The sequence below is a fragment of the Lapillicoccus sp. genome, from assembly GCF_046595215.1.
In the GTDB taxonomy this organism is placed as follows: domain Bacteria; phylum Actinomycetota; class Actinomycetes; order Actinomycetales; family Dermatophilaceae; genus Lapillicoccus.
The window spans coordinates 1-45,996 of the sequence record NZ_JBKJPP010000019.1 but is presented as its reverse complement, the minus strand read 5'-3'; the positions used below and the strand labels follow the sequence as shown (position 1 = coordinate 45,996).

General features: G+C 71.4%; 45 protein-coding genes and 1 pseudogene. 26 read left to right on the top strand and 20 right to left on the bottom strand.

Going from position 1 to position 45,996, the window contains the following annotated elements:
* Nucleotides 1–198: 198 nt before the first annotated feature.
* Together mmuM and ACLL9L_RS01985 are read left to right on the top strand one after the other, a co-directional pair.
* Nucleotides 199–1,083, top strand: coding sequence for a homocysteine S-methyltransferase (mmuM, locus tag ACLL9L_RS01990; protein WP_411282967.1), 885 nt, complete (start codon nt 199–201; stop codon nt 1,081–1,083).
* Nucleotides 1,084–1,555: 472 nt separating this feature from the next.
* On the top strand, nt 1,556–3,346 hold the full coding sequence (locus ACLL9L_RS01985; RefSeq protein ID WP_411282966.1) for a DUF429 domain-containing protein: 1,791 nt from the start codon (nt 1,556–1,558) through the stop codon (nt 3,344–3,346).
* A 29-nt stretch (nt 3,347–3,375) separates the two neighbouring features.
* Here the strand turns inward: ACLL9L_RS01985 and ACLL9L_RS01980 are convergent, their stop codons facing one another.
* The 3 genes from ACLL9L_RS01980 to ACLL9L_RS01970 all read right to left on the bottom strand — a co-directional run bounded on the left by ACLL9L_RS01980 (nt 3,376) and on the right by ACLL9L_RS01970 (nt 6,458).
* On the bottom strand, nt 3,376–4,188 hold the full coding sequence (locus ACLL9L_RS01980; RefSeq protein WP_411282965.1) for a hypothetical protein: 813 nt from the start codon (nt 4,186–4,188) through the stop codon (nt 3,376–3,378).
* Nucleotides 4,189–4,336: 148 nt separating this feature from the next.
* Entirely contained in the window at nt 4,337–5,401 is a 1,065-nt protein-coding gene (locus ACLL9L_RS01975) for an alkene reductase (protein WP_411282964.1), read from the bottom strand.
* A 121-nt stretch (nt 5,402–5,522) separates the two neighbouring features.
* Nucleotides 5,523–6,458 (bottom strand): SCO6745 family protein, encoded by a 936-nt coding sequence (locus tag ACLL9L_RS01970; RefSeq protein WP_411282963.1) that lies wholly within the window; start codon nt 6,456–6,458, stop codon nt 5,523–5,525.
* Between the two features lie 170 nt (nt 6,459–6,628).
* Between ACLL9L_RS01970 and ACLL9L_RS01965 the strand changes: the two genes are divergently transcribed.
* Nucleotides 6,629–6,967: a Rieske (2Fe-2S) protein gene (locus tag ACLL9L_RS01965; protein ID WP_411282962.1), complete on the top strand. Its 339-nt coding sequence runs from the start codon at nt 6,629–6,631 to the stop codon at nt 6,965–6,967.
* Here the strand turns inward: ACLL9L_RS01965 and ACLL9L_RS01960 are convergent.
* The 5 genes from ACLL9L_RS01960 to ACLL9L_RS01940 form a co-directional block, all read right to left on the bottom strand.
* Nucleotides 6,964–9,147, bottom strand: a complete 2,184-nt coding sequence (locus ACLL9L_RS01960) for a hypothetical protein (protein WP_411282961.1) — start codon at nt 9,145–9,147, stop codon at nt 6,964–6,966. The two genes, ACLL9L_RS01965 and ACLL9L_RS01960, sit on opposite strands and share 4 nt — an antisense overlap.
* A gap of 44 nt (nt 9,148–9,191) precedes the next feature.
* Nucleotides 9,192–10,100, bottom strand: a complete 909-nt coding sequence (locus tag ACLL9L_RS01955; protein WP_411282960.1) for a pentapeptide repeat-containing protein — start codon at nt 10,098–10,100, stop codon at nt 9,192–9,194.
* A complete protein-coding gene (locus ACLL9L_RS01950) occupies nt 10,097–10,870 on the bottom strand; it encodes a GNAT family N-acetyltransferase (protein WP_411282959.1) in 774 nt (257 codons plus the stop codon). Before ACLL9L_RS01950 ends, ACLL9L_RS01955 begins: the two co-directional genes overlap by 4 nt.
* Nucleotides 10,871–10,978: 108 nt before the next feature.
* Complete coding sequence (locus tag ACLL9L_RS01945) at nt 10,979–12,802, bottom strand: ABC transporter ATP-binding protein (RefSeq protein WP_411282958.1); 1,824 nt, start codon at nt 12,800–12,802, stop codon at nt 10,979–10,981.
* Nucleotides 12,803–12,951: 149 nt separating this feature from the next.
* Nucleotides 12,952–13,425, bottom strand: coding sequence for a VOC family protein (locus ACLL9L_RS01940; RefSeq protein ID WP_411282957.1), 474 nt, complete (start codon nt 13,423–13,425; stop codon nt 12,952–12,954).
* An 87-nt stretch (nt 13,426–13,512) separates the two neighbouring features.
* Here ACLL9L_RS01940 and ACLL9L_RS01935 point away from each other — a divergent pair, with 87 nt between their 5' ends.
* Nucleotides 13,513–14,157: an NAD(P)H-binding protein gene (locus tag ACLL9L_RS01935; RefSeq protein ID WP_411282956.1), complete on the top strand. Its 645-nt coding sequence runs from the start codon at nt 13,513–13,515 to the stop codon at nt 14,155–14,157.
* Nucleotides 14,158–14,167: 10 nt separating this feature from the next.
* The gene (locus tag ACLL9L_RS01930) at nt 14,168–14,491 is read left to right on the top strand and encodes a hypothetical protein (protein ID WP_411282955.1); all 324 of its coding nucleotides are present in this window, start codon (nt 14,168–14,170) and stop codon (nt 14,489–14,491) included.
* 10 nt (nt 14,492–14,501) lie between these two features.
* Here the strand turns inward: ACLL9L_RS01930 and ACLL9L_RS01925 are convergent, their stop codons facing one another.
* Nucleotides 14,502–15,023 (bottom strand): hemerythrin domain-containing protein, encoded by a 522-nt coding sequence (locus ACLL9L_RS01925; RefSeq protein ID WP_411282954.1) that lies wholly within the window; start codon nt 15,021–15,023, stop codon nt 14,502–14,504.
* A 369-nt stretch (nt 15,024–15,392) separates the two neighbouring features.
* On the opposite strand from ACLL9L_RS01925, the gene ACLL9L_RS01920 reads away from it, so the two are divergent.
* Nucleotides 15,393–15,746 carry a hemerythrin domain-containing protein gene (locus ACLL9L_RS01920; protein WP_411282953.1) on the top strand — a complete coding sequence of 118 codons (354 nt, stop codon included), beginning with the start codon at nt 15,393–15,395 and terminating at the stop codon, nt 15,744–15,746.
* Nucleotides 15,747–15,824: 78 nt separating this feature from the next.
* On the top strand, nt 15,825–16,178 hold the full coding sequence (locus ACLL9L_RS01915) for a tetratricopeptide repeat protein (RefSeq protein ID WP_411282952.1): 354 nt from the start codon (nt 15,825–15,827) through the stop codon (nt 16,176–16,178).
* Nucleotides 16,179–16,193: 15 nt separating this feature from the next.
* Here the strand turns inward: ACLL9L_RS01915 and ACLL9L_RS01910 are convergent, their stop codons facing one another.
* Nucleotides 16,194–16,859, bottom strand: coding sequence for an FMN-binding negative transcriptional regulator (locus tag ACLL9L_RS01910; RefSeq protein WP_411282951.1), 666 nt, complete (start codon nt 16,857–16,859; stop codon nt 16,194–16,196).
* Nucleotides 16,860–17,102: 243 nt separating this feature from the next.
* Between ACLL9L_RS01910 and ACLL9L_RS01905 the strand changes: the two genes are divergently transcribed.
* The 9 genes from ACLL9L_RS01905 to ACLL9L_RS01865 all read left to right on the top strand — a co-directional run bounded on the left by ACLL9L_RS01905 (nt 17,103) and on the right by ACLL9L_RS01865 (nt 26,656).
* On the top strand, nt 17,103–18,674 hold the full coding sequence (locus ACLL9L_RS01905; RefSeq protein ID WP_411282950.1) for a molybdopterin-dependent oxidoreductase: 1,572 nt from the start codon (nt 17,103–17,105) through the stop codon (nt 18,672–18,674).
* Nucleotides 18,675–18,920: 246 nt separating this feature from the next.
* Nucleotides 18,921–19,601 (top strand): fasciclin domain-containing protein, encoded by a 681-nt coding sequence (locus tag ACLL9L_RS01900; RefSeq protein ID WP_411282949.1) that lies wholly within the window; start codon nt 18,921–18,923, stop codon nt 19,599–19,601.
* A 52-nt stretch (nt 19,602–19,653) separates the two neighbouring features.
* Complete coding sequence (gene sigK, locus ACLL9L_RS01895; RefSeq protein WP_411282948.1) at nt 19,654–20,256, top strand: ECF RNA polymerase sigma factor SigK; 603 nt, start codon at nt 19,654–19,656, stop codon at nt 20,254–20,256.
* Nucleotides 20,253–21,032 (top strand): anti-sigma factor domain-containing protein, encoded by a 780-nt coding sequence (locus ACLL9L_RS01890; protein WP_411282947.1) that lies wholly within the window; start codon nt 20,253–20,255, stop codon nt 21,030–21,032. Before sigK ends, ACLL9L_RS01890 begins: the two co-directional genes overlap by 4 nt.
* Before the next feature lie 69 nt (nt 21,033–21,101).
* Nucleotides 21,102–22,454, top strand: a complete 1,353-nt coding sequence (locus ACLL9L_RS01885) for an NAD(P)/FAD-dependent oxidoreductase (protein ID WP_411282946.1) — start codon at nt 21,102–21,104, stop codon at nt 22,452–22,454.
* Complete coding sequence (locus tag ACLL9L_RS01880) at nt 22,451–23,185, top strand: DUF1365 domain-containing protein (RefSeq protein WP_411282945.1); 735 nt, start codon at nt 22,451–22,453, stop codon at nt 23,183–23,185. The genes ACLL9L_RS01885 and ACLL9L_RS01880 overlap by 4 nt, the downstream gene beginning before the upstream one ends.
* Nucleotides 23,182–24,525, top strand: coding sequence for a class I SAM-dependent methyltransferase (locus tag ACLL9L_RS01875; protein ID WP_411282944.1), 1,344 nt, complete (start codon nt 23,182–23,184; stop codon nt 24,523–24,525). Before ACLL9L_RS01880 ends, ACLL9L_RS01875 begins: the two co-directional genes overlap by 4 nt.
* Entirely contained in the window at nt 24,522–25,868 is a 1,347-nt protein-coding gene (locus tag ACLL9L_RS01870; RefSeq protein WP_411282943.1) for a class I SAM-dependent methyltransferase, read from the top strand. The genes ACLL9L_RS01875 and ACLL9L_RS01870 overlap by 4 nt, the downstream gene beginning before the upstream one ends.
* Nucleotides 25,865–26,656: a DUF1295 domain-containing protein gene (locus tag ACLL9L_RS01865; RefSeq protein WP_411282942.1), complete on the top strand. Its 792-nt coding sequence runs from the start codon at nt 25,865–25,867 to the stop codon at nt 26,654–26,656. Before ACLL9L_RS01870 ends, ACLL9L_RS01865 begins: the two co-directional genes overlap by 4 nt.
* 149 nt (nt 26,657–26,805) lie before the next feature.
* Here ACLL9L_RS01865 and ACLL9L_RS01860 read toward each other — a convergent pair whose 3' ends face one another.
* Both ACLL9L_RS01860 and ACLL9L_RS01855 read right to left on the bottom strand, forming a co-directional pair.
* Nucleotides 26,806–27,054, bottom strand: a complete 249-nt coding sequence (locus tag ACLL9L_RS01860; RefSeq protein WP_411282941.1) for an SCO4226 family nickel-binding protein — start codon at nt 27,052–27,054, stop codon at nt 26,806–26,808.
* A 142-nt stretch (nt 27,055–27,196) separates the two neighbouring features.
* The gene (locus ACLL9L_RS01855; protein ID WP_411282940.1) at nt 27,197–27,607 is read right to left on the bottom strand and encodes a pilus assembly protein CpaE; all 411 of its coding nucleotides are present in this window, start codon (nt 27,605–27,607) and stop codon (nt 27,197–27,199) included.
* Nucleotides 27,608–27,781: 174 nt separating this feature from the next.
* Here ACLL9L_RS01855 and ACLL9L_RS01850 point away from each other — a divergent pair, with 174 nt between their 5' ends.
* On the top strand, nt 27,782–29,389 hold the full coding sequence (locus ACLL9L_RS01850) for an ABC-F family ATP-binding cassette domain-containing protein (protein ID WP_411282939.1): 1,608 nt from the start codon (nt 27,782–27,784) through the stop codon (nt 29,387–29,389).
* 52 nt (nt 29,390–29,441) lie between these two features.
* On the opposite strand, the gene ACLL9L_RS01845 is transcribed toward ACLL9L_RS01850, so the two are convergent.
* The 4 genes from ACLL9L_RS01845 to ACLL9L_RS01830 all read right to left on the bottom strand — a co-directional run bounded on the left by ACLL9L_RS01845 (nt 29,442) and on the right by ACLL9L_RS01830 (nt 32,972).
* Nucleotides 29,442–30,137 carry an HAD family hydrolase gene (locus tag ACLL9L_RS01845; protein WP_411282938.1) on the bottom strand — a complete coding sequence of 232 codons (696 nt, stop codon included), beginning with the start codon at nt 30,135–30,137 and terminating at the stop codon, nt 29,442–29,444.
* 9 nt (nt 30,138–30,146) lie between these two features.
* Nucleotides 30,147–30,758, bottom strand: coding sequence for an SAM-dependent methyltransferase (locus tag ACLL9L_RS01840; protein ID WP_411282937.1), 612 nt, complete (start codon nt 30,756–30,758; stop codon nt 30,147–30,149).
* 205 nt (nt 30,759–30,963) lie between these two features.
* On the bottom strand, nt 30,964–32,319 hold the full coding sequence (locus ACLL9L_RS01835; protein ID WP_411282936.1) for an MFS transporter: 1,356 nt from the start codon (nt 32,317–32,319) through the stop codon (nt 30,964–30,966).
* Entirely contained in the window at nt 32,316–32,972 is a 657-nt protein-coding gene (locus ACLL9L_RS01830; protein ID WP_411282935.1) for a GntR family transcriptional regulator, read from the bottom strand. Before ACLL9L_RS01830 ends, ACLL9L_RS01835 begins: the two co-directional genes overlap by 4 nt.
* Before the next feature lie 137 nt (nt 32,973–33,109).
* Here ACLL9L_RS01830 and ACLL9L_RS01825 point away from each other — a divergent pair, with 137 nt between their 5' ends.
* Nucleotides 33,110–33,937 (top strand): alpha/beta fold hydrolase, encoded by an 828-nt coding sequence (locus ACLL9L_RS01825; protein ID WP_411282934.1) that lies wholly within the window; start codon nt 33,110–33,112, stop codon nt 33,935–33,937.
* A gap of 16 nt (nt 33,938–33,953) precedes the next feature.
* Here ACLL9L_RS01825 and ACLL9L_RS01820 read toward each other — a convergent pair whose 3' ends face one another.
* Complete coding sequence (locus ACLL9L_RS01820; RefSeq protein WP_411282968.1) at nt 33,954–35,246, bottom strand: cation:dicarboxylate symporter family transporter; 1,293 nt, start codon at nt 35,244–35,246, stop codon at nt 33,954–33,956.
* A gap of 195 nt (nt 35,247–35,441) precedes the next feature.
* Between ACLL9L_RS01820 and ACLL9L_RS01815 the strand changes: the two genes are divergently transcribed.
* Genes ACLL9L_RS01815 through ACLL9L_RS01805 form a run of 3 tightly spaced genes read left to right on the top strand, consistent with a single transcriptional unit; the run spans nt 35,442 to nt 39,030 of the window.
* On the top strand, nt 35,442–37,145 hold the full coding sequence (locus tag ACLL9L_RS01815) for an ATP-binding protein (protein ID WP_411282933.1): 1,704 nt from the start codon (nt 35,442–35,444) through the stop codon (nt 37,143–37,145).
* A complete protein-coding gene (locus ACLL9L_RS01810) occupies nt 37,142–37,822 on the top strand; it encodes a response regulator (protein ID WP_411282932.1) in 681 nt (226 codons plus the stop codon). The genes ACLL9L_RS01815 and ACLL9L_RS01810 overlap by 4 nt, the downstream gene beginning before the upstream one ends.
* A complete protein-coding gene (locus ACLL9L_RS01805; protein WP_411282931.1) occupies nt 37,819–39,030 on the top strand; it encodes an MFS transporter in 1,212 nt (403 codons plus the stop codon). Before ACLL9L_RS01810 ends, ACLL9L_RS01805 begins: the two co-directional genes overlap by 4 nt.
* Here the strand turns inward: ACLL9L_RS01805 and thpR are convergent.
* Entirely contained in the window at nt 38,996–39,637 is a 642-nt protein-coding gene (gene thpR / locus ACLL9L_RS01800) for an RNA 2',3'-cyclic phosphodiesterase (RefSeq protein WP_411282930.1), read from the bottom strand. The two genes, ACLL9L_RS01805 and thpR, sit on opposite strands and share 35 nt — an antisense overlap.
* Nucleotides 39,638–39,673: 36 nt before the next feature.
* Here thpR and ACLL9L_RS01795 point away from each other — a divergent pair, with 36 nt between their 5' ends.
* The 4 genes and pseudogenes from ACLL9L_RS01795 to ACLL9L_RS01780 all read left to right on the top strand — a co-directional run.
* A complete protein-coding gene (locus ACLL9L_RS01795; RefSeq protein WP_411282929.1) occupies nt 39,674–39,934 on the top strand; it encodes a YciI family protein in 261 nt (86 codons plus the stop codon).
* 8 nt (nt 39,935–39,942) lie between these two features.
* Complete coding sequence (locus ACLL9L_RS01790) at nt 39,943–40,458, top strand: PH domain-containing protein (RefSeq protein ID WP_411282928.1); 516 nt, start codon at nt 39,943–39,945, stop codon at nt 40,456–40,458.
* Nucleotides 40,455–42,224: an AMP-binding protein gene (locus ACLL9L_RS01785; protein WP_411282927.1), complete on the top strand. Its 1,770-nt coding sequence runs from the start codon at nt 40,455–40,457 to the stop codon at nt 42,222–42,224. Before ACLL9L_RS01790 ends, ACLL9L_RS01785 begins: the two co-directional genes overlap by 4 nt.
* Nucleotides 42,225–42,613: 389 nt before the next feature.
* Nucleotides 42,614–42,934 (top strand): annotated as a pseudogene (locus ACLL9L_RS01780) (helix-turn-helix transcriptional regulator); the annotation flags it as partial.
* Nucleotides 42,935–42,985: 51 nt separating this feature from the next.
* Here the strand turns inward: ACLL9L_RS01780 and ACLL9L_RS01775 are convergent.
* Together ACLL9L_RS01775 and ACLL9L_RS01770 are read right to left on the bottom strand one after the other, a co-directional pair.
* A complete protein-coding gene (locus tag ACLL9L_RS01775; RefSeq protein WP_411282926.1) occupies nt 42,986–44,560 on the bottom strand; it encodes a metallophosphoesterase family protein in 1,575 nt (524 codons plus the stop codon).
* Between the two features lie 25 nt (nt 44,561–44,585).
* Complete coding sequence (locus tag ACLL9L_RS01770; RefSeq protein ID WP_411282925.1) at nt 44,586–45,233, bottom strand: DUF998 domain-containing protein; 648 nt, start codon at nt 45,231–45,233, stop codon at nt 44,586–44,588.
* Nucleotides 45,234–45,250: 17 nt separating this feature from the next.
* Between ACLL9L_RS01770 and ACLL9L_RS01765 the strand changes: the two genes are divergently transcribed.
* Nucleotides 45,251–45,996, top strand: a 746-nt coding sequence (locus ACLL9L_RS01765) for an LLM class F420-dependent oxidoreductase (protein WP_411282924.1), incomplete at its 3' end; no start/stop codon positions are given.

The window sequence follows — 45,996 nt, the reverse complement described above, 5'->3', positions numbered from 1 at the left end:
GCACCCGACGCGGAAACGTGGCGCTCGCGGGGCTTCTTCCGTGCCCCGATGCCGCTGCCCGACCACGTGTCATGGCGGGACCGGTTCCTGTTGTCGGCCGGGCACCAGCCCCACCCGCTGGGCCACTGAAGTGCTCGTGCAGGCAGTCGAGCTCAATCGAACAGACACTGCGGTGGCTGCCGCTGGTTGACTGAACAGATGATCCTCGACGGTGGCCTGTCCAACGCCCTCGTGGCCCGCGGGCACAACCTGGCCGATCACCTCTGGACGGCACGGCTGCTGCGCGACGCCCCGGCGGAGATCGCCGCAGTGCACCGCACCTACTACGGGGTCGGCGCGGAGGTCGCCACGACGGCCAGCTACCAGGCCAGCGTCCCCGGCTTCGCCACCATGGGGATCGAGCGCGACGAGGCGGAGACCCTTATCCGTCGCAGCGTGAGCATCGCCCTGGAGGTTCGCGACGAGCTGGCCGGGGATGGGCGGCGCCGGCTCGTCGCGGCATCGGTCGGCCCCTATGGCGCGATGCTCGCCAACGGCTCGGAGTACCGCGGCCGCTACGGAGTCGAGGCGGCCACCCTGCGCGACTTCCACCGCCCGCGTCTGGAGGTGCTCGCATCCGCCGGACCGGACCTCTTTGCCGTCGAGACGATCCCCGACGCGTTCGAGGCCGAGGTCCTCGTGGCGCTCCTCGACCAGATCGGGATCCCCGCCTGGTTGTCCTACTCCGTGGTCGGGCTGAGGACCCGTGCTGGGCAGCCGCTTTCTGACGCCTTCGCCGTGGCTGCCGCGAGCACCTCCATCGTCGCGACCGGCGTCAATTGCTGCGCCCCCGACGACGTGCTCGCAGCCCTCGAGGTCGCGCGGACCCAGAGCAGCAAGCCCGGAGTCGCCTACCCCAACTCGGGCCAGGACTGGGACAGTGGCACGCACACCTGGGCCGGCGAGACCTCCTACCATGTGCGGCTCGCGCCGGCGTGGCAGGCGGCGGGTGCGGCATACATCGGCGGGTGCTGTCAGGTCGGACCGACGGACATCGCCGCGCTCGCCCGGCTGCCGGGCCTCGCCGCGTGGTCCTCACCCTGACCTCGGCGGCCCCTCAGGTCATGCCCGCCAGGAGCCCGTCGTCGTCGCCGAGTCGACCAGACCTGAAACGACACCGGGCCGAGGAGTCGTGGGGCCGCCTGGTGTCAGGGGCTGACGGGGTGTCCCACGCACTATGCGGTGCCTACCGGGGTGGGCAGGGCATCGTGCGTGAGGTGGGGGTGAGCCGCGGCCGCCCGGGCCGTTGGCTACCGGGAGTCCGTCCTGGTCGCCACGCGCAGTTCGAGGAGGTATCGCTTGGTGATCGTCCCGCCGTATCTCGTGTCGATGAGATCCCCGATGCGGTGCAGCAGGGCCTCTCTCGCCCCTTTCGGCCAGTCCTCGAAGGTCGAGGTAAGAACCTCCGAGGAGCTTCCCTCGACCTTGCGCCGCAGACGTTCGAGGGGACGAGGTAGATCGGCTTTCGGCCACGCCGGGTGCCGGGGCGGTCGGGCGGATGAGGCAAGGTGGTCCCATGTACTTCGTCGGCATGGACCTCGCCTGGGGAGAGAAGAACCCCACCGGACTCGCCGTCCTCGACGCAGGGGGCGCGCTGCTCCACCTCTCCGCGCAGACATCGGACGCGCAGATCGTCGAGGCGCTGTCCCCGTATGCCGGCCCGGGCGTCCTCGTCGCCATCGACGCGCCGCTCGTGGTCGTCAACGCCACCGGAAACCGGCCCGGAGAGGCCGCCCTGAACCGCGACTTCGCGCGCTTCGACGCCGGCGCCCACCCCGCCAACACGGGCAAGAAGGAGTTCAGCAGCATGCCGCGAGGCGCCCGTCTGGCCACGACGCTCGGCCTCGACATCGACCCCGCGTCCCGGGCCGAGCGAAGGGCCATCGAGGTCTACCCGCACCCGGCGACCATCGCCCTCTTCCGTCTCGGGCGGACGCTGAAGTACAAGAACAAGCAGGGCCGTCCCCTCGAGCAGCTGCGCTCTGAGCTGCTGCTGCTCGTCGACCTCCTTCAGGGCCTCGAGACCGCCCGTCCGGCCCTGCACCTGTCGACGCACCCGGACTGGACGCGGCTCGTCGCACGGATCACCTCCGCAGCACGCAAGAGCCAGCTGCGCCCCGCCGAGGACGAGGTCGACGCGGTGGTCTGCGCCTACGTCGCGATGTTCGCGTCGGCCCGCGCCGACCGCACGACGACCTACGGCGACCTGGCCACCGGCTACATCGTCACGCCGACCCTTCCGGACGGGCACCGCCCCTCCCCGCGCCAGCTGGCCGCCGCCGAGGCAGCGGGAGAGGAGAGCGAGGCCGATCCGGTCCGCGTCGCCGTCCAGCAGTATGCCGTACTGCAGCCCGAGTTGCGCGACGTGACAGCGCAGTTCGTCACCCTGATCACCACCCTGCTCGACGATGCCGGCATCAACTATCTCAACGTGACCGGCCGGGCCAAGAGCGTGTCGTCGTTCGCCGGCAAGGCTGCCCGGGCCGTGGGCGGTGCCCCGGTCTACGCCGACCCACTCGTCCAGATCACCGACCAGATCGGCATCCGGGTCATCACCTACCTCCAGAGCGACGTCGTCGCGGTGGCAGACCTGCTCTCCGACCAGCTGAGCGTCCTCGACGACCGCGACATGGGCCAGGAGACCGCGAGCGAGGGCCGGTTCGGCTACGCGAGCCGCCACCTGCTGGTGGCACACGACCCCACCCGGAGTGACCCCACGGCATACGCGGTGCTGCGTGAGCGAAGCGCACAGGTGCAGATCCGCACGGTCCTGCAGCACGCTTGGGCCGAGTTCGAGCACGACATCCGATACAAGGGCTCCGTCCCCGAGCAGGACGCGCCCGATCTCGACCGCCGGTTCACCCTGGCGGCAGGCCTGCTCGAGCTCGCTGACCGCGAGTTCTCCGCGATCCGCGACCGGCTGCAGGCCACGATGACGGACCAGCGGCCGCAGCCCGACGAGAGCGATCCGCGGATCACCCCGATGGATCTGGCGACGTTCCTTGCGGGGCAGTTTGCCGACGCAGGCTGGTCGCGCACTGACCACTATGCGTGGATCTCCGGGCTGCTGCTCGAGCTGGGCATCACCTCGTTGGACGAGCTCGCCGCACTGCTCGGCGCCATCGACAGCTCGGCGATCGACGGACGGATGGGCTATCGCTATCCCGCCGGCGCCGTCCGGCGGCTGGACGACGCCCTGCTCGCAGTGTTCGGTCAGCGTTATCTCGGTCTGCACGGCAACGCTCATCGCGAGGTGCTGTTGAGGACCCGGATGGAAAAGCTGCGCGCTGCCGGCGAGCAGACCTGAACCCGGTGGGCTGGCAGGCCTGGGGGAAGCTAGGCGCCCGAGCCCGAGGGGGTGCCGCCGAGCACCGTGGTCGCCTTGTCCACCGCGAGACTCGTCGCGCCTTGCAGGTCCTGCCCCCCCGCCCCGTCCAGCGTCAGGGCGAGCACCGTGTCGCTGATTCCGACCTGGACGATGGTCATCTCGATGCCGTCGAGCGGGCCGCCGGACGCGGTGATGCGGATGGCGACCGGGTCGACGCCGGACGCCGGGGGGCTGACGGCGCGCACCGACATCGTCGAGCTGCCCTGGCCCGCCAGCGTCATCTTGACGGAGCTGCAGCTCGCCACCGCAGCCGTCACCTTCGCCTGGAGGGCGGCCACCTCACGAACACTGCCGAGGGCGTCGATCGACTCGTCGACAAACGGCCCTCCCTGTCCGGCCGAGAACGACACGTGGGCGCTCGCGGTCGACCCGGGGGTGTTCGCCGCGTTGGCCATCGCGACGAATGCGGTGCAGGCCGGGTCCTTGGAGGAGAACGGTTTGACGTTCGCGCCGGTTTGGGCCGGCTCCTTCGCGAACCCGGGCGGCAGGTCCGTCAGTTCGATGAGCGCCTTCTGCAGCAGGGCCGTCGTGCGGGGCGCCGCCGGCGCCGTGGTGGTCGACGTCCCCGAGGCCGTGGCGGGCGACGTGCCCGAGGTGGTGGTGCTCGTCCCCGAGGCTGAGGTGGCACTGCCGGTCGCGGAGGTGGTGGGGGAGTCGGATGTGGGGCCGGTCGTCTGCGGGGCCGCGGCGCCCGCGCCGGAGCAGGCCCCGACGAGGAGGGCGGCGGCGAGCAGCGAAGGCGCGAGGCGGGTGGTGGTCACGGGCGGAGGCTATCTCCCGGTGGGGCTCGCCTTGGTGAGATCGCCCTGAAATGTAGACGTTCGGATGACCCGGACACGCAGGCGCCGCCCCACCCGGTCGGGTGGAGCGGCGCGTGAACGGCGCCCCGACGACGTGCGCCGGGACGGATCAGTCGAGCGTGGGGTAGTCGGTGTAGCCCGCGGCGCCCCCGCCATAGAACGTTGCCTGGTCCGGCTCGTTCAGCGCCGTGTCGTCGCGCCAGCGGCGGACCAGGTCGGGGTTCGCGAGAAACGGGCGGCCCACGGCGACGACGTCCGCGAGGTCCTGCTCGAGGATGTTCTCGACGTCCTCGAGCGAGGTGACCTGCGCGAACCCGCTGTTCAGCATTACGGGGCCGCCAAAGCGCTTGCGCAGGTCGCGGACCAGGTCGGTGGCGGGGTCGGCGAGGACGCTGAGGTAGGCCAGTCCGAGCGGGGCGATGCCCTCAATGAGGCTCTCGTAGGTCGCCGCGGTGTCGACCGCATCCTCCTCGAGAACGCCCTGGATGTTGTGCGAGGGGGAGATCCGGATGCCGACGCGGTCCGCGCCGATCGTCTCGGCCACGGCCTTCGCCACCTCGATGACGAGCCGGGCGCGAGCCTCGGGCGAGCCGCCGTATGCGTCCGTGCGCTCGTTGCTCGACGGCGCGAGGAACTGGTGGAGGAGGTAGCCGTTGGCGGCGTGGATCTCGACGCCGTCGAGTCCCGCTTCGATGGCCTTGCGTGAGGCGTCGACGAACTCGGCCACGATGCCCGGGATCTCGTCCGTCTCGAGCGCACGCGGGGTCACCATGGGCTTCTGGCCGTCGGCGGTCACCATCTCACCCGGAGCGGAGAGAGCACTCGGGGCGACGGACTCGAGCCCGTTCTTGTTGTCCGGGTGGGCGATCCGGCCGGCGTGCATGAGCTGGACGACGATGTGGCCGCCACCGGCGTGCACGGCATCGGCAACGAGCGACCAGCCGCGCACCTGCTCCGGGGTGTGGACACCCGGGGTGTCGAGGTAGCCCTGGCCCACGGCGCTGGGCTGGCTGCCCTCGGTGATGATCAGGCCGGCCGACGCGCGCTGGCCGTAGTAGGTCGCGTTCAGCTCTCCAGGTGCCTGGCCCTCGCCGGCCCGGTTGCGGGTCAGTGGAGCCATGATGAAGCGCTGGGGGAGGTCCCAACGACCGATTCGGATGCTGTCAAAAGCCAAGGACACGCAGGATCACTCCTCGAGGTGGTGGAAGGTTCAATAACCCTGACAAGTGACTGACCGCCCCCGGCATTCCACGAAATCGCTCGGGACGCCCGGGTGTGGGTCATCTCACCACGCGTCAGCCCTGCGTCACCTGCGTGCCCTCTCTGCCCTGCGTGCCTCGCGTGTCCTGGGTGCCCGGCAGGATCCCGGCGTGGATGACGGCCCCGGCAAAGGGACGGAACGCCGCGAGGACCTCGTCCGCATCGTCGATCCCAACCCAGACCTGCGCCGCTGCGTCGTCGGTGGCGTCCTCGACCCGTTGGCGCAGGGCGGCACCCTCCTCGGTGAGCGTGATCACGTCCCCCGACACGGCGACGAGGCCGTCATCGGCGAGCTTCGTGGCCGTCCCGAGCCACTCCTCGTCGCTCCAGCGGCGGGTCGGCTGAAGCATCGAGCGATCCCGGCCCGCAGACGCCCGCGGTGGTTGGTCGCGCAGCCCGGCGTCGTAGAGGACGAGCGCCTCGAGCGGGGCGACGCCGTGCGCCACGAGAGCGGCGTTGTGACCGTCGCCGCGCCACTCGCGCCACAGGGCCGTGCCGTGCCACAGCGACAGGTGTGGCACGGTCGGCCAGGGCAGGGCCGCGTATGCCGCGGCCAGCACCCGCCCGGCATGGTCCACCCCGGAGATGAGGGCCCGCATGCGCTCGGCCTGCCGGGCGAGGTCGGGGGAGGAGATGAGGTCGCCCAGGGCCGACCGGAGGCCGGTGTCGACGACCCGGGTGCGCGCGGCGTTGAGGTCGTCGGTCGTGTGGCGCTCGAGGACCCGGCCCCACGCTCGGTCGACCGCCGCGGGATTGAACCCGAAGAAGCTCGCGGAGACGACCGCGGCGGGTACCGGACCGAGCGGCGCCGCCCGCATGCCGGTGTAGGCCCCCAGCCAGCCCACGCCGAGGTCTGTGCGGGCGTCGTCGACGTGCGGGCCGAAGTAGGCGACCAGGTGGTAGGGCTCGAAGGTCTGGTAGGCGAGTCGGGCCAGGCCCCGCTCGCGCTCGCTGTGCCGGTGATCGGTCATGTCGCGACTCTAGACCGGCGTCGGACCCGGTCCCGGCAGTCACGGGCAGACAGTCCGCAGGCCAGCACCTTCCGCACCGCGGCGATGCGGGGGAGACTGGGCAGACGGGGAATCAGCCGGAAGGTTCGGTCCCCGCCGCCGTTGCATCCCCCTGCCTCAAGGAGCTCCTCATGAGTCATTCCGTCCCCGCCGCGAGCGTCCCCGAAGGCACCGTCATCGGAGTCGACAGCTACGCCGTCGGCAACAACGGTGACTACTTCGCTGTCGGTCGCACCTGCCGCCACCTGCGCGCCGACCTCGCAGGCGGCAGCATCGACGCCGACGGCTGCCTCGTGTGCCCCTGGCACGGGGCGAAGTACGACGTGGGCACCGGTCAGATGGTCCGTGGCCCGCAAGGTGTCTTCGCCAAGATCCCCGGCCTCGGCGCGGGCTTCAAGGCGCTCACCCGGCTGATTCCCCTGAAGCGAGGCACGATCGAGCGGCGCGGCGCAGACCTCGAGATCGACTAGTCGGCCGGGACGGCCCCGTCGGCGAGGGCCAGCTCGAGCAGGTCCGGCCGATCGGGCCACGACAGCAGCCGGGAGTGCAGTTCGGTGCTCGCCGCCGCGCACCACTGCAGATATGTGTCGTATGCCGTGGGGTCCGCTCGCGCGTCCGACCCCGGCCACGCGGCCGGTCCGGCTGCGCGCGGGGCGGGCCGAGCGGCATACCGCGCGGGGTGGACCGAGCGGAGCGAGCGGCTGACCTGCTCGTCGAGGATGAGCGCCGGGGGACCGGGCGCGAGGGGGAGGGCGGACGCGGCGAAGTGGAGGAAGGTGGTCGCGAGCTCGGTGCTCCACGGCGTCATCCCGGTCGCAAGCACCGTGAGCCCGGCGACCGCGCCGTGGCGGCGCATAGCGTCTGCGGCCTCGTCGGCGGTGCCCCCCAGCGTCATGCTGTCGCTGAGCACCTGGGCGAACTGCGGGCCACCACGGCCTCGTCGGCCCGCCGCCCACGCGCAGGACGCGACCATGAGCGGCAGCCACCGCCCGGCAGCCTCACACCCGACGGCGAGCTCGACGAGCTGCGCCCGCGAGACGGGGTGCGCAGTCGCGGACCGGCCCAGCGACGAGGGCCAGCCCGCGAAGTGCTCCCACTGCCCCGCGGCCAGGGCGACCTGCTGGCGACCAGGGTCGTCGCCATGCGCAGCGCGGACGCGCGGGCTGGCCAGCCAGCTGCCGAGCGCCGCGACCTGGACGTCGGTGAGGAGAGCCAGGGTGACGTCTGCCGCACCCGTCCCCGGCACTGGTGACCGGGCAGCGGACTGCAGTGCGGCGAAGGTCGTGAGCTGTCCCGGGGTGCCGACGACGACGACGGCGTCGAAGCCGCGGACCACCGCCGTCACCGGGTGGACCAGTGCGGGCGAACCACTGCAGACCAGCACCGTTGGACCGTCCCGGGTGTCGGGCCGCAGGAGGCGCTCCACGAGAAGCGTCTGCGCCAACACCAGCGGGTCGCGCGCGGCCCGGGGGTTGCCGTCGACGTCGAGCGTCATGACGGCCATCCCGCCGTCGGCGGCCATCGCTCTCACCGTCTCCGCAGTGACCGAGGTGGTGCGGGCGGGGACGAGCGGCGTCGTGTCGCGCGCTGCGACGTCGAGCAGCGCCAACGCGTCCGTCGGCGCGCAGATGACGACGACCTCGGCCGCGGTGCAGGCCGGGAGCCACGTCCGCACGTCCTCGAGATCGCCGGCGAGGATGACGCCACGGGGTGCGGCAAGTCTCGCAAGACGGTGTGGGAGGGTCGCTGCCTGGTCGACGGCAGCCTCGGCGGAGCCGCTCACGAGGACGACCGAGGAGCCGGTGGCGCGCACGGCGGCGGCCGCGGTGGCTGGGGTCGTGCGCGCGAGCCCGATGATCCTGCGCGTCGGCACCGGCTCCCTGTCCGGCAGGGGTACATGTTGGTCTGCGGCTGCAGCGTGCTCGGTCGGCTCGGTCGGAGCAGGAGGAGGTGTCACTGGCGTCGTCGCCATCATTTCGGGCGGTTTCGGGCTCGTCGCGCTCGAGGGTTCGGCTGTGCCTGCCCGCCTCAGCTGGTCGCGCCCGAACCAGTCACGGGTGCGGTCGTCTCCGTACTCGACGAGATAGGCCGGGGCGCCCGGGCTGCCCGACCCGTATGCCGGGTCCGGCGAGATCGCGACCACCGTCGCGACCTGTCCGCCGGCGCTGTCGAGTGTGGTGCGGACGATGTCCCCGACGATGATCCGTGAGCCGCCCAGGAGTCGTCTCCGCCGCCTCGTGTGCTCGCGCCGGTGGGCGACGCGTGGGTCGTCCGGGGGGTATCCGTGCCCGGCCCGGGGCGGCTCGGGATCCGGCGGCGGCGCTCCGGCGTCGAGCAGGAGGCCGGCGGCGGCGAGGGCGAGCCGTTCGTCCGGGCCGTCGGCGCGCAGGAGGGTGCTGCCGCTCGCGTCGACGAGCCGGTCGCCGGCGACGGTGCCGACCCTGACCTGGGGGGCCCGGACGCCGCGCGTGACGACACCGTCGGGCGCGACGTGGCCGAGGTGGCGCAGGAAGAGGTCGTGGACGAGGCCCAGGCGGGTGACGTGGCCCAGGGGCTGTCGGGGGGCGTTGCCGCCCGCACCCGCGTAGAGGGTCCCACCGTCGAGGACGGCGACCAGCCCTCCCGCGCTGTCGTAGACGCTCGTCCTCACAGGCTGTGTATAGCATCCGAGCAGGCGCAGCCAGCAGATAACCGTCAGGGCGCCCAGTCGCGGTCCATCGTCAGCATCGGGCCGTCCGAGGTGCGCGGCCACCACCCCGGCCTCGAGAGGGTGCCGGCGATGCTCGTGCGGGCGTCACCCTTCGCGGCGTTGAGCTGGGGCTGGGTGACGAACAGAGCCTGGGACAGGCCCGTCCACCGCAGGTCGGCGTCCCGCAGGTCGGCGCCGAGCAGGTCGACCCGTCGCAGGTCGGCGCCGCGCAGGTCGGCGGCAATGAGGTAGGCGCCGCGCAGGTCGGCGCCGCGCAGGTCGAGGCCGCGCAGGTCGGCTCCCACGAGGTCCGCCCCGCGCCCGATCCGCCGGCGGCCCAGATCGCGGCCCAGCTCTGCGCCGGACCGGACGAGCCGGCTGGCCCGGTCGAGGAGCGCCCCCACCCGTGCGCGGAGCCCGACGACGTCGAGGTGCCCGAGACGGTCCGCCTCGGTCTCCACGAGTCCGGTGACCTCGGCCGCCAGGGAGGCCACCTCGACGCCGAGCGAGCGGAATGTTGCCCTGTTCGTCGACGCCCTGTCCGTCAAAGCCGTGAGGGCGCCGGCCTCCGTGAGGTGGACGAGCATCTCGTGGAGCTGGCGCATGACGGGAAACACGGCATACATCTGGCGTGCGGTGTCCGGGTGGTCGCGCCAGTCCCGGCCGCCGAAGGTGACCTGGGAGACCTGCTGTCCGGCCCCGAAGCACTCGAACACGGTGCACCCCCGGTAGCCGGATCCGCGCAGCCGGTCGTGGATGCCGCAGCGGGAGTCCGCGAGCAGGTTGCGGCACGGGTCGCCGGCGGCCTTGTCGGTCGGGAAGTCGACGGACCGCGCGAACGGCAGCGCCACGCAGCACAGCCCGAAGCAGCTGCCGCAGTCCGAGACGAGACCGGGTCCGTCGCCGGTCGTCACGGCCGGCCGGGGTGCGTGAAGGGGATGGTGGTGGCCAGCTCGACGAAACCGAGACGCCGGAGGATCGGTCGGCTGCTTGGTGAGGCGTCGACCTGGAGGTAACGGAAACCCAGCTCCGCGGCCAGCGCGGCCCGGTGGGCGACGAGCGCCCGGAAGACCCCACGCCCGCGCCACTGCGGCAGGGTCCCGCCGCCCCAGATGCTCGCGAAGTCGGTGTCGTGGTGGAACTCGACGCGACCGGCGGAGACGGGCTGCCCCTCTGCGACGGCCACCACCGCGGCGCTCGTCGCGGGCTCGCGGGCCAGGCCGGCGAGGACCGACCGGCCCACGTGGGCGTGGTCGCCGCCGAAGACCTCGTCGTGGACGCAGACGAGATCCGCGACCCCGTGCGCGTCCCGCACCACGACCACCTGCACCCCGTCGGGGGGCGCCACGTCGAGGTCGAGTTCGCTGATCTCGGCAACGAGCAGCATCTCGGGTTGCTCGGCAGCCAGACCCGCGGCAGCGAGCCGGGCCGGCAGGTCAGCGGGTGTGTCGTAGGAGTAGTACTTCCACTCCCAAGGGCGCCCCTCCTGGGCGAACCGCGCCACCTGGGCGGCGATCACGGCGTCGGCGACGGCGTCGTCGAGGTCGGACCAGGTCACCCCACCCCAGCCGCTCGAGAGCGTCCGCACCACATGGGCGTCACGTTCCTCCACTCCGTCGTCCCCCGAGCCCGGGCGGCGGCGGATCTGCTCGTCGAAGGCGGCGAGCACGACGTCGGGGTCCATGGCCTCAGCCGACCAGAAGCCGGCCACGACAGCAACCCTGCCCTGTGGGGTACCGACTGGAGGAACAGGTGTTCGGCGATCAGATCGCGGACCGCGTCACGGGACAGGTCATCGATCTCGATGTCCATCAGCCAGTGCCTCCCTCTCCAGCGCCGTTGGGGAGGCCAATCGTGCGGTGGCGAGGAACTGGGTGGCGGCGAGCTCTCCGTAGAGCGGGTCCCCGGCGATGAGCTCGCAGTGGGTTCCGATGGCGCGGACCTTGCCCGCGTCCATCACGACGATCCGGTCGGCCATGGTGACGGTGGACAACCGGTGGGCGACGACCAGGACCGTGGTCGTGCGGGCGGCGTCGGCGATGGTGTCACGCAGGGCCGACTCGTTCACGGCATCGAGTTGGGAGGTCGCCTCGTCCAGGAGCAGCAGGCGCGGCCGCCGCAGCAGGGCACGGCCGATGGCGACGCGCTGACGCTCACCGCCGGACAGCTTCATGCCACGATGCCCGACCATGGTGTCGAGGCCGTCGGGCAGGCCCGCGACCATGGGGGCGAGCCGCGTCGTCACCAAGACCTGCTGCAGGTCCTCCTCGGTGGCGCCCGGCGCGCCGAACAGCAGATTCTCACGCAGGGTGCCGGACAGGACGGGCACGTCCTGCTCGACGTAGCCGATCGCGGCCCGCAGTCCGGCGATCGGCCAGTCCCGGACGTCGGTCTCATCGACAAGCACCCGTCCGGCGTCAGCGTCGTAGAAGCGTTCGATGAGCGAGAAGACCGTGGTCTTGCCGGCGCCGGACGGGCCGACGAAGGCGGTCATCCCCCCGGCCGGGATGGTGAAACTGACCCCGTCATGCACGACCGGTAGGTCGGCGTCGTATCGGAACAGCACCTGCTCGAAGGTGACCGCCGCCGCAGGGCTGCCGGGCCGCGTCAGGTCGGCTGGTTGACCTGCCGGCTCGACGGGAAGGGCCTCTGCCTCCTGGATTCGGGCGACGGCGGCGGCGCCGACCTGATACTGACTGACGGCACCGGCCAGTTGGTTGACCGGCGGGATCAGGAAGAACACGTACAGCAGAAACGCGACCAGGGTGCCGACGCTGATGCTGCCGGCCGCGACTCGCGCACCGCCCACGCTCAACACGGCGATGAACGCAACCTGGACGGCAAGACCAGCGGTGTTCCCAGCGATCGCCTCCCACTTGGCGGCCCGTACGCTGGCCACCCAGGCCGCCGTGGCGGCTGCGTGCACCCGTTCGCCCTCGCGTTCCTCCGCGCCGGAGGCTTTCACCGTGCGGAAGGCGCCGAACATCCGCTCCAGCGCCGCGCCCATCACGCCCACGGACTCCTGCGCACGCCGGGACGCCTGGTTGATCCGCGGGACCACGAGCCCGATCACCGCGACCGCCACGCCGAGGGCAGCCAGGGTCACCGACAGCATGACGAGGTCCATCAGAGCCATCATGACCACGGTGGCGGCGAGGGTGAGGAGGCCGGTGATCCCGCCGACCATCGAGTCGGTGGTCACCTCCCGCAGCAGGGTGGTGTCCGCGGTGACCCGGGACATCAGATCGCCGGGCTCGTGCCGTTCCAGGGCGGAGAGCCGCAGCCGCAGCAGCCGGGACACCAGGCTCCGGCGGGCCTCCAGCACCACCGACTCGGCCGTGCGGCGCAGGACGTAGCCACCCATGGCGCCGATGGCCGCGTTGGCGACCAGCAATGCGGACATCAGCGCCACGAGACCGGTCATCGGGCGGTCCGTGCCGAGGGTGCCGATCAGCTCCCGCACCACCAGCGGCAGGGCGAGACCGCTGGCCGCCGTAGCCAGGCTCAGCGCGCCGCCGGTGATCAACGCCCCCGAGTGAGGCCGCGTGTACGACAGCAGGACGCGCCAGGCCGACACTGGCGGCGAGGGCCCAGCGGCGTCGGGTTCGGGGTCCATCACATCAGCCTACGATCGGACCGTCCGGACGAAACCTTTCGTCCCTGGGTCGAGATCTACGGCACGAAGACCTGAGTCCTGCTCGAGCAGCCGACCACGCATCCAGGGCACGGGGTCCGGCACGTCGAGCGTCCGCCGCTCACGCAGGGTCAGGAGCCTGCGGATGCCCTCTCCAGTTCGGCCACGTCGATCTTCCGCATGCCGAGCATCGCCTGCATCGCCCGCCCGGCCCGCCCCGGGTCGGGGTCACCGAGGTAGGTCCCGAGCTGGTCGGGGATGATCTGCCACGACAGGCCGTAGCGGTCCTTGAGCCACCCGCACTGGCCCTCCTCGCCTCCCTCGGTCAGCCTGGCCCAGTAGTCGTCGACCTCGCCCTGGGTCTCGCAGTGCACTTGGACCGAGATCGCCTCGGTGAACCCCGCGTGCATCGGGCCCCCGTTCAGCGCCACGAACGGCATCCCCGCCACCTCGAAGGACACCATCATCACGCTCCCCGACGTCGCAGGCGCGTTCTCACCGTAGCGCTGGGTGTCGGTGATCGTGCCGCCGAAGATCGACGTGTAGAGCTGCGCGGCCTCCTCGGCCTCGGTGTCGAACCACAGGCAGGTGGTCATGCGGGTCATGGCAACGGTCCTCTCGTGACGGGGTCGGAGTGCACTTCATCGGCATGCGGGCGTCGGCATATGGGGTGTCGGAATACAGTGATCATCATGAGCAGAGTCGTCGTCATCGGTGGCCATGGCAAGATCGCGCTCCGGTTGAGCCGGCTCCTCACCCAGGCCGGGCACGAGGTCACGGGGTGGGTGCGCAACCCCACGCACCGCTCCGACGTCGACGCTACCGGCGCGAAGGCCGAGGTGCACGACGTCGAGCAGATGTCCGTGGACGAGCTCGCCGAGTTCCTGGGTGGACACGACGCGGTGGTCTGGTCGGCGGGCGCCGGAGGCGGCACCCCCGAGCGGACGTATGCCGTGGACCGAGACGCCGCGACGCGCTCGATGGACGCCGCCGAGACGGTCGGCGTGAGCCGCTATGTCATGGTGTCCTACTTCGGCGCCGGCGCGGATCACGGTGTGGCACAGGACAACCCGTTCCATGCCTACGCGCAGGCCAAGGCCGCGGCCGACACCCACCTCAGGTCGACAGATCTCTCCTGGACGATCCTGGCCCCGAGCAGCCTCGTCGACGGACCGGGCACGGGACGGATCGAGACCGGCAGCGGTGTGCAGAGCAGCGAGGTGACCCGCGACGACGTGGCGGCCGTCGCGGCATACGTCATCGAACACCCGCGGACGGCGGGGCGCACCATCGCCTTCAACAACGGCGACACGGCCATCGCGGACGCGCTCGCCTGAGGGACGCGCCGTGCCGTCCTACCGCTGCGCCCTGGAGATCCGCGACGTCCGGGCCGGACACGCCCCGCAGGAGGTCATGGAGGCGGCCTTGGCCGGCGTCGACACGCTGCGACTCGTCGAGGCCCACGGGCTCGAGATCGTGCGGGGGAAGCCGGTGATCACGATCCGCTTTCTCGTCGAACCGGCGAGCGCCGACACCGAGGACGCGCTGGCGTGGGCCGCCGCCCGGGCGATGGCGCTCGCGGTGGACGGCGTGGCGACCCAGGGGGCGCTGCGGCTCACCCGACGAGTCAGGGGCCGCTGGCTGCGGGTCTGGCGACCGGCGGCCTCCTGAGACAGCGGGTCTACTTCGGGGAGTGCTCGCGGATCCAGCGCTTGGGGTCCTTGTCGACCGGGGTGATCCCCGTCGCGGCCTTCAGCGCCTCATAGCGCACCAACGCCACGGCGATCTCGTGCCGCAGCTCGAGGCTCGCGTGCTGCCGGAAGTCGGTCAGGTCCTGGCGCTCCTCCTCGGCCATGTGGTCGCTGTTGGCGACGTTGGCCTCGACCACGGCCTCCCACCACGCGTCACTGCCGGTCTCGGACGCGCCCACCTTGCGGATGGCCTCACGGATCTCGTTGTGGTCCTTGACCGCGTCCTCGACCTCCTCCTCGACGGAGTCGGCGTCACCACCCCCGGTGCCCAAGCGCAACAGCTCGGGGTAGAAGTAGCGCTCCTCGGCCTCGGCGTGCGTCTCCAGGAAGATCTCGAGCCGCGTCCACAAGGCACCGAGCCCCTCGGTGTCGTCGCGGGGGAACTGCTCGAGCATCGCGAACATCCGCCGCTGCTCGGCGTGCTGGCGAAGGATGACGTCGGTGATGTCCATGGTGGCTCCTCGGGCGCGACAGCAGGGCTGTCAGTATGCCGTGCGGTCTCCGGCCACCGTGCGCCGCCCGGCTCGTCCGCGACGCCGCTCGCGTAGCCTCGCCGTTGATCTGACGAAGGGGGAGCCGACGAAGGGGGAGCCGACGAAGGGGAGTCCATGACGGAACAGCCGATGGCGTGGGACGAGGCCACGGGCCGACCTTCCCGGTCCCGGAAGCGTCACCTACACCCCCCGGCAGCGGGCCGCTCCCCAACACCGCGTCAACGTGCATGACGCCCTGCGAGCGGAGCTCGATCAGCTGCGCGACATCGTGCGGCAGGTGGCCGATGGGCCCTCGACGGCGGATCGGCACGGTCGGCGACCAACCGGATGACGGTGCGCCAGAACAACTGGACCCTGGGCGCCTATTGCGCGCAGTACTGCCGAGTCGTCACCGTTCACCGCGGCCTCGAGGACCGCGGCGTCTTTGACCACCTGCGCGAGGTGCCGGGGGCCGCCCCCGTGATCGACCGCCTCGAGGTCGAGCACGAGGTGATCGCCGAGCTGCTCGAACACGTCGACGGGGCGCTGGTGGCCCTCGTGTCGCAAGGCCGAGTCGTCGACCCGCTGCGGGACGTCGTCGAGCGACTCGCGCACGCGCTGCTCTCCCATCTGTCCTACGAGGAGCGCGAGCTCTCCATCCTGGCACTGCGGGGATTCCCGTCACAGAGGGGATTCCCGTGACAGAGGGGATTCCCGTAACGAGACCCCCGAGATCGGCAAGCTGGAATAGCAGACCTCGTCGTCAGCGTTGGTCGAGTCATGTCCACGCTCGCACTGCGCTACGAGATGGCTCGCTCGGCGTTCGAGCGAGGCGATCACCTCGAGGCTGCCCGCACCCTGGAGGACCTGCTGGCCGACCTGTCCGGTGAGGAGGTCCTGCACGGCACCAGTGAGCTGCGCCTGCTCCTCGCCCGGGCCTACTACCACTCCGCGCAGCTGAAACGGGCGGAGCGGATGCTCGACGCTCTCGTTGCCGACGAGCCGTCGGATCCCTACGTCCGGCTCCTGCTCGCCCGGACGCTCCAGCGCCAGAGCCGCCACGACGAGGCCCGACCGCACGTCGCCATCGCCGAGGCGCTGGGTGCCGACACGTCGAGCGCCCGACGCTCCTGAAGGTCTCCCGGCTGATCAGCGGCGGTCATCGGCCTCGAGGGCATCGCCCATCCGGTCGGCCACCTCCCGGTCGGCACGCTCCCGGACGGTGGGCTCGCCCGCATGGTTCGCCTCCGTGCGCAGGCCCTCGATCGCGCCGCGGCGGTCCGCGTCGGACCGGTTCTGGCTCAGCTTGGCCTTGCCCTCGACGGAGGTCACGGTGAGCTCGACACCGACGATGGCCCGCAGGCGACTCGCGACGAACCTCGTGGGTGCGTCCGTCACCTGCCACGGGTCGCGGCGCCCACCCTCGTGTCGCTCGGTGAGCCGGGTGACGGCCTCGAGCACCCACGCGGGGTCGTCGACGACGCGCACCGGTCCGGAGAGATGGACTGCGGAGTAGTTCCACGTGGGGACGACCCGGCCGTGCTCGCGCTTCGAGGCATACCAGCTCGGGGAGATGTAGGCGTCCGGGCCGCTGACGACGACGAGCCCCTGGGTGCCGGCGGTGATGCGCTCCCAGTGCGGGTTGTTGCGGGCGAGGTGGGCGATGACCCGATCGCCCTCCCAGAGCACAGGGAGCAGCGTCGCGTCGGGTGCGCCGTCGCGGCCGACGGTGACGAGCTGCCCTACCCGTTGGGCGAGGACGAAGGCCTGCGTCTCGGCGAGGTCGGGCATGGCGTTGTAGGTCGGGACGTACACCCCTCCAGCCTAGGTCCGTGCCGAGAACTCATGTTGACGCTGAGTCAAGGGGGTTGACGCGGGGTACAGGCCGCGTCAACCCCCTTGACTCAGCGTCAACCCGGGGATCGGGGCGGCGGGATGGGCTTGCGTCAGAGCGTCCCGGGCCGACGTGGGCCTACCTGGGGGGGAAGCGGGACAAATGGGAGGTTTGGGAAGGCCCTCGAAGCAATCCACCCGCGCCCCGGTATCGAACTCCTCAGCATGACCACCCCAACACGAACAGCACCGCGCCGCCTGGCCTTCGCCCTGACCGGAGTGCTCGCTGCCGTGGCAGGGATGGCCGTCGGGCACCTCGTGGCAGCCTTCGTCAATCCCGCCACCTCACCTGTCCTCTCCGTCGGCTCGAGCGTCATCGACCTCACCCCCACGCCCCTCAAGGAGGCGGCGATCTCGACGTTCGGCACCAACGACAAGGCGATCCTGCTGGCCACGGTCGGTCTCGTCACGGTGCTGCTGGCCGCGACGGCCGGTCTGCTGTCCCGCCGCCGGCCCCAGGTCGGACTGGGGATCATCGTCGTCCTCGTCGCCGTCGCCGGGGTGGCCGCCATCACGCGCCCGACGGCGACGCCGCTCGACCTGCTCCCGGCGCTCGCGACCGGCATCGTCGGGGTGGCCGTGCTCCTGTGGCTGCGGCGGCTCATCGTCGGTCACAGCGCCCAGTCCGCCGCTGACCCCGACAAGGCCATGCTCACCGAGGACTCCCACCCGACCCGGGACGGCTCGCGGCGGCAGTTCCTCGTCGGCGCCGCCGGCGTCACCGCCGGCGCGGTCGTGGTCGCCAGCGCCGGTCAGCGGCTCGCCTCGGCCTCGAGCGACCCGTCCTCGGTGGTGCTGCCGAGCGCGGCGGAGACCGCCCGACCCCTCCCGACCGGGCTGGAGACGCAGGTCAAGGGCATCTCCGCCTTCCGGACCCCGACCGCCGACTTCTACCGCGTCGACACCAACCTCACGGTGCCCAAGGTCTCCAAGGACTCCTGGAAGCTCGAGATCGACGGTGACGTCAGGGCGCCCTTCTCGCTCAGCTTCGACGAGCTCTCGAAGATGCCGCTCATCGAGCGCGACATCACCATGACCTGTGTCTCCAACGAGGTCGGCGGCGGCTACATCGGCTCCGCGACCTGGCTCGGGGTGCGCCTGACCGACATCCTCGACCGGGCCGGTGTGGGCTCCAGCGCCGACCAGCTGCTCAGCACGGCCGTCGACGGGTTCACCATCAGCACCCCGCTGGCCGCCGTCCGGGACGGACGCGACGCCATGGTCGCCATCGGCATGAACGGTGCGCCACTCACGGACACCCACGGGTTCCCGGCGCGGCTGATCACCCCGGGTCTCTACGGCTTCGTGGGCGCCACCAAGTGGCTCACCAAGCTCACGCTCACGACGTATGCCGCGCAGCAGTCCTACTGGACCCAGCGCAAGTGGGCCACGGACGCGCCGATCAAGACCTCCGCCCGGATCGACACCCCGGCTCCGCTCACGACGATCGCCCCGGGACGCACTGCCATCGGGGGCGTCGCGTGGGCGCAGCACCGCGGGGTCGGCAAGGTCGAGGTCCGGATCGACGGGGCCGCCTGGCAGCCGGCGATGCTCGGCCCGGACGCCGGGGTCGACTACTGGCGTCAGTGGTACCTGCCCTGGGACGCCACCTCCGGCCAGCACATGGTCGCCGTGCGGGCCGTGGACCTCACGGGTGCCGTCCAGCTCGAGGAGCGGGCCACGCCGTTCCCCGCCGGGTCCAGCGGCATCCAGGAGATCGTCATCATCGTCTCCTGACGTCCCCCTCCGCCGACCGCTGCGGACTCCCACAGCAGGCTGCACGGCCGGGCACCCATGGTGCCCGGCCGTGCCCGCGAGCCAGCGGTAGGAGCAGGGGCAGGAGCAGGAGCAGCAGCAGGGGCTGCCGGGTCCCGGGGGAGAAACAATCCGAAATTGACTGCTTCCAGTCCAATCCGGACTCGCCGCTGCGGCGAATCACCCATGACAGTTCACCACCACACCGATTCCAAGGAGCTTTTCCCCATGAACGTTCGTCGCACCTCTTCCGTGGTTGCGCTCGTCGCCGCTCTGCCGATCGTCCTGGCCGCCTGTGGATCCAGCACCACCACCGCCCCGGCCGCACCCGCCGCCGCTCCCAGCTCGTCCTCCTCGGCCCCGTCGTCCTCGTCCTCGGCCCCGTCGACGACGTCCCCCTCGGACACGGCCACCAGCTCCGCGGCCGGTGGCGCGACGGCCAAGACGTTCGGCGCTGGCTGCGCGGCCGTCCCGGCTGACGGCAAGGGCTCGTTCAAGGGGATGGCCACCGACCCGGTCGCCACTGCCGCGAGCAACAACCCCGTCCTGTCCACCCTCGTCACCGCCGTTGGTGCCGCAGGTCTGGCCGACACGCTGAACTCGACGAAGGACATCACGGTCTTCGCGCCGTCCAACGACGCGTTCGCCAAGATCCCGGCCGACACCCTCAAGGGCGTCCTCGCGGACAAGGCAACCCTGACCAAGATCCTCACGGGTCACGTCATCGCCGGCCGGCTCTCCCCGGAGAAGCTCGCGGGCGACCACAAGACCCTTGCGGGCAACACCGTCACGGTCGCCGGCTCGGGCGAGGCCTTCACCGTCGGCAAGGACAAGGCCAAGGTCATCTGTGGCAACGTCCAGACCGCGAACGCCACGGTCTACATCATCGACTCGGTCCTGATGCCGTGACCGGCTCACGCCGATGCGGTCAGTAACGCGATGAGAGAGCAGAATGCTCAGCATGGCTGATCTACACGCAGTTCCCTCCGGTGATGTGTCACCGGAGGGAACTGCACCATCGCAACGACTCGCCGCCCTGCTTCGCCAAGCGTCCGTGGGCGACGAGCGGGCCTTTGCCGAACTGTATGACGCCGTCTCCGCACGGTTGTTCGGTCTGGTCCTGCGGGTGGTGCGTGACCCGGCCCAGTCCGAGGAGGTCTCCCAGGAGGCCTTCCTGGAGATCTGGAAGACGGCCACCCGGTTCGACGAGGGCCGGGGCAGCGCCCTCGGCTGGATGATGACGATCGCGCATCGTAAGGCGGTCGACCGGGTCCGGTCGGCCGAAGCGGCCGGACGTCGCGACCACAGCTATCACGAATCGAACCAGGACGTGGACTACGACAGCACCGCCGACGCAGCGCACTCCTCGATCGAGGCAGAGCGCGTGCGGAAGGCGCTCAAGACACTGACTCCCGCTCAACGTGGTGCGCTCGAACTGGCGTATTTCGGCGGCTACACCCACTCGGAGGTGGCGACCATGCTCGACCTCCCCCTCGGCACGGCGAAGACCAGGATCCGTGACGGTTTGATCAGGTTGCGCGACACGTTGGGACTCCAGTCATGAATGACGACATCCACACCCTTTCCGGCGCCTACGCGATCGACGCGGTCGACGACCTCGAGCGGGCCCGCTTCGAGCAGCACCTCGCGGTCTGCCCCGAGTGCCGGGACGAGGTCGGCAGCCTGCGCAACGCGGCCTTCGAGCTCTCCCACCTCGCCGAGTCCCTGCCGCCGGCTCGACTTCGCGAGCAGGTCCTGCGCGACATCACCGCCGTCCGTCCGCTCCCACCGCGGGTCGACATCTCGGTGCAGAAGGCCCGGGCGCAGGCCCCGGCCCCGCCGCGTCACGCTCCCCAGACCCAGACCACCCGGGCCGAGGCCCGGGCGCAGAGCCGTTGGTCCACCCGCTGGGTGGCCGCTGCGGCCGCGCTCGCCCTCTTCGGCGGTGGCGCAGCAGCCGTGACGCACCCGTGGGACCGCCAGAGTCAGGGACAGCTGACCGTGGCCGACCGGGTGCTCGGGGCGACCGACAAGCAGAGCATCGACCAGGCCTTCCCCGGCGGTGCCTCGGCGACCCTCGTGCGGTCCGCAGAGGTCGGCCGAGCCGTCGTCGTCACCCGCGACATGCCGCGGGCGCCGGGCGGCAGGGTCTACGAGCTGTGGCTCAAGGACGCGCAGGGGACCGTGGTCCCGGCCGGCCTGATGCCGCACAAGAGTGACCAGACCGTCCTGCTCGACGGCGACGCCTCGACGGCCACCTGGGCCGGGATCACCATCGAGCCCGAGGGCGGGTCGAGCACGCCGACGACGACCCCGGTCGCCTCCTTCGCTCTCGTCTGATCGGGCAATCCGGTCAGGGGGGCGCGACGAATCACCATCGTCACCCACCCCGACCCGACAGGACTCCCGATGTCCGGCCTCCCCGCCTCCCTCGCACAGCCCGCCCCGCCGCGCCACCGCCGCGTCGCGGTCGTCGGCAGCGGTGTCGCCGGGCTCACGGCGGCCTACGTGCTCGCAGGGTCGTGCGACGTGACGCTCTACGAGTCGGCCGACCGGCTCGGCGGCCATGCCGACACCCACCAGGTCGTCGTCGGGGAGCGCACCGTCGGCGTCGACACCGGCTTCATCGTCCACAACGACCGGACCTACCCCACCCTGCTGCGCCTCTTCGACGAGCTGGGTGTGCAGACCCAGGACTCGGACATGAGCATGTCCGTGCGCTGCGACGAGGAGGGTCTCGAGTATGCCGGGGCCAAGGGTCTCGGGGGACTGTTCGCCCAGCCGCGCAACCTGGCCAACCCGGCATACCTGCGGATGCTCGCTGAGGTGCGCCGCTTCCACCGCCTGGCGCGCGGGGTCCTTGCCACACCCGAGGACGCGGGCCGACACGACGAGACGCTCGGTGAGTTCTCCGCCCGCGGCGACTTCAGCGCCTACTTCACCACCTACTTCCTCGAACCGCTCGTGGCCGCCGTATGGTCCTGCGACCCGGCCGTCTCGCTGCACTACCCGGCCCGCTACCTCTTCACCTTCCTCGACCATCACGGCATGCTCACGGTCTTCGGGTCGCCGACCTGGCGCACCGTCGTCGGCGGGTCAGGCCAGTACGTCGCGAAGGTCGCCGCCGGGCTGCACGAGATCCGCCTGTCCACCCCCGTCAGCGCGATCCGCGAGACCCTCGAGGGTGTCGTGGTCGTGGACGCCACCGGTGGCAGCGACACGTTCGACTCCGTGGTCGTGGCGGCCCACCCGCACCAGGCCCTCAGCATGCTCGCCGCACCGAGTGACCTGCAGCGCGAGGTCCTCGGCGCAATCCCCTACTCGGCCAACGTCGCCCAGCTCCACACTGACGAGTCGGTCCTGCCGCACAGCGTGGCAGCCCGCGCCTCGTGGAACTACTGGCGACGGCCTGCCGGCCAGGAGCAGGGCACCGTGTTGGTGTCCTACGACCTGACGCGCCTGCAGCGCCTCGACGTCACCGACCGCCGGTTCATCGTCACCCTCGGTGGCGAGGATCTCGTCGACCCAGACCTCGTGATCGCCACCATGCACTACGAGCACCCGCTCTACACACCGGAGTCCATCGCCGCGCAGCGCCAGCTGCCGCTCATCGCCACCGGTCGCATCGCCTTCGCCGGCGCCTACCACGGGTGGGGCTTCCACGAGGACGGCGCCCTCTCGGGCCTGCGTGCGGCCGAGCACCTCGGCGTCACGTGGGAGACCCGAGCCGTCCCCGAACCGGCTCTGGAGCCGGTGTCATGACGGCGCCGACGACGGCGCGGATGTACGCGACCTCCATCAGGCACGTCCGGACCGAGCCGGTGCGCGCCGACTTCGTGCACCGCAGCTACTCCTGGCTGGTGGACCTCGACGCGCTCCCACGTCTGGGTGTCCTTGGCCGCCTGGCTCGCTTCGAGGGCCGCGACCACCTCGGCGCACCCGAGCGCAGCCTGCGCGAGAACGTCGACGCCTTCCTCGCGACCCACGGGGTCGACCTGCATGGTGGCCGGATCCGGATGCTGGCCAACGCCCGCGTCCTGGGCTACGTCTTCAACCCGATCAGCGTCTTCTGGTGCCACCGCGCCGACGGGGGTCTCGAGTGCGTCGTCGTCGAGGTGCACAACACCTACGGCGAGCGGCACGCCTACCTCGTCCGCACCGACGAGCGCGGCCGGGCCACCACCGACAAGGCCCTCTACGTCAGCCCGTTCAACGACGTCGACGGTTCCTACGACCTTCTCCTGCCTGAGCCCGACGACCAGGTCAGGGTCAGTGTGGTCCTCAAGCGCGCCGGACGACCGCCCTTCGTCGCCGTCCTCACCGGCCACGCCCGGGACGTGAGCACGGCCTCCATGCTCCGCGTCGCCGTGACGAGTCCCCTCGAACCCCTCGCCATCATGGCGAAGATCCGCTTGCACGGCATCGGGCTGTGGCTCCGCCGCCTGCCGATCCGCCCCCGTCCGACCCACCCGCCGCAGGAGGCAGTCCAATGAGCACCCTTGCCCCACAGCCGTTCCCGCTCCCGCACATCGACACCACCCGGTGGCCCGACCTCGTGCGCCACCCGAGCGGGCTGAAGCGACGGGTCGGCTCCCGGATCGCCGAACGGCTCTTCCGCCAGATCGTGCAGCACCTGGCCGTGCGGGTCGAGTATCCCGACGGCACCGTCCGCGGCGGAGCGGCCGACGTCCCCGGCGCGCCGGTGATGATCCTGCACCGCCCCGACGTCTTCATCGCCCGGCTCGGCACCGACGGGCTCATCGGGTTCGGTGAGTCCTATATGGCCGGTGACTGGAGTGCGCCCGAGCTCGGCGAGCTGCTGGCCGTGTTCGCCGCCCGGATGGGCACGCTCGTGCCCGAGCCCCTTCAGAGGCTGCGGGCCGTCTACGTCGCACGCCACCCCAGCCGAGAGAAGAACACGACGAAGAACACTCGCTCCAACATCTCGCGCCACTACGACCTCTCGAACGACCTGTTCGAACGCTTCCTCGACCCGACGATGAGCTATTCGTCCGCGCTCTTCGAGTCCGACCGGCTGCCGGGGCCCTCCGTGGCTCGCGAGCGCACCGAGGTGGCCCCTTCACCGGCGCAAGCGCCTGTCTTCGCCGGGCTCGCCCGCGCGCAGCAGGCCAAGATCGACCGACTCCTGGATCTCGCAGGCGTCGGTGAGGGGACCCGGGTGCTGGAGATCGGCACCGGGTGGGGAGAGCTGGCCGTCCGGGCCGCTGGAAGGGGCGCAACGGTCCGGACGGTCACCCTCTCCACGGAGCAGCAGTCGCTGGCGCGGGAGCGGATCGCGGCCGCCGGTTTCGCCGACGCGGTCTCCGTGGACCTGCTCGACTACCGCGCCGTCGACGGCCAGTACGACGCGATCGTCTCGGTCGAGATGATCGAGGCCGTCGGGCACGAGTACTGGCGGACCTACTTCGAGACCATCGACCGGCTCCTCGCCCCCGGCGGCAAGGTCGCCATCCAGGCGATCACGATGCCCCACGACCGGATGCTGGCGACGAAGCAGACCTACACCTGGGTCCACAAGTACATCTTTCCCGGCGGTTTCCTCCCGTCGACCGAGGCCATCCTCGACGTCACCCAGAACCACACCTCGCTGCGGGTCGTCGACCGGCTCTCGATGGGTCAGCACTACGCCCAGACCCTGCGCCTGTGGGACGAGCAGTTCGCCGGACAGAGCGCCGCGATCACCGGTCTCGGCTTCGACTCCGTCTTCCAGCGGATGTGGCACTTCTACCTCGAGTACTCCCGGGCGGGCTTCCTCTCTGGTTACATCGACGTGCAGCAGATCCTCCTTGACCGGGAAGCGGTGCCCTCATGACCCTCCTCGAGCGCAGCTCGTCCACCGACTCCAGCACCTCCACCGGCGGCAGGGTGACCACCTCCGCAACGGGTGTCGCTCCCGCCCTGGCCCGCGTCCTTCGCGCCGTCGCCGGCGGCGAGCTGCCGGTGCGCCTCACGGCCTGGGACGGCAGCGTCGCGGGGCCCGAGGACGCGCCCTCGGTCGTCCTGCGCTCACCGGACGCCCTGCGCCGCATCCTGCGCCACCCGGGCGAGCTCGGCGTTGCACAGGCATACGTCACCGGTGAGCTCGACGTCGAGGGTGACCTCGGCGCGGCCCTGACCCACCTCTGGACCGTGGCGCGCGAGCGCGGCCTGCGCGGCATCCGTCCCACCCCGAGCGGCATCGCCGCGCTGCTGCGCACGGTGCGCGAGGTGGGTGCCTTCGGTCGGCCGCCGCCGGCTCCCGCGAGCCAGGCCAAGCTCGGCGGCCGGCTGCACACGGCCCTGCGGGACCGGCAGGCGATCCACCACCACTACGACCTGTCCAACGAGTTCTACTCCCTCATCCTCGACCCGCACATGGCCTACTCCAGCGGCTACTGGACCTCGGACGCGCCCGACTACACCGTCGAGGACGCCCAGCGCGACAAGCTCGATCTGGTCTGCCGCAAGATCGGCCTCGGCGAGCCGGGGATGCGCTTCCTCGACGTCGGGTGCGGCTGGGGCTCCCTCAGCCTGTATGCCGCGGAGCACTTCGGCGCCCGGGTCACCGGGGTGACGATCGCCCGCGAGCAGAAGACGTTCATCGACGAGCGGATCCGCCAGCGGGGCCTGCAGGACCGGGTCGAGATCCGCCTCCAGGACTACCGCGACGTGGCGGACGGCTCGTTCGACGCCGTCGCCTCGCTCGAGATGGGTGAGCACGTCGGCCAGAGGAACTACCCGACCTACGTCAAGGCCCTGCGCGACAACGTCCGTCCCGGCGGACGGGTGCTCATCCAGCAGATGTCCCGGCGTGGCCGCTTTCCCGGTGGCGGACCGTTCATCGAGTCGTTCATCGCTCCGGACATGCACATGCGTCCCGTCGGCGAGACGGTCCAGCTGATCGAGGACGGCGGCCTCGAGGTCCGCGACGTCCACGCCCTGCGCGAGCACTACGTGCGCACCGTCGACGCGTGGCACGAGACGTTCGAACGCAACTGGGACACCGCGGTCGGTCTCGTCGGTGAGGAGGTCGCGCGCGTCTGGCGGCTCTACCTCGTCGGCGGCTCGATGGCCTTCCGCGACGGCCGGATGGGGGTCGACCAGATCCTCGCCGTCCGGCCCGACGTCCTCGGCCGCTCCGGTCTCGACCCCGTCCGTCCGGCTGCGTGGTTATGACGGGGTTCTCGCTCGGCACCTTCCTCGCCGTCAGCGGGGCCTCGCTGGTCGCGGTGTTCGTGCTCATGGCCGTCACCGCCGTCATCGGGCGCCGGCAGGGCCGGGTCGCGGTGGTCGACACGGCCTGGGGACTCGGGTTCGTGCTCGTCGCGCTCGTGTCGGCGCTCGTCGGCACCGGCGCGGGAGCGCGCCGCGTCGTCCTGCTCGCCATGGTGGCGATCTGGGGCCTGCGCCTGGCCCGGCACATGCACCAGCGCAACGCCGGCAAGGGCGAGGACCCGCGGTATACGCAGATGCTTCAGAACGAGCCGGGCGACCCGTTCCTCGTCGCGATCCGCAAGGTCTACCTCGTCCAGGGCGGCGCGGTCTGGTTCGTCTCGCTGCCCATCCAGGTCGCCGCAGCGACCGACGTCGGCCTCGGCGTCGTGGCCGTCCTCGGCATCCTGCTGTGGGCTGTGGGCGTGACCTTCGAGACGGTGGGGGATGCCCAGCTCAAGGCCTTCAAGGCGGACTCCGCCAACAAGGGCACGGTCATGGACCGGGGCCTGTGGTCATGGACGCGCCATCCGAACTACTTCGGCGACTCGGCCGTGTGGTGGGGCATCTTCCTCGTGGCCGCCAGCGCGTGGCCGGGGGTGCTGACCATCCTGTCGCCCGTCGTGATGACCTACTTCCTCGTCTTCGCCACCGGCGCCCGGCTGCTCGAGAAGCACATGGCCGAGCGCCCCGGCTACGCCGAGTACCAGCAGCGGACGAGCTACTTCCTGCCCCGGCCGCCCAAGAGGTAGCGTCCCCGACCCGATGGCTCTGGCGCAGTTGACGGGTGCGGGACGAGCGACGGGATGCTGGCGGTGCGGCCCGCTCGGGACGGCACTGAAACACGTCTGCGTCCCGTCGTTCGTCCCTGTGGATGCCCGCGAAGGTCAAAAGTATCCGGTCAGGCCGTCGCGGTGATCTCGTGCACCTCGTCTGCGGGGTGACCCGCACGCTCGTGAACCCGGCGGACGGCATCGGCGTTGGGGGCCTCGGACAGGCAGAAGACGTGGCCGGTCTTGGGGTCGGCCCACGCATGCTGGAAGTCGACGCCCTCCTCGCCCTGGATGTCCAGGTCCGCCTGGTGCGCAGCGGCGAGGTCCTCGGCCGTGACTCCGGCCATGCTGGTGTGGACGTCCATGAACTGTGGCATTCGTGAGCCCCTTATCGAAGAGAACTACCGTGCTGTGGACGCCGTGCCCACGAAGGTCGAACGTACCCGGTCAGGTCCGCACAGGGAAGAGCCTGCCCGCGTCGAGCCCGTGTGTCCCCGGGGTCGCACGTCTGCTCGACACTCAGGGCCACCCGGCGCCAAGGCGGGCGAGCACCGCACGGGCATAGGCACGCTCGGCATCGACGTCGACGAACCGCGCCTCGATGCCGCCCGCAGAGGTGGCGGTCACGGCATACCCGCCCGTCACGTGCTCGAGGCTGACGAAGGCGGCTCCGAGCCGCTCGCGCAGCTGGTCCTCACGCGGTAGCCAGACCACGGCGTCCTGGTCGACGCTGTCGAGCGCCCACTCGGTCGTCCCGTTGAAACCGATGACGTCGCCGGTCGCGAACCGGTGGACGTCGGCCGTGATGTCACTCAGGACGAAGACGTGGTCCTCCATGTCGGCAACGGGCAGGACGAACCGGTCCCCGGACGCGGGTGACCACACCAGGCCGGAGGACTTCAGCCGCTGGGCGAGATCGAGCGAGAGCATGGACCATCCTCACATCCGGCGATCTGCGGGCAAAGCGTGGATCCGTGGGTAAGGCGTTTGCGACACCCGGGGCAGTGGGGCAGCATGGAGACCATCATGAGGCCCTGAGACATCGACCGACCCGCGCCCGAGGCCCTGCCCGGCGGGGATGCCGCGCCCACCCGAAGGTCCCCGATGTCGTTGCCCGTGCCCGACCCCGCCATCTCACTCGTCGCGCGTGACGTCTCGCGCCACTTCGGCGACCGCACCGTCCTCGACGGGGTCGACCTGGTCGCCAACCCCGGCGAGCCGGTCGGCCTCGTCGGCGAGAACGGCGCGGGCAAGTCCACCCTCATGCGACTCCTGGCCGGCGTCGACGAGCCCGACGCCGGCACGATCGCCCGCCCGGACGACGTCGGCCACCTCGGGCAGGAGCCGGACTTCGCGCCCGGGGCGACGATCCACACCGTGCTCGCCGAGGTCCTCGCACCGCTGCACGACGCCGTCGCGCGGCTGGAGGTGCTCGCCGCCCGGCTCGGCTCCGACGACCCGGACGTCGCGCTGGAGTATGCCGTGCAGCTGGCGTGGGCGGAGCACCACGAGGCGTGGGACGCCGACCGCCGCGCCCAGCTCGCGGCGGCCCGCCTCGGCCTGCGCCACCTCGACCGCAGCCGGCCCGTCGACACCCTCTCGGGCGGAGAGCGGACCCGGCTCGCCCTCGCCGCGATCATCACCCGCCGCCCGGAGTGCGTGCTGCTCGACGAACCGACGAACCACCTCGACGACGAGGCGATGGCCTTCCTGGAGGAGTTCGTCGCCGGCTCAACGGGGGTCGTCGTCGTCGCGAGCCACGACCGCGTCTTCCTCGACAACACGGCCGCAGTGGTCGTCGACCTCGACCCGACCCACTTCGGGGTCGACGGTGAGGGCGGGACGCGGTTCGTCGGTGACTTCACGGCATACCTCGCCGAGCAGCGCCGGGCACGCCGTAGATGGGAGACGGCCTTTCTCGCCCAGCGTGAGGAGCTGCACGCGCTGCGCCGCGCGGAGAAGACGACCGCCCGGACGGTGGCGCACGACCGCGGGCCTCGGGACAACGACAAGCACATCGACAACTTCAAGGGCGCCAAGGTGGCCCGGACGGTGGCCCGCCGTGTCCACAACGTCGAGCGCCGGATCGAGCGGATCGAGCGGGTCGAGATCCCCAAGCCCCCGCGACCGCTGACCTTCGGCGAGACCCTGGCCGCGGGCGTCGCGACCGTGCTGGTGCGGGGGCTCGAGGTGCCCGGCCGGGTCAGCGTCGAGCAGCTGCGCGTCGACGTCGGCGAGCACCTGCTCGTCACCGGCCCGAACGGCAGCGGCAAGTCCTCGCTGCTCGCGGTGCTGGCCGGCGAGCTGGCAGCCCCCCGCGGCGACGTCCAGGTGCGGGCGAGGCGGATCGGCTACCTGCCGCAGGAGGTGACCTTCGGCGAGCCCCAGCTCTCCGCCAAGGAGGTGTATGCCGCGGCCGTTGGCGGCGGCGACGTCCCGCCCCTGGGGGAGCTCGGGCTGGTCCACCCCCGCGAGCTCGGCAAGCCGGTGGGGGTGCTCAGCGTCGGGCAGCAGCGCCGCCTCGCGCTTGCCGTGGTCGTGGCGAGCCGGCCGGACCTGCTGCTGCTCGACGAGCCGACGAACCACATCTCGCTCGCGCTTGCGGCCGATCTGGAGGAGGCCATGGGCCGCTCGGCCGGCGCGGTCGTCGTGACGAGCCACGACCGCTGGTTGCGCCGACGCTGGAAGGGGCCGGTGCTCGCGCTGCGGTGAGGTAGCGCTGCGGTGAGGTAGCGCTGCGCTGAGGTGGCGCTGCGCTGGCTGGTCAGCCGCCGACCAGGCGCAACACGACATCGAGGCCGTGGACCGGGCCGTCGGTCCGCGGCAGGATGAGCGTCCGGACCCCCAGGGCCGCCGCCGCCCCGTCGTCGCGCCAGCTGTCCCCGACCATGAGGGCTTCGTCGGGCGGGACGCCGAGCAGGTCGAGAGCACGCTGAAAGATGGCTGGGTTCGGCTTGACGGCCCCGACCTCGAAGGACATCACGAGTGCGTCGGCCAGCCCGGCGAGCTCGCTCCGAGCGATGAACGGCCGGAGGTCGAAGCCCACGTTCGACAGGATCGCGATGCGGGTCCCGCGCTCCCGCAGGGCGCGCAGCACGGGCGCGGAGTCGGCGTAGGCCTCCAACATGTCGGGCATCGCCACATAGAGGGCCGCCGCCAGCTCGGCATCCACCCCCGGGGCCCGCTCGATGGTCGCGTCGAAGACCCCGCGGTGCCGCTCCGGGCTGAGGTCGCGTCCGCTGCCCGGATCGAGCTCGCCGGCGTGCTCCCAGATCCGGTCGAGGAAGATGACGGCGGCCTCGACGGTCTCGGCGCCCAGCTCGCTCGTCGGGTCCCCGGGTCGCCCGAGAGACTGCCAGGCCGCGTCGATCCATCCCGCCGTGTCACCCCCACTGACGAGCGTCGAGTGGAAGTCGAAGATGACCCCGCTGATCGGTGTGGTCTCGGCAGGGCTCCCCATGCTCCGACCCTAGCTGGCGCGGTGGTGGCCCCTGACGAAGGCGTCGAGGGCGTCGCCGGCCCCGGTCACGGGTCGCCGGAGGCTCTCGGCGCGCTCGACGACAAGCCCCGTCCCGTCGAGATCGGCGACCACGTCCTCGGGGGTGAAGAGCAGGGCCGGATCCTGAGGTCCGCCGACCCCGTGCTCGATGTTGTCGAGATGGTGGCCGAGGACGAGCAGGGTGCCACCGGGCGCCAGCGCCTGCGCCGCCCGGTGAAGGAGGGCCCGCCGGTCGGAGGCGCCGACGTGGAAGTAGACGACGATGACGAGGTCGAAGGCGCCCTGTTCCGGGATCCACGTCAGAACGTCAGCCGCCACGACCTGCAGCCGGTCGGCGTGGTCACCGAGCCGCTCGGCGCCCAGCCGGCGCGCTCGGTCGGTCGCGACGTCGGAGAAGTCGACCGCGGTCACCCGCCAACCGTGCTCCGCGAGCCAGATCGCGTTCCGCCCTTCCCCGGAGGCCAGGTCCAGTGCCCGACCCGCGGGCATCGGAGACGTCTCCTGCTCGATCACGGCGTTCGGCGTCGCCGACCAGACGAGCTGTGCTGCGGCATACCGGGCGTCCCACGTGGTGGAGTCCATGACCGCATCCTCCCGCTTGAAGGGGCTCTGGACGCACCGGGGTTGCTATCTGGCGGGTGGTTCGTATAGTGGTGGCCGCCGCTGCGGGCTCCCCCCGGGCCCCGGCGTGCGGTGATGGTGTCCACCCCCGAAGGGCACGACCACCGAGCGCGGTGACGTTTCCCCCGACGTCACCGCGCTCACCTCGGTCCAGGCGGGGTGCGCCTCACGAAGGGGGCGGGTGCTCGGAGATCCCCGGCAGCAGCGACTGGCCGCCGCGCAGGGCCGCGAGGGCTTCGGGGTTGGTCCGCCCGAGGTGGCCGAGGGTCTTGTGCCGGTAGCGCCACACCTGGAGCGCACCGAGGCCCCAGAAGAGGAACTGGACCGACATGGCCAGCCGGAAGTCGTCGAGCGTGTAGTCGGCGGGGCCGTCCGGGGCGAGGCGGTCGAGGATGAACCCGATCAGCGCCATGGTCACCAGGGACGCCACGAAGCCCCCGACGTTGACGACGCCGAGCGCGCTACCGATCCGGTGTTGGGGGTTGAAGGTGCGCGCCAGGTCGAAGCCCACCATCGACCCCGGTCCCCCGAGCGCGGTGACCATGACGAGGAGCACGAGCAGCGGCAGCGGTGCGCGCCCCGGCCACAGCAGGACGACCGCCCACACGGTCGCGATGGAGCCGACGATGCCGAGCACGAGCCGGGATCGCTGGTAGGGGAAGCGGCCGACGAGCCCGCCGAGCACCGGACCGGTCGTCATCGCCGTGATCGTCATGATGATGAGCAGCGCACTCGCGGTGCCCTCGCTGAGGCCCTGACCGCGCACGAGGAACGGGAAGCCCCAGAGCAGGGTGAACACGGTCACCGAGAACTGGCTCGTGAAGTGGGACCAGAGGCCGAGCCGCGTCCCGGGGGTGCCCCAGGTCGTGCGCAGCGTGCTTGCGACCGCCCGGACCCGGATCGGCTCCTGGGGCGTGCCCTGGTAGGGGGAGTCCTTGAGGACGAAGACGAGGACGACGGCGAGGACGACGCCGATCCCCGCGGCGGCGAGGAAGGACGGGGTCCAGCCGAACTGGCGCAGCGCGAAGGACAGCGGGAACGACGCGGCGATGGCGCCCAGCTGCCCGAGCTGTCCGGTGAGCTGGGTGAGCAGCGGGGTCTGGCGGACGCGGAACCACAGGGCGACAATCCGGATCACGCTGACGAAGACCATCGCGTCGCCCCCGCCGATGAGGATGCGCGCCGCGAGCCCCACCCCGAAGGTGCCGGCGAAGGCGAACCAGAGCTGGCCCGCCGTCATCAGGAGCAGTCCGGTGATGAGCAGCGGCCGCGAGCCGAACCGGTCGAGCAGCACCCCCACGGGGATCTGCATGGCGGCGTAGACGAGCAGCTGGACCACGGTGAACGTCGCGAGCTGGGCGGCGGTGATGTGGAAGCGGTCCGCCGCGATCAGCCCGGCGACGCCGAGCGAGGTGCGGTGGAAGACGCCGAGGACGTAGACGGCCATCGCGGCCCCCCACACGGCATACGCGCGTCGACCGCCGATGTTGTGCAGCTGCAGCGGCGGCGTCGAGGCGCTCACCGCTGACCCTGGAGCCGGGCCAGCGCGCTCTCGACGTGCGACCGGGTCGCGCGCACGAAGCCGGCCTTCGTCCCGCCCTCGAGCAGCGTGAGCAGCTCGGCGTGACCGCGCAGCGCGCGGTCGAGGCGGGCGGGTGACATCCGCAGCTGCGTGGCGACGATGGTCAGCTGCCGGTCGCGAAGCCCCTGGTAGGTCCGGGTCAGGACAGAGTTGCCCGCGGCCGCGACGATGACCTCGTGGAAGAGCCGGTCGTGCTCGACGAATGCGCTCATGTCGTCCGCCGCCCGGGCCGCCCTCATCGCCCCCACCAGCTCCTCGAGCTCGGGGATGGCCTCGGCGCGGCGCCTCCACATGGCGCCCGCAGCCCACTCCTCGATGACGAGGCGAGCCTCGAGGACGTCGCGGGCCTCGTCGGCCGACACCGCCACGACGAGGGCGCCCTTCTTGGGATAGAGCCGCACGAGCCCCTCGACCTCGAGGCGCAGCAGGGCCTCCCGGACGGGGGTCCGCGAGACGCCGGTGGCCGCGGCCAGCTCGCCCTCGGTGACGAAGGAGCCACCGGCTGCTCGTCCGTCGAGGATGTCGCGCTTCAGCGCCGCGTAGACGCGCGCCGACGCGGAGAGGGTCGCGGATGGGGCAGGAGGGGTCACCATGATGTATCCAAGATAGATGCAACACGTCCGATGAGCCAACTCCCGCGATGGCCCGCCACCTACTTGCGTCAGCGTGCCGGTCTGCGCGGGGGGTGATGTAATCGGGGTTCAGCAACGGTGGCGGGGGGAGACCAGGTATGCCGATCTTCGAGCTCACGCTCGACGACGGGGAGCGGCTCGTCGGGGAGAGCCACGGCTCCGGCCCCGGGCTCGTCGTCGTCCAGCAGAGCCTCTCGACACTCGAGGACTACCGCCCGCTCGCGGTGCACCTCGGCCAGCACCTGACCGTGCACCTGTTCGACCGGCGCGGTCACGGGGACTCCTCCCCGCCGCTCAGCCCGCCGTCGCTCAAGCAGGAAGCCGGAGAGCTCGGGCGGCTGCTCGACGCGACCGGCGCCGAGATGGTGCTGGCTCACAGCAGCGGCGCCCTCGTCGCCCTGGAGCTCGCGCGGACCCGCCGGCTCGATGCGCTGGCGCTCTACGACCCCGGAGTCTCCGTCGACGGCTCCCTGCCGACCGAGTGGGTGCCGGACTTCGTCGCCGCGGTCCGGTCCGGTGCGCAGGAGCTGGCGATGGCCCTGGTCAGCACGGGGCTCAACACCCCGAAGGTCATGGCCCGGCTGCCCCTGCCGTTGCGCCGCCTCGCCGCCGGGGTGTTCCTGCGCACGCGACGGGGCCAGATGTTCCGTCAACAGCTCGCCGCCGGGGCCAGCGAGCTGCTCCTCGTCGTCGCTCACGACCATGCCGCGAGCACCTACGAGGACCTCCTCACCCCGGTGTGGATCGCCGTCGGGTCCGAGAGCCCGCAGCACTACCGGACCACGGCGGAACGCCTCAGCGGCGCCATCCCCGGCGCCAGCCTCACGATCATTCCCCGGGCTCGCCGGAGCACCCTGACCCTGGCCGGCCCGCAGCTGACCGGGCCGCTGCTCGACTACCTGACCCACGCCTCCGGCCGACCCTGACGGAGGCAAACCTGCGTCAGCGGCTGCTCGCGCTGAGCTCGGCCTCCTGACGGTGGTCCTCGTCCGTCGCGAACATGCTCTCGTCGAAGGGGTCCTGCCCCGAGAGCACCCGGTCGACCTGTTCGCGGTCGATGGTGTTGGTCCAGGTCCCGACGAGCACCGTGGCGACGGAGTTGCCGGCGAAGTTCGTCAGCGCGCGGGCCTCGGACATGAAGCGGTCGATCCCGACGATGAAGCCGACGCCGTCGAGCAGGTCAGGCCGGTGCGACTGCAAGCCGCCCGCGAGGGTGGCCAGCCCGGCGCCGGAGACCCCCGCGGCGCCCTTGGATGCGATGATCATGAAGACGAGAAGGGAGATCTGCTCCCCGATGCTGAACGGCTTCTGGAGCGCCTCGGCGATGAAGAGTGACGCCATGGTCAGGTAGATGGCGGTGCCGTCGAGGTTGAACGAGTATCCGGTGGGCACGGTGATGCCCACGGTGGAGCGCTCGATGCCGAGGTGCTCCATCTTGGCGATCAGGCGCGGCAGGGCCGACTCCGAGGAGGACGTCGAGAGGATGAGGAGGAACTCGCGGGCGAGGTAGCGGAAGAGCGAGAGCACGTTGACGCCGGTGACGACCTTGAGGATGGTCCCGAGGATGCCGAACACGAAGACGGCGCAGGTGAGGTAGAAGGCGAGCATGAGCATGCCGAGGCTCTTGAGGGCATCGACACCCGTGGCCCCGATGATCGCCGCCATGGCGCCGAACGCCCCGATCGGGGCCACCCACATGACCATCGACATGACCCGGAAGACGAGCCGCTCCAGGTGTTTGATGCCGCCGAGGATCGGCTGGCCAGCGGTGCCCATCATCTGCAGGGCGAAGCCGACGAGCAGCGCGACGAGCAGTGTCTGGAGGACCGAGCCGTCGGTCAGCGAGGAGACGAGGGTCTTGGGGATGAGGCCGAGGATGAAGCCGGTCGTCGACGTATCGCCCGCCGCCACCTGGCCCTGGCCGGACTTGGCGATCTTGGCCGTCAGCTGGAGGCTCGCGCCGGGCTTGATGATGTTGCCGACGACGAGACCGACCGCGAGCGCGAAGGTCGACATGGTGATGAAGTAGCCGAGCGCGAGGCCGCCGATCCGGCCGACGCTCGCGGCCTTGCGCACCGAGCCGATGCCCAGGACGATCGTGCAGAAGATGATCGGCGAGATCATCATCTTGATGAGGTTGACGAACAACGTCCCCAGCCACTTCAGCTCGACGGCGAAGGCGGGGAAGAGGAAGCCGACAAGGACACCCAGGACGACCGCGACCAGGACCGCCATGTAGAGGTAGTGGGTCTTGTCCTTCTTCGGGCCGACCGCGGGTGCGCGGTCTACGTCGTGACGGGACACACGTGCTCCTTTGCAGAGGTGGGCTGCCGGCTGCGGCAGTGGGGGTGCTCCCTCGGAAGGGTGACGCCTCGCGCGGCGTAGGGTCACCGTTGTGTTCATAGTGTTCACGGTGTTCGTGGCGCCGGCATGGCGACGCTCGCCCGCAGGTCGGCGTCCGTGCTGAGCGGTCGGCTCGTCGACCCCCGTCGCTGGGCGCTCGCGACTCAGATCCTCGCGCTCCAGGTGGCGGTGGCGGCGATCGTGGTGGCCGGGGGCCTGGTGGCCGCCTTCGTGCAGGCGCGCGGGGCCACGGAGGAGCAGGCCCGGCAACGCGTCCTCGCCGTCGCCCACACCCTGGCGACCGATCCGGTCGTCCTGGAGGCCGTCATCGGCCCGAGCCCCACGGCCGTCCTACAGCCCTATGTCATGCGCGTCCAGTCGGAGACCACGACCGACTTCATCGTTGTCATGGACCTGTCCGGGGTGCGGTTCACCCACCCGGACCCCGCCCAGGTCGGCAAGGTCTTCATCGGCCACACCGAGCCCGCCCGGGCGGGGGAGGACGTCGTCGAGAACTACGTCGGCACGCTCGGCCCGTCCACGCGGGCCGTCGTGCCCGTCTTCGCGGGCGGCGACCACGCCGGGCCCGTCGTGGCGATGGTCGCCGTCGGGATCTCCCTGACCGCGGTCAGCGACCAGGTCGGCGCCCAGGTGCCGGGACTGGCCCTCGCCGCCGCCCTGGCCGCGCTCATCGCGGGCACCGGCACGTGGCTCGTCGCCCGGCACGTCCGGCGCGAGACGCGCGGCATGAACACCGCCGACCTGCGCCAGATGTACGAGTACTACGACGCCGTGCTCCACGCGGTCAGCGAGGGTCTGTTGCTCGTCGACCGCGACGGGCGCGTGCAGCTCGTCAACGACGAGGGCCGGCGGCTGCTGGGCCTGTCGGGCGACGTGGCGGGCACCCCGGTGACCGAGCTCGACCTGTCGGCGGACCTCGTCGCCGCGCTCGCGAGTGGCGCCCCGCGCAGGGACGAGCTGCACGTCACCGCGGCCCGGGTCGTCGTCCTCAACCAGGCCCGCGCGACGTGGGAGGGCCGCGACCTCGGCACGGTCGCGACGCTGCGCGACCGGACGGACCTCGAGTCCCTGACCGGTGAGCTCGACTCGGCGCGGGGTCTCGCCGACGCCCTCCACGCGCAGGCCCACGAGTCCGCGAACCGGCTCCACACCGTCGTCTCCCTGGTCGAGCTCGGGCGCACCGACGAGGCCCTGCGCTTCGCCACGGAGGAGCTGACGTCGTCGCAGAAGCTGACCGACACCTTCGTCGCGGCCGTTGCCGAGCCCGCCCTGACCGCACTGCTGCTCGGCAAGGCGGCGCAGGCGAGCGAGCGGGGCATCGACTTCCGGATCGACGAGCGGACCGAGCTGCCCGAGGGGGTCGCCCCGTCGCGCGACCTCGTGACCATCGTCGGCAACCTCGTCGACAACGCCCTCGACGCGGTCGCCGGTATGCCGTCCGGACGGGTCGGCTTCGCGGCCCACCTCGAGGGCGGCGAGTGCGTCCTCACCGTGACCGACAACGGCCCGGGCCTGACCGGGGAGCAGGCCGGGAAGGCCTTCACCCGGGGGTGGTCGTCGAAGCCGACCGGGCACCCGGTCGGCGACGGGGACGTCACGGGAGCAGCATCCGGGCCGGGCCGGGGCCTGGGTCTGGCGCTCGTTCAGCAGTGTGCGTTCCGCCTCGGGGGGACCGTGTCCGTCTCCGAGCCGCCGGGGGCGACGCTGACCGTGCGGCTGCCGGTCGGGCCGCACGCCGACGAGCGGCGGCTGGCCGGGGCCACCTCGTGACACTGGCCGTGCTCGTCGTCGAGGACGAGCCGATCGCGGCCGACGCTCACACGGCATACGTCGGGCGGGTGACGGGGTTCACGGTCGCGGGCACCGTCCCCTCGGGGCGTGAGGCGCTCAGGGTGCTCGCGGGGGGCGGCGTCGACCTCGTCCTGCTCGACATGTTCCTGCCCGACGGGCACGGCCTCGATGTCGTCAGGTCGATGCGTGCCCAGGGGATTCCGACCGACGTCATCGCCGTGACGTCCGCGCGTGACCTCGACGTCGTCCGCGCGGCGGTGTCCCTCGGCGTCGTCCAGTACCTCCTCAAGCCCTTCGTCTTCGCGTCGCTGCGGGACCGGCTCGAGGCCTACGGCGACTACCGCAGGAGGACCGGGGATCAGGTCGCGCTCGCGACCCAGGGTGAGGTCGACCAGGTCTTCGCCGAGCTGCGTGCCGGGGCAGCGAGCAGCCTGCCCAAGGGCTTCTCCGAGGATCTCTGGGGGCGCGTCCTCGAGTCCGTGCGCGGCGCGGGCGCCGGCGTGTCGGCGGGCGAGGTCGCCCTGATGGTCGGGGTCTCGAGGGTGACCGCGCGCCGCTACCTCGAGCACCTCGCCGACAGCTCGATGGCCCTGCGCCGATCCCGCCACGCCGGTGCCGGCCGACCCGAGGTGGAGTACCGCTGGACCGGCCGGTGAGCGACCCCACGACCCGAAACCGGATCAGCCCGACCCGCTTCGTCGTGGGCTTCGGGCTCGTCTCCGGACTCGCCGACATCGTCTACGAGGGGGCTCGCTCGATCATCGGGCCCTACCTCGGGACGCTCGGCGCGACGGCGGCGACGGTCGGCCTGGTCACCGGACTCGGGGAGGCGACCGCGCTCGTGCTGCGCCTGGTCACCGGCCGGTTCGCGGACCGGAGCGGGCGTCCCTGGCCCCAGACGATGGTCGGATACGTCCTGACCGCCGTCTGCGTGCCGCTCCTGGCCCTCACCGGGAACCTCGCTGCCGCAACGGTTCTCTACACCGGGGAGCGACTGGGCAAGGCCGTCCGCACGCCCGCTCGCGACATCATGCTCTCGCACGCGTCCGCGGTCGTCGGCCGGGGCCGGGCCTTTGGGCTGCACAAGCTGCTCGACCAGACCGGGGCGATGATCGGGCCGCTCTTCATCGCGGTGGTCCTCGCGGTGGCCCATGACAACTACCGCCTCGCCTTTGCCCTCATGGGCCTGCCGGGACTGCTTGCCGTGGTCCGGCTGGTCCGGCTTCGGCGGCTGGCCCCCGACCCCCGGGCGTGGGAGCCGGCGGCCGAGGTCTCCGAGGCGAAGCGGCTGCGGCTCGGCGGCGGGCTGGGGCAGCAGTTCTGGGTCTTCGCCGCGTTCAGTGCCGTGACCATGCTCGGTTTCTCGACGTGGGGGGTCCTCGCCGTCCACATCACCGGCCAGGGCCTGCTCGCCGCGAGCTGGGTGCCGGTCCTGTATGCCGTGGCCATGGCGACCGCGGGCGGGGCAGCGGTCGTCCTCGGCCGGGTCTACGACCGGTCGGGGCCGCGCGCCCTCGTCCTGGTGCCCGTGCTGTCCGCGGCCGTCCCCTGGCTGTCGTTCTCGTCCTCGGTCGCCGCCCTCGTCGTCGGGGCCGCGCTCTGGGGTGTCGTCGTGGGGATCCAGGACTCCACGATGCGGGCCACCGTGGCCGACCTCGTCCCCGTCCACCGTCGGGGCGCGGGCTTCGGCACCTACGCGGCGGTCCAGGGCGGCGCCTGGCTCGTCGGGTCGACGGTCGTCGGTGCCCTCTCGGAGCGGTCGGTGACGGCGGTCGCGGCCTACGTCGGCGTCGTCGAGGTCATCGCCCTCGCGCTCCTCGCCGTGGTGCTCACCCGCCTGCGCCCGACCGCCACCCGTCCGTGACCGCGCTCGTGGGGCGGGCCGTCGCCCCGTCCGTCGCGCCGTCCCGCACGTCGGCGCCGAGGGTGAACGTCTCGACGACCTGGTGGCGGGGACGACCGTTCGGCCCGTCCCCGAGGTGGCTGGCAATCAGGTCGAACCCGTCCACCTCCCAGGACCGGCCCGCAAAGGTGTCGAGGATGCGCAGCCACCGGGTCGCCTCGACGGGCCGTTTGAGGTGAGCCAGCGACAGGTGCGGCCGGAACGCCTTGCCGTCCACGGGCGCGCCCGCCGTCGACGCGGCCGCGCGCACGTTGACGGCCAGCCGCTCGAGCTCTGCGCCCCCCTCGACCCCGAGCCAGAGGACCTTCGCCCGGGTCGGGTCCGGGAACGCGCCCGCGCCCCCGAGCCGCAGGCTGAAGGGCCGGCGTCTGGCGGCGGCCTCCTCGAGGTGCTCGACGAGGGTGTCGATCGAGCGGTGCGGAACGGCCTCCATGAAGGCCAGGGTCAGGTGCCACTGCTCGGGGTGGATCCACGGCATCCCGGCGTCACGGCGCGGTTCGAGGAAGTCCGAGAGGTCGTCGAGGACCTGCGCGGGCGGGACGACGGCGACGAACATCCGCTGAGGCATGTCCCCGAGCATGCCAGCACGGCATACGGTGGGGGCATGTTCGTCGTCGAGCTCTCCTTCAGTGGTCACCCCGCCCGTCTCGAGCTGCGTCCCCGCCACCGCGAGCTGCTCGCCGAGCTGCACGATCGGGGTGAGGTGCTGGACGCGGGCCCCTTCCCGGACGGCACCGGCTCGATGGTGATCTTCACGACGACCCGGGAGCGGGTTGACGAGGCGCTCGCGGCGGACCCCTACTTCGCCGCCGAGGGGGTCGCCGTGGTGTCGATCCGCGAGCTGACCCCCCTCTTCAGGGACTAGCAGACGCCATGGGCTTCCCCGAAAACGTCCTCACCCGGGACGAGGAGGTCGTGCGCAGCCTGCATCCTCACTGGCTGACGGTGCTCGGGCCGTCCCTCGTCGGCGTCCTGCTCGTCGCTGCCGCGCTCGTCGCCGCCTGGGTGACCCCGGACGACAGCCGGGGCAACCTGATCCAGTGGATCTGCGTGGCGGCCGCCGTGCTGATCGCGATCCCCGGCGTCGTGGTGCCCTTCCTGCGGTGGCGCACGACGCACTACGTCATCACGAGCCACCGGGTGATGGTCCGGCGCGGCATCCTCTCCAAGTCGGGGAAGGACATCACCCTGTCGAAGATCACCGACGTCAGCTTCCACCAGACCTTTCTCGACCGGGTGATCCACTCGGGCACCCTGAACATCGAGTCGGCCGGCGACAGCGCCGACGAGTTCTTCCGCAACATCCCCCACAGCGACCAGGTGCAGCAGCTGGTCAACCACCTCATCGACGAGGACGCCAACGGGCGGTCCGGCAAGGAGCAGCTGTGAGCCAGAGCAGGTATGCCGTGACGGAGGCGTTCCGCGCGAGCCGGGACCAGCTGCTGGCCTGGCGCGGCCAGCACGCCGAGGCCGTGGCGGGCTTCACCTGGCCGGAGCTGGGCGAGACGTTCAACTGGGCGATCGACTGGTTCGACGAGATCGCCCGCGGCAACGACACACCGGCGCTCGTCATCATCGAGGAGGCGGCCGAGGTCGCCGGTGAGGCGCCGGCCTCCTGGAGCTTCGAGCAGCTGTCCCGCCGCTCGGACCAGGTGGCCCAGTGGCTGTCCGCTCGCGGCGTCGGCAAGGGTGACTCGGTCATCGTCATGCTCGGCAACCAGGTCGAGCTCTGGGAGTCGATGCTCGCGATCATGAAGCTCGGCGCGGTCATCATGCCGACCACCACCGCCGTCGGTCCGGCCGATCTGCGGGACCGGATCGACCGGGGCGCGGCCCGGTTCGTCATCGCCAACGCCGTCGACACAGCGAAGTTCGACGGGGTCGACGGGGACTACACGCGGATCGCGGTCTCTGGTGGGGGCGGGGCGCCGCGGGGCTGGGAGTCCTTCAGCGCGGCATACGACCTCGAGCCGACCCCCCTCGTCCACCCGGGCACCCTCGTCGGCGACCGCCTGCTGCTCTACTTCACCTCCGGCACGACGTCGAATCCCAAGCTCGTGGAGCACACCCAGGTGTCCTACCCGGTCGGGCACCTGTCGACGATGTACTGGCTCGGTCTGCGACCCGGGGACGTCCACCTCAACATCTCCTCGCCCGGCTGGGCCAAGCACGCGTGGTCGAGCTTCTTCGCGCCGTGGAACGCCGAGGCGACGATCTTCCTCTACAACTACGCCCGCTTCGACGCGCCGTCGCTGCTGCGGGTGCTGAGAGCCAACGACGTCACGTCCATCTGTGCGCCACCGACGGTGTGGCGGATGCTCATCAACGCGGACCTGTCAGGTGGGCCGGGACAGCTGCGAGAGGTCATCGGCGCGGGTGAGCCGCTCAACCCGGAGGTCATCGAACGGGTGCGCCGGGCGTGGGGCCTGACCCTGCGTGATGGTTACGGACAGACCGAGACGACGGCACAGGTGGGCAACACCCCCGGGTCGCCGGTCAAGCCGGGCTCGATGGGACGGCCGTTGCCCGGGCTGCCCGTCGTCCTCGTGGATCTCATGACGGGGAAACGCTCCTCGGCGTCCGGGGACCAACCCGGTGAGGGCGAGATCTGCCTCGACCTCTCGCAGCGGCCACTGCCCCTCATGACCGGATACCAGGGTGACCCGGAGCGAGATGCCGAGGCGATGGCCGGTGGTTTCTACCACACGGGTGACGTCGCCTCAATCGACGCGGAGGGGTACATCACCTACATCGGGCGCACCGACGACGTCTTCAAGGCGAGTGACTACAAGATCAGCCCGTTCGAGCTCGAGTCGGTGCTCATCGAGCACCCCGCCGTCGCTGAGGCGGCCGTGGTGCCGGCCCCGGATGCCCTGCGGCTCGCGGTGCCCAAGGCCTACATCGTCCTGGTGGCCGGACACGAGCCCACCGAGGAGACGGCCCTCTCGATCCTGCAGTACGCCAGGGAGCACCTCGCCCCCTGGCAGCGCGTGCGCCGGATCGAGTTCGCGGAGCTGCCGAAGACGATCTCGGGCAAGATCCGCCGAGTCGAGCTGCGGGGGCGCGAGGACGAGCTGGCCCGTGACGTGGAGGCCGAGCGGCCGGCACAGGAGTGGCGCGACGACCAGTTCCCTGAGCTGCGCGGCGGCGGTTAGGCGGCGCTGGGCGGCGCTGGGCGGCGCTGGGCGGCGCTGGGCCACGGTGGGCACGACCTGCGGGGTTGGGGGTGGCTGCTCCCCCACGGGGGACTACCCTCCGGCGCACTATGCCGTGCCCACCCGGGTGGGCACGGCATAGTGCGCTGCCCACGGTGGTGGGCACGGCATGGCGCGCTGCCCACGGTGGTGGGCACGGCATAGTGCTCGGCAGGGGTGGGGTGGCCCCGCTCCCGCCCCTTTCGTCCACATCCCATCCACCGCAGGACCCGTTGTCCACATCACGCCGGGCCAGGATTCCCTCACACGCACCTCGGCGGCAGGGTGAACGGCATGACCCGTCCCGAGGACCTCACCCTGCAGATCGGTGATGCCCTCGGGCCGCACGCCGTCGGCGACGAGTCTCCCAGCGCCAGCTGGCCGACGTGCTTGAGGTGTCCAAGTCGACGCTCGCAGCCCTGGAGTCCGGGCGGGGTGTCACCGGTCTCGACCTCGTGCTGCGGATTCTCGACGGAGCGGGCTTCACCGTCGAGCTGGTGGACCGCGAGCTGGGGTCCTTCGACACGGACCAGATCCCCGAGGAGGTCCGCGATGCCGCCGGGCGTCGGTTCCCGGCCCACTGCAGCGCGAGACCGATCCTCTTCCCGCACCACTGGTGGTTCGTGCGGCACCCGGCTCTACCCCGCCGATACTGGCCGACCTGGACGTGACGACACGACCCCCTGTCCGTGTGGAGCGCCAAGCTGACCACGAACCGCTGGCTACCTGCCGACGGCAGGGGCCGAGACGGTGACCCGCCCTGACGGCTCGATCGACGAGCAGGACCGCTCCGGGGCGGCCGGGTCTGCCGGCACGACGGGCTTCTCGATCGTCGCGCCGTTGACGACCGTGACACTGTCGTAGGCCGGGGCGCCCTCGATGAGGTTGCGGTAGGTGTAGCGGGTCAGCGACGTGAGCTGGCAGGTGGGCCCGAAGGCGGCGATGTCGAAGGCGTAGGGCTGGCCCCGCAGCTCGCCGGTGTCCTCCTCGGGGATGTAGTGCGAGACGACCCCGCCCCCGGTGAAGGTGCCGACGCCGATCCGGTTGCCCTTGACGCTCGCCGCGTGCAGGTGCCCGTTGAGGATGATGTCGGCCTTGGTGACGCCGTCCGCGGCGCCCGGCTCGTGGGTGGCAACAAGATCAGGCGTCGGCTGGTTGGCCATGGCGGCGTTGAAGGCCGCGATCGCGGGCTCCTGCTTCTTCTTCGTGTTCTGGGCGTCGTCACCGAAAAAGCGCGGGTTGTTGAAGCCGGTGATCCGCAGACCCTTCAGGCTGTAGGCCGTGTAGGAGGTGTCGTCCGGCTGCAGGAGCACGACGTTGGGGACGGCACCGAGCCGGGTGAGCAGGGCGCGGTCGGTCGGCGAGGTGAAGTCGTGGTTGCCCCCGATGAAGAGGTAGGGCACCCCGAGGGACGCGATCCCGGTGAACAGCCCGGCGGCCTCCGCCTCGGTGGCGCTGCCGAAGTTCACGAGGTCGCCCAGGTCGAGGACGACGTCGATCTTCTGGGAGTCGATGATCGACTTCATCAGCCCGTACTGGTTCTGCCCGTGGATGTCAGAGACGAGCAGGACCCGGCTGGACACCGTCTGGCTCACCGTCGACGGGACAAGGTTCTCCCGCAGCGACTGCGAAAGCGCCAACAGGTTGAGGATGTAGGGGGTGGCCTGCGAGGTGCGGGCCTCAACGCCCTGCAGGACGTCCTTGTTCTGCTCGAGCTCCAGGAGCAGCCCGGTGGTCCGCAGGCTGGCGAAGTTGGCGGGGCGGTAGGTCTGCCAGATCCCGACTCCCGTGGCAGCGCAGGCCACGATGAGCGCCGTCCCGACCGTCACGAGGTGGGTCGGGGCCGGCCACCGACGCCCCCGCGCGTAGTGCACGGCGAGCGACAGGACGAGCGCGGCCGTCACCGACCCGGCGAGGAACCGCCAGCCCACCCCCCGCACGCCGTCCCGCAGCGCTTGGGAGATCTCCTCGTTCGTGGGCTGCAGGCTGCGCACGCTGAGGTCGCGGCGGGTGAAGATCTCGGTGATGTTCTGCTTCACGGCGACGCCGACCTCGATGCCCGGCGCGATGATCGGAGACGTGAAGTCCAGGTCGAGGTCTCCGAGGATGGTCGGACCATGGAGTACCGGGCTGTGGAGCGGGAGGACCGAAAGCCGGACGGTCGCGACGTAGTGCTGCGTCTCGATCGTCGTCGGGGAGAGGTTGGTGGCGGCCACCCCGCCGACGTAGCAGACCGCGAGCATCGCCAGCCAGCGCACCGCTCGCGCGATCCGTGCCAGCGCTCGTCTTCCCCTCATGACCACGCCACTGTATGCCGGGAGCTCACCTCTCCGAGGCGGTTCGCCCCCCGACGAGGCCCAAGACGACGACGAGGGGGGTGAGGGCCTGGGCGCCGGCCAGCACCCGCTCCCGCAGACCGAGGGTCGCTCCGCCGGTGACGATGTCGGCGATGGTCACGAGGATGAGCAGGCCGAGCACGATGGCGGTCACCTGCCCGAACCGGCGACGCAGGACCAGGGGCGCGTCCGGGACGTTGCGGGCGATGACCGCGGGCCAGAGGCTCAGGGCCGCGAAGGCGAGGTAGGCCGCGATCATGTGGCCGACGACGTTGTGCCCGACGACGTTGTTCGGGATCCAGGCGATGACCAAGGTGGCGACCCCGCCGACCGCCAGGATGGTCCGGCCGGCCCCGTCAGCGGGGCGCATCCCGACGGCCGTCACGATGTGGGCCAGTCCGGTGAGGACCAGGGCCAGGGTCATCACCCAGCGGGTCGGCAGGTCCCCGGCTGCGAGGTCGCTGATGGTCGAGCGGATCGGGTCGTAACCCGGGACGAGCGACCCGGCATACATCCAGCCGCCGATGAGGGCGACCGGCGCGACGACGGCGGAGACCAGCCCCCACCACGGCACCTTGGGCAGGGCGCCGGCTCGGGGCAGGGACGGGGAGGCGGACGTGGAGGGTTGACTCACCGGCATACCTTTAGCACATGAAAATCGGACTTCAGGTCGCGGACTTCACCTGGCCCGGCGCTCCGGACAGCATCGGCCCCACCTTCGCCCGGATCGCCCGCGACGCCGACGAGGCGGGCATGGCGAGTCTGTGGGTCATGGACCACTTCTTCCAGATCTCGATGATCGGCCCGCCGGAGCACGAGATGCTCGAAGGCTACGCGGCGCTCGCGTATGCCGCGGGCGTCACGAAGACCATCACGCTCGGCACCCTGGTGACCGGCGTGACCTACCGCCATCCCGGGCTGCTCATCAAGACCGTGACGACCCTCGACGTCCTGTCCGGCGGCCGCGCCTGGCTCGGGATCGGCGCAGCGTGGAACGAGGAGGAGCACCGCGGGCTGGGCGTGCCCTACCCGGGCACGTCCGAACGGTTCGAGCGTCTCGAGGAGACCCTGCGGCTCGCGCACCAGATGTGGTCCGGCGACGACAGTCCCTTCGAGGGCGAGCACTACCGGCTGGAGCGGCCGCTCAACTCTCCGGCGGCCCTGTCGAGGCCCCACCCACCGATCCTCATCGGTGGCGGCGGGGAGAGGAAGACACTGCGGATGGTGGCGCAGTACGCCGACGCCTGCAACATCTTCGACATGGGCCCGGCCGGGGTGAAGGCGAAGTACGACGTGATCCGCGGGCACTGCGAGGCGGTGGGCCGCGACTATGGCGACATCGAGAAGACGGTGATCAGCCGGGTGAACCTCGCCGAGGAGAGCGTTGACGAGGTCGT

Coding starts and splice junctions, on each gene's coding strand:
- ACLL9L_RS01860 (WP_411282941.1), bottom strand. CDS start 27,054: ATGCCACAGTTCATGGACGTCCACACCAGCATGGCCGGAGTCACGGCC.
- ACLL9L_RS01950 (WP_411282959.1), bottom strand. CDS start 10,870: ATGGACCCCGACGTCGTGCTCGCCGCCTTCGACGAGCAGATCCGCCGC.
- ACLL9L_RS01890 (WP_411282947.1), top strand. CDS start 20,253: ATGAATGACGACATCCACACCCTTTCCGGCGCCTACGCGATCGACGCG.
- ACLL9L_RS01865 (WP_411282942.1), top strand. CDS start 25,865: ATGACGGGGTTCTCGCTCGGCACCTTCCTCGCCGTCAGCGGGGCCTCG.
- ACLL9L_RS01970 (WP_411282963.1), bottom strand. CDS start 6,458: ATGACCGATCACCGGCACAGCGAGCGCGAGCGGGGCCTGGCCCGACTC.
- ACLL9L_RS01985 (WP_411282966.1), top strand. CDS start 1,556: ATGTACTTCGTCGGCATGGACCTCGCCTGGGGAGAGAAGAACCCCACC.
- ACLL9L_RS01855 (WP_411282940.1), bottom strand. CDS start 27,607: ATGCTCTCGCTCGATCTCGCCCAGCGGCTGAAGTCCTCCGGCCTGGTG.
- ACLL9L_RS01915 (WP_411282952.1), top strand. CDS start 15,825: ATGTCCACGCTCGCACTGCGCTACGAGATGGCTCGCTCGGCGTTCGAG.
- ACLL9L_RS01900 (WP_411282949.1), top strand. CDS start 18,921: ATGAACGTTCGTCGCACCTCTTCCGTGGTTGCGCTCGTCGCCGCTCTG.
- ACLL9L_RS01965 (WP_411282962.1), top strand. CDS start 6,629: ATGAGTCATTCCGTCCCCGCCGCGAGCGTCCCCGAAGGCACCGTCATC.
- ACLL9L_RS01775 (WP_411282926.1), bottom strand. CDS start 44,560: ATGAGGGGAAGACGAGCGCTGGCACGGATCGCGCGAGCGGTGCGCTGG.
- ACLL9L_RS01925 (WP_411282954.1), bottom strand. CDS start 15,023: ATGGACATCACCGACGTCATCCTTCGCCAGCACGCCGAGCAGCGGCGG.
- sigK (WP_411282948.1), top strand. CDS start 19,654: ATGGCTGATCTACACGCAGTTCCCTCCGGTGATGTGTCACCGGAGGGA.
- thpR (WP_411282930.1), bottom strand. CDS start 39,637: ATGCCTCAGCGGATGTTCGTCGCCGTCGTCCCGCCCGCGCAGGTCCTC.
- ACLL9L_RS01830 (WP_411282935.1), bottom strand. CDS start 32,972: ATGGTGACCCCTCCTGCCCCATCCGCGACCCTCTCCGCGTCGGCGCGC.
- ACLL9L_RS01920 (WP_411282953.1), top strand. CDS start 15,393: ATGACGGTGCGCCAGAACAACTGGACCCTGGGCGCCTATTGCGCGCAG.
- ACLL9L_RS01940 (WP_411282957.1), bottom strand. CDS start 13,425: ATGACCCGCATGACCACCTGCCTGTGGTTCGACACCGAGGCCGAGGAG.
- ACLL9L_RS01885 (WP_411282946.1), top strand. CDS start 21,102: ATGTCCGGCCTCCCCGCCTCCCTCGCACAGCCCGCCCCGCCGCGCCAC.
- ACLL9L_RS01850 (WP_411282939.1), top strand. CDS start 27,782: ATGTCGTTGCCCGTGCCCGACCCCGCCATCTCACTCGTCGCGCGTGAC.
- ACLL9L_RS01945 (WP_411282958.1), bottom strand. CDS start 12,802: ATGGACCCCGAACCCGACGCCGCTGGGCCCTCGCCGCCAGTGTCGGCC.
- ACLL9L_RS01845 (WP_411282938.1), bottom strand. CDS start 30,137: ATGGGGAGCCCTGCCGAGACCACACCGATCAGCGGGGTCATCTTCGAC.
- ACLL9L_RS01905 (WP_411282950.1), top strand. CDS start 17,103: ATGACCACCCCAACACGAACAGCACCGCGCCGCCTGGCCTTCGCCCTG.
- ACLL9L_RS01935 (WP_411282956.1), top strand. CDS start 13,513: ATGAGCAGAGTCGTCGTCATCGGTGGCCATGGCAAGATCGCGCTCCGG.
- ACLL9L_RS01790 (WP_411282928.1), top strand. CDS start 39,943: ATGGGCTTCCCCGAAAACGTCCTCACCCGGGACGAGGAGGTCGTGCGC.
- ACLL9L_RS01820 (WP_411282968.1), bottom strand. CDS start 35,246: ATGGCGGTCCTGGTCGCGGTCGTCCTGGGTGTCCTTGTCGGCTTCCTC.
- ACLL9L_RS01795 (WP_411282929.1), top strand. CDS start 39,674: ATGTTCGTCGTCGAGCTCTCCTTCAGTGGTCACCCCGCCCGTCTCGAG.
- ACLL9L_RS01825 (WP_411282934.1), top strand. CDS start 33,110: ATGCCGATCTTCGAGCTCACGCTCGACGACGGGGAGCGGCTCGTCGGG.
- ACLL9L_RS01870 (WP_411282943.1), top strand. CDS start 24,522: ATGACCCTCCTCGAGCGCAGCTCGTCCACCGACTCCAGCACCTCCACC.
- ACLL9L_RS01880 (WP_411282945.1), top strand. CDS start 22,451: ATGACGGCGCCGACGACGGCGCGGATGTACGCGACCTCCATCAGGCAC.
- ACLL9L_RS01815 (WP_411282933.1), top strand. CDS start 35,442: ATGGCGACGCTCGCCCGCAGGTCGGCGTCCGTGCTGAGCGGTCGGCTC.
- ACLL9L_RS01875 (WP_411282944.1), top strand. CDS start 23,182: ATGAGCACCCTTGCCCCACAGCCGTTCCCGCTCCCGCACATCGACACC.
- ACLL9L_RS01840 (WP_411282937.1), bottom strand. CDS start 30,758: ATGGACTCCACCACGTGGGACGCCCGGTATGCCGCAGCACAGCTCGTC.
- mmuM (WP_411282967.1), top strand. CDS start 199: ATGATCCTCGACGGTGGCCTGTCCAACGCCCTCGTGGCCCGCGGGCAC.